Source organism: Micromonospora sp. WMMD754 (assembly GCF_049315235.1).
GTDB lineage: Bacteria > Actinomycetota > Actinomycetes > Mycobacteriales > Micromonosporaceae > Micromonospora > Micromonospora sediminicola.
On the sequence record NZ_CP186058.1, the window covers coordinates 2917596 to 2974622 of the forward strand.

50 protein-coding genes, 1 tRNA gene and 1 pseudogene (2 of these 52 running past the window's edge) are annotated in these 57027 nt (G+C 74.4%); 30 read left to right on the forward strand and 22 right to left on the reverse strand.

Annotated features, from left to right (window positions below):
- From ACN27B_RS14290 to ACN27B_RS14340, 11 genes are all read left to right on the forward strand, one after another.
- Positions 1-896, forward strand: partial view of an exopolyphosphatase gene (locus tag ACN27B_RS14290; RefSeq protein WP_422745971.1) — the 3' portion only. Its footprint begins 34 nt before the window's first position; only the last 896 of its 930 coding nucleotides appear in the window; the start codon falls outside the window, past its left edge; its stop codon occupies positions 894-896.
- Positions 897-975: 79 nt separating this feature from the next.
- The gene (locus tag ACN27B_RS14295; RefSeq protein WP_091581984.1) at positions 976-1308 is read left to right on the forward strand and encodes a PadR family transcriptional regulator; all 333 of its coding nucleotides are present in this window, start codon (positions 976-978) and stop codon (positions 1306-1308) included.
- On the forward strand, positions 1305-2219 hold the full coding sequence (locus tag ACN27B_RS14300) for an HAAS signaling domain-containing protein (protein WP_422745388.1): 915 nt from the start codon (positions 1305-1307) through the stop codon (positions 2217-2219). Before ACN27B_RS14295 ends, ACN27B_RS14300 begins: the two co-directional genes overlap by 4 nt.
- Positions 2220-2478: 259 nt before the next feature.
- Positions 2479-3165 carry a dienelactone hydrolase family protein gene (locus ACN27B_RS14305; protein ID WP_099162544.1) on the forward strand — a complete coding sequence of 229 codons (687 nt, stop codon included), beginning with the start codon at positions 2479-2481 and terminating at the stop codon, positions 3163-3165.
- 19 nt (positions 3166-3184) lie between these two features.
- Positions 3185-3898: a uracil-DNA glycosylase gene (locus ACN27B_RS14310; protein WP_099162543.1), complete on the forward strand. Its 714-nt coding sequence runs from the start codon at positions 3185-3187 to the stop codon at positions 3896-3898.
- Between the two features lie 20 nt (positions 3899-3918).
- Positions 3919-4650 carry a DUF4129 domain-containing protein gene (locus tag ACN27B_RS14315; protein WP_098743670.1) on the forward strand — a complete coding sequence of 244 codons (732 nt, stop codon included), beginning with the start codon at positions 3919-3921 and terminating at the stop codon, positions 4648-4650.
- A complete protein-coding gene (locus tag ACN27B_RS14320) occupies positions 4647-5228 on the forward strand; it encodes a hypothetical protein (protein ID WP_422745391.1) in 582 nt (193 codons plus the stop codon). The genes ACN27B_RS14315 and ACN27B_RS14320 overlap by 4 nt, the downstream gene beginning before the upstream one ends.
- The gene (locus ACN27B_RS14325; protein WP_091581964.1) at positions 5228-6226 is read left to right on the forward strand and encodes an AAA family ATPase; all 999 of its coding nucleotides are present in this window, start codon (positions 5228-5230) and stop codon (positions 6224-6226) included. Before ACN27B_RS14320 ends, ACN27B_RS14325 begins: the two co-directional genes overlap by 1 nt.
- The gene (locus ACN27B_RS14330) at positions 6226-7590 is read left to right on the forward strand and encodes a DUF58 domain-containing protein (RefSeq protein WP_099162541.1); all 1365 of its coding nucleotides are present in this window, start codon (positions 6226-6228) and stop codon (positions 7588-7590) included. Before ACN27B_RS14325 ends, ACN27B_RS14330 begins: the two co-directional genes overlap by 1 nt.
- Positions 7587-8150 carry a hypothetical protein gene (locus ACN27B_RS14335; RefSeq protein WP_396822370.1) on the forward strand — a complete coding sequence of 188 codons (564 nt, stop codon included), beginning with the start codon at positions 7587-7589 and terminating at the stop codon, positions 8148-8150. Before ACN27B_RS14330 ends, ACN27B_RS14335 begins: the two co-directional genes overlap by 4 nt.
- Positions 8151-8252: 102 nt before the next feature.
- The gene (locus tag ACN27B_RS14340; RefSeq protein WP_091581952.1) at positions 8253-9587 is read left to right on the forward strand and encodes an NAD(P)/FAD-dependent oxidoreductase; all 1335 of its coding nucleotides are present in this window, start codon (positions 8253-8255) and stop codon (positions 9585-9587) included.
- Positions 9588-9642: 55 nt separating this feature from the next.
- On the opposite strand, the gene ACN27B_RS14345 is transcribed toward ACN27B_RS14340, so the two are convergent.
- Positions 9643-11481 carry a hypothetical protein gene (locus tag ACN27B_RS14345; protein ID WP_422745394.1) on the reverse strand — a complete coding sequence of 613 codons (1839 nt, stop codon included), beginning with the start codon at positions 11479-11481 and terminating at the stop codon, positions 9643-9645.
- Positions 11482-11571: 90 nt separating this feature from the next.
- Here ACN27B_RS14345 and ACN27B_RS14350 point away from each other — a divergent pair.
- The 4 genes from ACN27B_RS14350 to ACN27B_RS14365 all read left to right on the forward strand — a co-directional run bounded on the left by ACN27B_RS14350 (position 11572) and on the right by ACN27B_RS14365 (position 13815).
- A tRNA-Leu gene (locus tag ACN27B_RS14350) sits at positions 11572-11652 on the forward strand.
- Between the two features lie 107 nt (positions 11653-11759).
- Complete coding sequence (locus ACN27B_RS14355; RefSeq protein WP_091581944.1) at positions 11760-12593, forward strand: Bax inhibitor-1/YccA family protein; 834 nt, start codon at positions 11760-11762, stop codon at positions 12591-12593.
- 125 nt (positions 12594-12718) lie between these two features.
- On the forward strand, positions 12719-13477 hold the full coding sequence (locus ACN27B_RS14360) for a Bax inhibitor-1/YccA family protein (RefSeq protein WP_396822373.1): 759 nt from the start codon (positions 12719-12721) through the stop codon (positions 13475-13477).
- Between the two features lie 17 nt (positions 13478-13494).
- The gene (locus ACN27B_RS14365) at positions 13495-13815 is read left to right on the forward strand and encodes a hypothetical protein (protein WP_091581936.1); all 321 of its coding nucleotides are present in this window, start codon (positions 13495-13497) and stop codon (positions 13813-13815) included.
- Between the two features lie 178 nt (positions 13816-13993).
- Here the strand turns inward: ACN27B_RS14365 and ACN27B_RS14370 are convergent, their stop codons facing one another.
- From ACN27B_RS14370 to ACN27B_RS14385, 4 genes and pseudogenes are all read right to left on the reverse strand, one after another.
- Complete coding sequence (locus ACN27B_RS14370; protein WP_422745397.1) at positions 13994-15478, reverse strand: CHAD domain-containing protein; 1485 nt, start codon at positions 15476-15478, stop codon at positions 13994-13996.
- A 40-nt stretch (positions 15479-15518) separates the two neighbouring features.
- A complete protein-coding gene (locus ACN27B_RS14375) occupies positions 15519-16781 on the reverse strand; it encodes an acetyl-CoA C-acetyltransferase (protein WP_422745399.1) in 1263 nt (420 codons plus the stop codon).
- A gap of 58 nt (positions 16782-16839) precedes the next feature.
- On the reverse strand, positions 16840-17655 hold the full coding sequence (locus ACN27B_RS14380; protein WP_099162534.1) for an SGNH/GDSL hydrolase family protein: 816 nt from the start codon (positions 17653-17655) through the stop codon (positions 16840-16842).
- Positions 17652-18736, reverse strand: a pseudogene (locus tag ACN27B_RS14385) (SGNH/GDSL hydrolase family protein). The gene ACN27B_RS14380 and the pseudogene ACN27B_RS14385 overlap by 4 nt, the downstream one beginning before the upstream one ends.
- Positions 18737-18876: 140 nt before the next feature.
- Between ACN27B_RS14385 and ACN27B_RS14390 the strand changes: the two are divergent.
- Both ACN27B_RS14390 and ACN27B_RS14395 read left to right on the forward strand, forming a co-directional pair.
- The gene (locus ACN27B_RS14390; protein ID WP_099162532.1) at positions 18877-19233 is read left to right on the forward strand and encodes a YkvA family protein; all 357 of its coding nucleotides are present in this window, start codon (positions 18877-18879) and stop codon (positions 19231-19233) included.
- 76 nt (positions 19234-19309) lie between these two features.
- Positions 19310-20680 (forward strand): cystathionine beta-synthase, encoded by a 1371-nt coding sequence (locus ACN27B_RS14395; protein ID WP_091581914.1) that lies wholly within the window; start codon positions 19310-19312, stop codon positions 20678-20680.
- Positions 20681-20742: 62 nt separating this feature from the next.
- Here the strand turns inward: ACN27B_RS14395 and ACN27B_RS14400 are convergent, their stop codons facing one another.
- The 10 genes from ACN27B_RS14400 to ACN27B_RS14445 form a co-directional block, all read right to left on the reverse strand.
- On the reverse strand, positions 20743-21699 hold the full coding sequence (locus ACN27B_RS14400) for a S1C family serine protease (protein ID WP_422745402.1): 957 nt from the start codon (positions 21697-21699) through the stop codon (positions 20743-20745).
- A 115-nt stretch (positions 21700-21814) separates the two neighbouring features.
- On the reverse strand, positions 21815-22324 hold the full coding sequence (locus ACN27B_RS14405) for a GNAT family N-acetyltransferase (protein WP_099162530.1): 510 nt from the start codon (positions 22322-22324) through the stop codon (positions 21815-21817).
- Positions 22321-23250, reverse strand: a complete 930-nt coding sequence (locus tag ACN27B_RS14410; RefSeq protein WP_099162529.1) for a ribonuclease Z — start codon at positions 23248-23250, stop codon at positions 22321-22323. The genes ACN27B_RS14405 and ACN27B_RS14410 overlap by 4 nt, the downstream gene beginning before the upstream one ends.
- 637 nt (positions 23251-23887) lie before the next feature.
- Positions 23888-25072, reverse strand: a complete 1185-nt coding sequence (locus tag ACN27B_RS14415; RefSeq protein ID WP_099162528.1) for an osmoprotectant NAGGN system M42 family peptidase — start codon at positions 25070-25072, stop codon at positions 23888-23890.
- Positions 25069-26907, reverse strand: coding sequence for an N-acetylglutaminylglutamine synthetase (ngg, locus tag ACN27B_RS14420; protein ID WP_422745405.1), 1839 nt, complete (start codon positions 26905-26907; stop codon positions 25069-25071). Before ngg ends, ACN27B_RS14415 begins: the two co-directional genes overlap by 4 nt.
- 2 nt (positions 26908-26909) lie before the next feature.
- On the reverse strand, positions 26910-28700 hold the full coding sequence (locus ACN27B_RS14425) for an N-acetylglutaminylglutamine amidotransferase (RefSeq protein ID WP_099162526.1): 1791 nt from the start codon (positions 28698-28700) through the stop codon (positions 26910-26912).
- A 192-nt stretch (positions 28701-28892) separates the two neighbouring features.
- Positions 28893-29555, reverse strand: coding sequence for a peptide-methionine (S)-S-oxide reductase MsrA (msrA, locus tag ACN27B_RS14430; protein WP_396822383.1), 663 nt, complete (start codon positions 29553-29555; stop codon positions 28893-28895).
- Between the two features lie 76 nt (positions 29556-29631).
- Complete coding sequence (locus tag ACN27B_RS14435; protein WP_099162524.1) at positions 29632-30045, reverse strand: HIT family protein; 414 nt, start codon at positions 30043-30045, stop codon at positions 29632-29634.
- 131 nt (positions 30046-30176) lie between these two features.
- Complete coding sequence (locus tag ACN27B_RS14440; protein WP_422745408.1) at positions 30177-30869, reverse strand: nucleotidyl transferase AbiEii/AbiGii toxin family protein; 693 nt, start codon at positions 30867-30869, stop codon at positions 30177-30179.
- The gene (locus ACN27B_RS14445) at positions 30820-31197 is read right to left on the reverse strand and encodes a hypothetical protein (RefSeq protein WP_422745410.1); all 378 of its coding nucleotides are present in this window, start codon (positions 31195-31197) and stop codon (positions 30820-30822) included. The genes ACN27B_RS14440 and ACN27B_RS14445 overlap by 50 nt, the downstream gene beginning before the upstream one ends.
- 97 nt (positions 31198-31294) lie before the next feature.
- On the opposite strand from ACN27B_RS14445, the gene ACN27B_RS14450 reads away from it, so the two are divergent.
- Genes ACN27B_RS14450 through ilvA form a run of 4 tightly spaced genes read left to right on the forward strand, consistent with a single transcriptional unit; the run spans position 31295 to position 36122 of the window.
- Complete coding sequence (locus tag ACN27B_RS14450; protein ID WP_091581872.1) at positions 31295-32437, forward strand: cystathionine gamma-synthase; 1143 nt, start codon at positions 31295-31297, stop codon at positions 32435-32437.
- A 16-nt stretch (positions 32438-32453) separates the two neighbouring features.
- Positions 32454-33866, forward strand: coding sequence for an amidase (locus ACN27B_RS14455; protein WP_099162521.1), 1413 nt, complete (start codon positions 32454-32456; stop codon positions 33864-33866).
- 52 nt (positions 33867-33918) lie between these two features.
- Positions 33919-34905, forward strand: a complete 987-nt coding sequence (locus ACN27B_RS14460; RefSeq protein ID WP_422745413.1) for a DUF4328 domain-containing protein — start codon at positions 33919-33921, stop codon at positions 34903-34905.
- Positions 34902-36122 carry a threonine ammonia-lyase gene (ilvA, locus tag ACN27B_RS14465; RefSeq protein ID WP_422745415.1) on the forward strand — a complete coding sequence of 407 codons (1221 nt, stop codon included), beginning with the start codon at positions 34902-34904 and terminating at the stop codon, positions 36120-36122. The genes ACN27B_RS14460 and ilvA overlap by 4 nt, the downstream gene beginning before the upstream one ends.
- Before the next feature lie 125 nt (positions 36123-36247).
- On the opposite strand, the gene greA is transcribed toward ilvA, so the two are convergent.
- Together greA and ACN27B_RS14475 are read right to left on the reverse strand one after the other, a co-directional pair.
- Positions 36248-36748, reverse strand: coding sequence for a transcription elongation factor GreA (gene greA / locus ACN27B_RS14470; RefSeq protein ID WP_091581857.1), 501 nt, complete (start codon positions 36746-36748; stop codon positions 36248-36250).
- Between the two features lie 147 nt (positions 36749-36895).
- Complete coding sequence (locus ACN27B_RS14475; RefSeq protein WP_422745417.1) at positions 36896-37330, reverse strand: DUF4307 domain-containing protein; 435 nt, start codon at positions 37328-37330, stop codon at positions 36896-36898.
- A 245-nt stretch (positions 37331-37575) separates the two neighbouring features.
- Here ACN27B_RS14475 and mca point away from each other — a divergent pair, with 245 nt between their 5' ends.
- The 3 genes from mca (at position 37576) to ACN27B_RS14490 (ending at position 41502) form a co-directional block, all read left to right on the forward strand.
- Complete coding sequence (gene mca, locus ACN27B_RS14480) at positions 37576-38457, forward strand: mycothiol conjugate amidase Mca (RefSeq protein ID WP_099162518.1); 882 nt, start codon at positions 37576-37578, stop codon at positions 38455-38457.
- Positions 38458-38505: 48 nt separating this feature from the next.
- Positions 38506-38790 carry a hypothetical protein gene (locus ACN27B_RS14485; RefSeq protein WP_091581846.1) on the forward strand — a complete coding sequence of 95 codons (285 nt, stop codon included), beginning with the start codon at positions 38506-38508 and terminating at the stop codon, positions 38788-38790.
- A 222-nt stretch (positions 38791-39012) separates the two neighbouring features.
- The gene (locus ACN27B_RS14490; RefSeq protein WP_422745973.1) at positions 39013-41502 is read left to right on the forward strand and encodes a putative bifunctional diguanylate cyclase/phosphodiesterase; all 2490 of its coding nucleotides are present in this window, start codon (positions 39013-39015) and stop codon (positions 41500-41502) included.
- A gap of 43 nt (positions 41503-41545) precedes the next feature.
- Here the strand turns inward: ACN27B_RS14490 and ACN27B_RS14495 are convergent, their stop codons facing one another.
- The gene (locus ACN27B_RS14495; protein WP_099162516.1) at positions 41546-42571 is read right to left on the reverse strand and encodes a phosphatidylinositol-specific phospholipase C domain-containing protein; all 1026 of its coding nucleotides are present in this window, start codon (positions 42569-42571) and stop codon (positions 41546-41548) included.
- A gap of 143 nt (positions 42572-42714) precedes the next feature.
- Between ACN27B_RS14495 and ACN27B_RS14500 the strand changes: the two genes are divergently transcribed.
- Positions 42715-44751: a thioredoxin domain-containing protein gene (locus tag ACN27B_RS14500; RefSeq protein WP_422745420.1), complete on the forward strand. Its 2037-nt coding sequence runs from the start codon at positions 42715-42717 to the stop codon at positions 44749-44751.
- A 4-nt stretch (positions 44752-44755) separates the two neighbouring features.
- Here the strand turns inward: ACN27B_RS14500 and ACN27B_RS14505 are convergent, their stop codons facing one another.
- The gene (locus ACN27B_RS14505; protein ID WP_099162515.1) at positions 44756-45406 is read right to left on the reverse strand and encodes a pyridoxine/pyridoxamine 5'-phosphate oxidase; all 651 of its coding nucleotides are present in this window, start codon (positions 45404-45406) and stop codon (positions 44756-44758) included.
- 112 nt (positions 45407-45518) lie between these two features.
- Here ACN27B_RS14505 and ACN27B_RS14510 point away from each other — a divergent pair, with 112 nt between their 5' ends.
- Both ACN27B_RS14510 and purE read left to right on the forward strand, forming a co-directional pair.
- The gene (locus tag ACN27B_RS14510; RefSeq protein ID WP_099162514.1) at positions 45519-46679 is read left to right on the forward strand and encodes a 5-(carboxyamino)imidazole ribonucleotide synthase; all 1161 of its coding nucleotides are present in this window, start codon (positions 45519-45521) and stop codon (positions 46677-46679) included.
- A gap of 53 nt (positions 46680-46732) precedes the next feature.
- Entirely contained in the window at positions 46733-47224 is a 492-nt protein-coding gene (purE, locus tag ACN27B_RS14515; RefSeq protein WP_422745976.1) for a 5-(carboxyamino)imidazole ribonucleotide mutase, read from the forward strand.
- A 76-nt stretch (positions 47225-47300) separates the two neighbouring features.
- Here the strand turns inward: purE and ACN27B_RS14520 are convergent, their stop codons facing one another.
- Both ACN27B_RS14520 and ACN27B_RS14525 read right to left on the reverse strand, forming a co-directional pair.
- A complete protein-coding gene (locus tag ACN27B_RS14520; RefSeq protein WP_422745423.1) occupies positions 47301-52214 on the reverse strand; it encodes an SCO7613 C-terminal domain-containing membrane protein in 4914 nt (1637 codons plus the stop codon).
- A gap of 162 nt (positions 52215-52376) precedes the next feature.
- Positions 52377-53804, reverse strand: coding sequence for a UDP-glucose dehydrogenase family protein (locus ACN27B_RS14525; protein WP_091581814.1), 1428 nt, complete (start codon positions 53802-53804; stop codon positions 52377-52379).
- Positions 53805-54050: 246 nt separating this feature from the next.
- Here ACN27B_RS14525 and ACN27B_RS14530 point away from each other — a divergent pair, with 246 nt between their 5' ends.
- A complete protein-coding gene (locus tag ACN27B_RS14530; protein WP_422745425.1) occupies positions 54051-55214 on the forward strand; it encodes an acyl-CoA dehydrogenase family protein in 1164 nt (387 codons plus the stop codon).
- Positions 55215-55271: 57 nt separating this feature from the next.
- Here the strand turns inward: ACN27B_RS14530 and ACN27B_RS14535 are convergent, their stop codons facing one another.
- On the reverse strand, positions 55272-55922 hold the full coding sequence (locus ACN27B_RS14535) for a hypothetical protein (protein ID WP_099162512.1): 651 nt from the start codon (positions 55920-55922) through the stop codon (positions 55272-55274).
- Positions 55923-55945: 23 nt separating this feature from the next.
- Here ACN27B_RS14535 and ACN27B_RS14540 point away from each other — a divergent pair, with 23 nt between their 5' ends.
- Together ACN27B_RS14540 and ACN27B_RS14545 are read left to right on the forward strand one after the other, a co-directional pair.
- A complete protein-coding gene (locus ACN27B_RS14540; protein ID WP_099162511.1) occupies positions 55946-56461 on the forward strand; it encodes an acyl-CoA thioesterase in 516 nt (171 codons plus the stop codon).
- 317 nt (positions 56462-56778) lie between these two features.
- On the forward strand, positions 56779-57027 hold the start of the coding sequence (locus ACN27B_RS14545; protein ID WP_422745428.1) for an acetoacetate--CoA ligase. The gene runs 1740 nt beyond the window's last position; the window shows 249 of its 1989 coding nt (coding positions 1-249); it begins with the start codon at positions 56779-56781; its stop codon lies off the right edge, out of view.

Genomic DNA, 57027 nt, shown 5'->3' on the forward strand with positions numbered 1-57027 from the left:
GACTGCTGGTCGCGGACCTGCCGGATCCGTCCGCGGGGGAGTCGGCGCCGCTGGTGGACGTGAGCCGGCGGATGGAGATCGTCCGGCTGGGGCAGGGGGTCGACCGCACCGGCCGGCTCGCGCCGGAGGCGATCGAGCGGACCCGGGTGGCGCTGGCCGACTACGCGGCCGAGATCGACAAGCTCGGCGCCGACCGGGTGCGGATGTGCGCCACCTCGGCCTCACGCGACGCCTCCAACGCCGGCGACTTCCGCGACATGGTGGAGCGCACCCTCGGCGTGCCGCCGGAGGTGGTGACCGGCGACGAGGAGGCCCGGCTGTCGTTCACCGGCGCGGTCCGTGGCCTGCGCGCCGACGCCGAACCGCCGTACCTGGTGGTCGACATCGGCGGCGGCTCGACCGAGTTCGTCGTCGGCACCCGCACCGAGGGTGTGCGCGGCGCGATCTCGGTGGACATCGGCTGCGTCCGGATGACCGAACGGCACCTGCACGGCGACCCGCCGACCCCGGCGCAGATCGCCGCCGCCGAGGCGGACGTCGCGGCGGCGGTGGACCGGGCGCTGGCCGCCGTGCCCGGCCGGGAGGCCGCCACGCTGGTCGGGCTCGCCGGCTCGGTCACCACAGTGGTGGCCCTGGCCGAAGGGCTCCGGGAGTACGACCCGGGCCGGATCCACCACGCCCGCGTCCCCTACGAGCGGGTGGCCTCGGTGACCGCCTACCTGCTCGGCGCGACCCGGGAACAGCGGCTGGCCGAGCCGGTGATGCATCCCGGCCGGGCCGACGTGATCGGCGCCGGCGCGCTGGTGCTCCGCGTGATCATGGAGCGGGCCGGGATGCCCTCCGTCGTCGCCTCCGAGCACGACATCCTCGACGGCATCGCCTGGAGCCTCGCCTAACTCCCACCCCGCCGCATCGACCGTTGCCGGCGGGGTGTCCTGTTGACGGTATTCCGTAATGCGCACTAGTGTGCGGAGCGTGGATACGACGCAGCTCCTCAAGGGTGTCCTCGACCTCGCGGTGCTCGCCGTGCTCAAGGACGAGGACGGGTACGGCTACGACATCCTGCGCCGGCTGCGCGAGGCGGGCCTGACCGAGGTCGGCGACGCCTCGGTCTACGGCACGCTGCGTCGGCTCTTCGCGGCCGGCCTGCTGACCACGTACGTGGTGCCGAGCGAGTCCGGACCGCACCGCAAGTACTACTCGTTGAACGCCTCGGGGCGGGACCAGCTCACCCGCTCCGGCAAGACCTGGCGCTCGTTCGCCACCACCATGGACGCACTGCTCGACGATCGGGGGATGGCGGCATGACCGTCACTGGGCAGGAGATCACGGACTACGTCGACCGGGTGCGGGCCGCGCTCGCCGACCTGCCGCCGGCTCGGCGGGACGAGTTGACCGAGGACCTCGCGGAGCACCTGGCCGAGGTCGCCGCCGAGGGCGAGGGCGCCCTGGTCGACCGGCTGGGCCCGCCGGAGGCGTACGCGGCGGAGCTGCGGACCGCGGCGGGCGCGGAGCCGGGCGGGCGGCCGGTCCGCCTGCGCCGGCTGTCCGCCGCGCGCGACAACGCGGTCACCCAACTGCGCCTGCTCGACCGCCAGCTCGGCCCGGTGCTCGGTCACGAGACGGTGAGCGACTTCCTGCGCCCGCTACGCCCGGCCTGGTGGTTGGTACGCGGCTGGCTGGCCGCCCTGCTCGTGGCCGCGATGACGGACGGGCAGGTCGGCCTGGCGCCGCGGCTCGGCACCAACACCTCCGCCGGGTTGCTGGTGCTCATCGGCGCGGTCGTCGCGTCGGTGTGGTGGGGCCACCGTTCCGCCGGCCTCACCGGGTGGCCGCGACGGCTGCACCACCTGGGCACCGCCGCGCTGCTGTTGTTCTCGGTCGCCGTGCTCGCCGAGGTGGACCAGCGCGCCGGCGGCGGCAGCCCCGCCGACTACGAGCAGGTGGCGGTGGATCGCCGGTACGACCGGATCGAGGACGTCTTCGTCTACGACCAGCAGGGACGCCTGATCCGCGACGCGCAGCTCTTCGACCAGAACGGCGTGCCGATCCGGCTCGGCTGGCCGAACTGCCTGGACTCGTCCGGCGCCGTGCCGGCGCCGCGCAACGCCTACCCGTACTGCCCGGAACTGGCACCGTTCGGGCCGCCGGAAGCGCCGTCACCCGCCCCGCCCGCGCCGACCGAGAGCGCCACGCCCGCGCCGACGCCGACGCGCTGAGTCCGGCCGCGCCGGTCGGTCCGGTCCCGGCACCCACGATCCACGCCTGTCGAGCTGAGTCGCTGACGACATCAGCTCGACAGGCGTCTCGACGCACGCACGCCGCCGCGGAAGGTGCTCCCGCCCGGCGGGTCGACAGGAGGTGAATGCCACTGTTCTTCCGTCTTCCCCGGGCCGGTGACCGCGTGGCACGCTACCGGCACGTAACACCCAACTGTGCGACCAGCCAACGATGACTGACCGCTAGGAGGACGGGCCCATGGGCGAGATGGTGAGCTTCACCGGCAACGGGGGGACGAGCGAGGGGTATCTCGCGATACCCTCCGGCGGTGTGGCGAGCCCGGCGGTCATCGTCATCCAGGACTGGTGGGGCCTGGTGCCCCACGTGCGGGCCGTGGTCGACCGTTTCGCCGACGCCGGTTTCGTCGCCCTCGCGCCCGACTTCCGGCACGGCGGCCCGGCCAGCAAGCCGACCGAGCCGCGGCAGATGCTGAACAGCACCCAGATGGACGAGGCGGCGAGCGACATCGCGGCCGCCGCCGAATACCTGGCGAGCCGGCCCGAGGTCGCCGGCAAGGTGGGCTGCGCCGGCTTCTGCGCGGGCGCCAGCCTGGCCCTGTGGTCCGGCACCTTCTCCGAGCGCATCGTCGCCACCGCCGGCTTCTACCCCCGCCTGCCCTGGGAGGGCATGGCCACCGACTGGGCCGGCTACGCGGGGAAGGCCTCCCTCATCCACTGCTCCGAGGCCGACGGCCTCTCCGCCGCCGACGGGGTGCAGAGCGTACGCCGGTCCATCGAGGCCGCCGGGGGGACCTGCCAGACGTTCGACTACCCGGGCACCGCGCACGCGTTCTTCAACGAGGACCGGCCGGAGCACTTCGACCAGCGGGCCGCCGCCACCGCCTGGGCCCGCACCCTGGAACTGTTCCGGGCGAAGCTTGGCTGAGTCGCGTACCCCCGGCGAGGTGGTCGCCCGCGCCGCGCGGGCGACCGACCTGACCGACCTCGACGGCGCGGTCAGCGACTGCTTCGCCTGCCCCCGCCTGGTGACGTGGCGGGAGGAGGTGGCCCGGGTCAAGCGGGCCGCGTTCCGCGACCAGGACTACTGGGGACGGCCGGTGCCCGGCTTCGGCCCACCGGACGCGCGCATCGCGATCCTCGGCCTGGCGCCGGCCGCGCACGGCGGCAACCGCACCGGGCGGATCTTCACCGGGGACCGGTCGGGGGACGTGCTCTTCGCCGCGCTGCACCGGGCCGGGCTGGCCAACCAACCGACCAGTGTGTCCGCCGACGACGGCCTCGCGCTCCGCGACACCCGCATCTTCGCCGCCGTGCGGTGCGCCCCACCGGACAACAAGCCCACCCCGGCCGAGCGGGACACGTGCGCGCCGTGGCTGCACCGGGAGGTCGAACTGGTACGCCCCACCGTGCGCGTGGTGGTCGCGCTGGGCGCGTTCGCCTGGGCCGCGTGGTGGCCGGTGCTGCGGCACGTGTACGGGCAGCGCCCGCCCACACCGCGCCCGGCGTTCGGCCATGGGGCACACTGGTCCGGCGAGTCGGTGCCGACGTTGCTCGGCTGCTATCACGTCAGCCAGCAGAACACGTTCACCGGCCGGCTCACGCCGGCGATGCTCGACGACGTGTTCACCCGGGCGAAGCACCTGGCCGGGGTGGACTGAGGAACACCTGAGGCGGTGGGATGGACTTCGGCGTACTGCGCCGGTGGTGGCCGGTCGCGGCGGTGACGGCGCTGCTCGCGGTCGCCGCGCTCGCCGCCGGGCACTCGGCCATCGGCGCCAGCCGGATCCCGCCCGCCGCCGACACCATCCCGTACGTGCCGGAGTACCCCTCGGAGACGCCCTCGTTCCCGGTCGAGCCCCGGCAGGCCGGCGAGCAGACCTCCGGCGGGATACCGGACTGGCTGGTCACCGTCGCCATGGCGCTGCTCGCCGCGGTCGTGCTGGCCGTCGTCGGATACGTGCTCTGGACGGTCGTCGGCGGCGCGCTGCGGCGGACCACCCGCGCGGTGCCCGCGCAACGGGCCCGGCGCACCGCCGCGGGCACCGCCCGCGAGGTGATGGCGGCCCTGGACGCCGGACTGGTCGAACTGGACGACCGGTCCACCGACCCGCGCACCGCGGTGATCGCCTGCTGGGTCCGCCTGGAGGAAGCGGCCGAGGAGGCCGGCGTGCCGCGGCACACCGGGGACACCCCCACCGACCTGGTCGGTCGGCTGCTGCGCGGTGACCCGGCGGCGGGCATCCCGGCCATCGCCAGCGCCGACGTGCTGGACGGTTTCGCGCACGTCTACCGGGAGGCCCGCTATGCCACCCACCCGGTCGACGAGCGCACCCGGGACCAGGCCCGGGCCGCGTTGCGCCGCCTGCGCGGCGAGCTGACCAGCGTGGTGGCCGGGGAGGTCCCGGCATGAGCACCAGCATCGACGACCTGCTCGCGTTCGGCGACGAACCCGCCGGGGAGGCCGAGCGACCCTCGGGCGGCCGGGCGCGCTGGCTGCTGCGGACCGCCGCGGTGACCGCCGCCGTCGTGGCGGTGGTCATGGTCGCGTTGAGCGCCGTCGGCCTGCGGGTGCCGATCTGGATCATCGTCGCGGGGGTGCTCGCCGTGCTCGCCGTACGCCGGGTCACCGCCGCGCTCTCACCCCCGCCCCCGCCCCGCGCCGGCGTCCGGACCCCCGTCGGGGAGGAACCGGGCACCTGGAACTGGTCCTCGCGGGACGCGTTGCGTACCGCGATCAACGGGTGGGAGCGTCCGTTGGACTGGTGCGGCGGCAACCGCGAGCGGTTCACCGAGCGGGTGCTGCCCCGCCTGGGCGAGCTGGCCGACGAGCGGCTGAGCCAGCGGCACGGGGTGACCCGCGAGTCCGACCCGGCGCGGGCCCGCGCGCTGCTGGGCGAGCAGCTCTGGACGTTCCTCGGCACCCCCGCCCGCCGCCCACCGTCGCCGCGCGACCTCGCGGCGATCGTCGCCGAACTGGAGAAGATCTGATGAACGACGTCGACCGGAGCATGCCCCCCGCCGAGGTGGGCCGGCTCGCCCGGGCCGTCCTGGACGCGGTCGGCACCGTCGTGGTGGGCAAGCGTGAGGCGCTGGAACTGGTCCTGGCCGGCATCCTCGCCGGCGGTCACGTGCTGCTGGAGGACCTGCCCGGCCTGGGCAAGACGCTCACCGCGCGGTCCTTCGCACAGGCGCTCGGGTTGGACTTCCGCCGGCTCCAGTTCACTCCGGACCTGCTGCCCGCCGACGTCACCGGCTCCTTCCTCTACGACCAGCGCACCGGCGACTTCTCCTTCCGCGCCGGGCCCGTCTTCACCAACCTGCTGCTCGCCGACGAGATCAACCGGACGCCGCCGAAGACCCAGTCGGCGCTGCTGGAGGCGATGCAGGAGAAGCAGGTGTCGGTGGAGGGCGTGACCTACCGGCTGGACGAGCCGTTCCACGTGCTGGCCACCGCCAACCCGATCGAGTACGAGGGCACCTACCCGCTGCCCGAGGCGCAGCTCGACCGGTTCCTGCTGCGGGTCTCGTTCGGCTACCCGAACCACGACGAGGAGTGGGAGGTGCTGCGCCGGCGGGTCGCCCGCCGCCGCGAGGAGGCCGAGATCACCCCGGTGGTGGACGCCGGCACGCTGCGCGCCATGCAGGCCGCGCTGGAGGACGTGGTCGTCGAGGACTCGGTCGGCCGCTACATCGTGGCGCTCACCTCGGCCACCCGGGACCACCCGTCGGTGCTGGTCGGCGCGTCCCCGCGCGGCTCGCTGGCGCTGCTGCTGCTGTCCCGGGTGCGGGCGGTGCTGGCGAACCGGGACTACGTGGTGCCGGAGGACGTCAAGGCGGTGGCGGCGCCCGCGCTGGCGCACCGGATCACGCTGCGGCCGGAGATGTGGCTGCGCCGGGTCGACCCGTCCTTCGTGGTCGGTGAGGTGCTGGAGTCGACGCCGGCCCCGGCCAGCGGCGCGCTGCCCAGCTACGCCGCCGGGCGCTGATGGACGCCCGGGCCGAGCCGGCGAGCGGTTGGGCGCCCACCTGGGCGCTCGGCCGGGCCGTGCTGCTCACCGGCGTCCTGCTCGTCACCGGTGTGCTGCTCGGCCGGATCGACCTGGTGGTGCTGGCCACGCCGTTCGCGCTGGGCACCGCGTACGCGCTGCGCCGCCGCCCGGCCGCGCAGCCGGAGCTGGAGCTGGGCGTCGGGGACACCCACCTGGTCGAGGGCGGGCCGATGGCCGCCACCGTGGCGGTGAGCAATCCGGACTCGGTCGGCTACGACATCGCTGTGGTGCGCACCCGGATGTCCCGGTGGCTGCGGGTGGAGCAGGTCGGCTTCGGCGGCTCCGGGCTGGACGTGCGCGGGGCCGGCGGCGCGGACCGCCCGTTCGTCACCTCGGTGCCCCGGGGCACCGCGGTCGACCTGGAGCTGACCGGCACCGCGCTGCGCTGGGGTCGGCACCCGATCGGTCCGGCCGGGGCCCGGGTCGCCGCCGCCGACGGGCTGCTGGTGTCCCGGGCGGTGATCACCGACCCGATCCGGGCCCGGGTCTACCCGCGGACCGAGCCGTTCGACGCGGTCGAGGCGATGCCCCGGGCCGCCGGGCTGGTCGGCGGGCACCGGTCGCGGCGCCCGGGGGAGGGCGGCGAGTTGGCCGGCGTACGGGTCTTCGCGCCCGGTGACCGGCTGCGCCGGGTCGACTGGCGGGTGTCCCTGCGCGCCCGTCAGCTGCACGTCGCGGCCACCCTCTCCGACCGGGACGCCGAAGTGGTGGTGCTGCTGGACGTGCTGGCCGAGGCGGGCCGTTCCGGCGGGGTGGGCGGCGCCGCCTCGGTGCTCGACACCACGGTCCGGGCCGCCGCCGCGATCGCCGAGCACTACCTGCACCGGGGCGACCGGGTGGCGCTGCTGGAGTACGGCCCGACGGCCCGGCGGCTGCGCCCGGCGACCGGTCGGCGGCAGTACCTGACCGCGCTGGAGTGGCTGCTCGACGTGCACGCCGAGTCCTCCCCGCACGAGCCGTACGACCAGATCTTCGGCCCGCAGGTGCTCTCCTCGGACGCGCTGGTGGTGGTGCTCACCCCGCTGCTCGACGAGCGGTCGGCCCAGATGCTCGCCCGGCTGGCCCGGGGCGGGCGGTTCGTGGTGGCGGTGGACACGCTGCCGACCGAACTGCCGGTGCCCAAGGAGCGTGGGTGGGCCGAGGTGGCGTACCGGCTGTGGCGGCTGGACCGGGACACGATGATCGGCCAGCTCCGCGAGCACGGGGTGCCGGTGGTGCGGTGGGCCGGCGCCGGCAGCCTGGACGAGGTACTGCGGGACGTGGCCCGGCTGGCCACCGCACCGAGGGCGGGTTTCTCATGACCGACGCGCTGATCGAGCGGGTCCGGGCGGTGCGGTACGCCGCCGCCCGGGTCAGCCCGCTGCCGCTGCTGGTGCGCGGCGGCATCTTCCTCGTCGTGCTGGCCGGCTTCCTGCTCGCGTACCCGGTGCAGGCCCTGACCCCGCGGTCGCTGCTGGCGCTGACCATCGCCGCGGTGCTGCCGGCGGTCGGGCCGAGGCGGGTCTGGCCGACGTTCACCGCGCTGGTGACGGTCGCCGGCTGGCTGCTGGCCACGCTCGGCTTCGATCGGCCGCCGGCGCTGTGGCGGTTGCTGGCGGTCGCCACGCTGCTCTACCTGGCGCACACCCTCTGCGCGCTCGCCGCGCTGCTGCCCTACGACGGGTTGATCGACCCGGACCTGGTGCTGCGGTGGCTGGCCCGGGCCGGCGGCGTGGTGCTGGCCAGCGCCGTGGTCGGCATCGTGCTGGCCTGGCTCGGCGGGGTCGGCGGGTCCGCGGGCTCGCAGGTGGCGACGGTGGTGGGGCTGCTGGTCGCGGTGGGGCTGAGCGCGCTGCTGGGGTGGCTGCTGCGTCGCAGATGACGGGACACCCCGGGACGTTGCGCAGGTCACACGGGTTGTGCTCCGTCACAGATGGGGGTCTCGCGCGGGATTACCGGAGCCCCCCGGGGAAAGATAGATGACGTGAATCCGAAGCGGATCCTTGTCGTGGGTGCCGGGCACGTGGGCCTGTACGCCGCTCTGCGCCTGTCCAAGAAGCTGAGCTCCCGTGAGGCCGAGGTCGTCGTCGTCGACCCCCAGCCGCACATGACGTACCAGCCGTTCCTCCCGGAGGCTTCGGCGGGCAACATCTCCCCGCGGCACGCCGTGGTGCCGTTGCGGCGGGAGTTGCGCAAGTGCACCGTGGTGGCCGGCACGGTCACCCGGATCGACCACGACCGGATGACCGCCGTGGTGCAGCCGATCAGCGGCCCGGCCCGGGAGATCCCGTACGACCACGTGGTGGTCGCCCCCGGCTCGGTGTCCCGCACCCTGCCGATCCCCGGCCTGCACGAGAACGGCATCGGGTTCAAGACCATCGGTGAGGCCATCTTCCTGCGCAACCACGTGCTGGACCGGCTCGACGTGGCGGCCGCCACGACCGACCCGGCAGTCCGCAGCCGTGCGCTGACGTTCACCTTCGTGGGCGGTGGTTACGCCGGCATCGAGGCACTCGCCGAGATGGAGGACATGGCCCGCGACGCGCTGCGCTACTACCCGGAGCTGAAGCCCGAGGAGATGCGCTGGGTGCTGGTCGAGGCCACCAACCGGGTGCTGCCCGAGGTCGACCGGGACATGGGCGCCTACACGGTGCAGCAGCTGCTGAAGCGCAACATGGACATCCGGCTGGACACCCGGCTGGAGTCGTGCGTCGACGGCATCGTGAAGCTCTCCGACGGCGACAGCTTCCCGTCCGACACCATCGTCTGGACGGCCGGCGTGAAGCCGTCGCCGATGCTGGACGCGACCGACTTCCCGCGCGACGAGCGGCGCCGGATCACCTGCCGGCCGACGCTGCAGGTGGTGGACGGCGACCGGGTGGTCGAGGGCGCGTGGAGCGCCGGCGACTGCGCCGCGGTGCCGGACCTGACCAAGGAGCCGGGCAACTTCTGCTCGCCGAGCGCGCAGCACGCGGTGCGGCAGGCCGCCCGGATGGCCGACAACATCGCGAACGTGATCCGCGGGCGCGAGCCGGTCGACTACAAGCACAAGCACGCCGGCAGCGTGGCCAGCCTCGGCCTGCACAAGGGCGTGGCGCAGGTCTACGGCGTGAAGATGACCGGTTGGCCGGCGTGGTTCATGCACCGGACGTACCACATGTCGCGGATCCCCTCGTTCAACCGCAAGGTCCGCGTGGTGGTCGACTGGTCGCTGGCGTTCTTCCTCAAGCGTGAGGTGGTCGCGCTGGGCCAGCTGCACGACCCGCGCGAGGAGTTCGCCGAGGCGTCCGCCCCGCCGGTCGGCGCGGCACGCGTCTGATCGACAACGGAAAGGGCCCTTCCCGTACGGGAGGGGCCCTTCGCCGTGTCCGGGGTCAGAACCGCCAGGTCCACGCGTCGGCGATCCGGGTGCCGGGGCCGAAGAGCTGTTCCAGGGTGCGGCGCAGCAGTTCCGCGTGCGGCGCGTCGTCGGTCACCGCGACGCAGGACGCGCCCCAGGAATCGACGTCCCGGGCGGCCTGCCGGCGGTGCCGGTCACCGACCGCCGGCGCCACGCCGCGCCGGGCCACGTCGGCCAGCAGGGCCGAGGTGGGCCGCTGCCAGGTGCCCATGGTGGCCGTGCCGCCCTCGCCGTACGGGCCGATGAAGAAGCCCTCCGGCATGCCGAAGGCGACGTCGGTGGCGGTGGCCCAGCGCATCGGCCACGGGTCCTTCGGGGTGGCCGTGGGCACCGGCACCAGCACCCCGCCGGGGCGGACGCACTGCCGCCAGTGGCCGCCGGTGACGAACTCGGGCAGCGCCGGCCGGTCGACGGTGGGCAGGGGGGTGGGGAAGATGCTGAGCAGGGCGGCGCCGACCGCGACCGGGACCAGTCGGCGGGCGGGACCGGAGTCGTGTCGGGCCCGGTGCACGGCGAGCGTGAGCAGGGTGCCGACCAGCGGCAGCACCACCAGCGCGAAGCGCATCGGCAGCGCGCCGTCCACCACCGGCAGGCCGGCCAGCAGCGCGTACGGGCCGGGCAGGCCGGTCCGCTCCCCGCCGACCACGACCTCCGGGCCGAGCGCGAGCGCGGCCGCCACCAGCCCCGCGGCCACCACGGCGACCACCAGCGCGCGGCGGCCCAGCCAGACCGCACAGCCGATGGTGACCAGCAGCAGCGGCCAGCCCAGGAACGTGGTGAACTCGGCCGGACCGGTGGTCAGCCGGACCGCCTCCGGGCTGCCGAACACCGTCAGCGCGGAGAGCCGGGTCCAGCCGGTGAGGTCGGCGGAGAAGTAGGCCGGGGGGAACATTCCGTCCGCGACGCCCTGCGGCCCGGCGAACTGCACCCAGAGCGGGTACGCCAGCACCACCAGCGCCAGCCCGCCGGCGCAGAGCAGACCGCCGGCGAAGGTGGGCAGCGCCCGCCGGAGCAGGTCCCGGTCGGCCATCCCGTACGCCACGGCCATGACCGCCAGGGTGAGCGCGGCGAGGAAGAGCACCTCCTCGCCGACGAAGACCTGGACGGTGGCCACGACGGCCAGCCCGACCACGGAGGAGGCCGCTCGCCGCCGGTCCGGCCCGTCCGGGCGCCCGGCCGGATCGGCGGCGCGCAGCAGCCGGACCACCAGCCAGACCAGTACCGGGACCAGCCACTGCGCGGTCATGTGCAGGTGGCCGTTGCTCTGCGAGACCATGCCCGGGCCGAAGCCGCAGACGGCCGCGCCGAGCGCGGCGGCGAGCGGGCCGGCCCGCAGCGTGCGGGTGAGCAGCAGGTGCCAGGCGAACGCGGTGCCGGCCATGTTCCCGGCGACCAGCAGGGCGAACGTGACCGGCGCGCCGAACGCCACAGTGACCGGGGCGAGCAGCACACCGAGCGCGACGACCGAGGTGTTGGCCATCAGGTTCACCCCGTCCGGCGCGTTCAACCGGTCGGTGACCAGGCTGAACTCGCCGTGCAGGGCGCGCGCGTCGAGCGCCAGGAACCACTCGTACAGGGTCTGGTCGGCCGGGTTGAGGGCGAGCATCCGGGTGCCGGGCGACGGCCACAGGCCGTGGGTGAGCCAGCCGGCGAGCGCCACGAACAGGAACCCGACGACCAGGTCCGCCCGGTGCCGCCGGACGGCGGCCCGTAGCCGGGTCGCCCGGCTCCCGCCGGCCCGCGCGGGGTGGACCGCCTGGTCACGGTCGGGCCCGGGGGCCGTGCGGGCGGCGCTGCTCACGGCGTCGACCATATCGGCCGGGCCCGCCGGGGTACGCCGGGCGGCGGCGCAGCCGCTACGGTGAGATCTGCACCCGCGCGTGTCGGCGCGCCGGTGTCACCCGCCCGGGTGGTGGAACGGCAGACACGGCCGCCTTAAAAGCGGCTGCCGCAAGGCGTGCGGGTTCGACCCCCGCCCCGGGCACGAACTCTCAGCTTTCCCACAGCTTGGCGCGATGTGCCGTGTTGTCGGCCCGTCTACCCTGGAGACGCACGTCTACGTGCGATCGACCTCTGAGGGAGGCCTGAGAAGTGAAGACCTCGAACCCGGTGCTCGCCCGGCTCGGCCAGGCGGCCGAGCGTGAGCGGGCGGCCGGGTACGCCCAGCCCGGGCCGTACGGTCAGCCCGGATACCCCCAGCAGTACCCGCCGCAGCAGCCCTACCCGGGCGGCTACGGCCAGCCGGTGGCCCCGCCCGCCGTGACCCCGATGACCCTCGACGACGTCGTCGTCAAGACGGTCCTCATGCTCGCCCTCCTCGGGGCCTCGGCCGCCGCGGCCTGGGTGCTCGTGCCGGACGCGCTGGTCGGCGTGGCCTGGATCGGCGCGGCCGTGGTCGGCCTGGTGCTCGGTCTGATCATCTCGTTCTCCCGGATGGCCAACCCGGCGCTCGTGGTGGCGTACTCGATCATCGAGGGCGTCTTCGTCGGCATGGTCAGCAAGGCCTTCGAGACGCTCTACGACGGCATCGTGCTCCAGGCCGTGGTCGCCACCTTCGGCGTCTTCTTCCTGATGGCGATGATCTACAAGGCGCGGATCATCCGGGCCACCCCGAAGTTCGCCCGGATCATGGTGGCGGTGATCGCCGGCCTGTTCGGCGTGATGCTGGTCAACCTGGTGCTGTCGCTGTTCGGCGTCAACACGCACCTGCGCGACGGCAGCCCGCTGGCCATCGGTTTCAGCCTGGTCTGCATCGTGGTGGCGTCGCTGAGCTTCGTGCTCAACTTCGCCGACATCGAGGAGGGGGTCCGGATGGGCCTCCCGCAGCGCTACGCCTGGACCGCCGCGTTCGGCATCGTGGTCGGCCTGGTGTGGCTCTACATCGAGATCCTGCGGCTGCTCAGCTACTTCCAGGGCGACGACTGACCGTCCCGCCCGTCCCGCGACGCCCGCCTGCCGCTCCCGCGGCGGCGGGCGTCGCCGTTTTCCCGTCCCCACCGGCCCACCCGGGGCAGAGTGGGATCCGGGTACGTCGGCGGGAGGAGGCCACGGTGCGCAGTGCCAACCCGGTGCTCGACCGGCTGGACGACGTCGGTCGCACCGAGCGGCAGGTGCTCGGCGTCGAGGCCGGCGACGCGATGACCGTGGCCGACGTGGTCGCCCGGACGGTGGGCCTGCTGCTGCTCACCGGGGTCACCGCGGCGGTGGCCTGGTTCGTGGTGCCGCAGGCCGCGTGGATCTCGGCGGCGCTGGCCGGCAGCGCCCTGGCCAGCCTCGCCCTGGTGCTGGTCATCTCGCTCAAGCAGATCACCAACCCGCCGCTCATCGTCGGGTACGCGGTGCTCCAGGGACTGCTGCTCGGGGTGGCGAGCCGGGCGTTCGAGCTGGTCTACCCGGGCATCGTGGCGCAGGCCGTGGTCGGCACGTTCGGCGTCTTCCTCGGCATGGCCCTGCTCTACCGGGCCCGGCTGATCCGGGCCACCCCACGGCTGGCCCGGCTGGTCATCGGCACGCTCGTCGGGATCGTGGCGCTCGGCCTGGTCAACCTGCTCGCGTACCTGTTCACCGGGCGGCAGGGGGTGGCGGTCTACAGCCTCAGCGGCCGGGTGGGCTGGTTGCCGTACGTCTTCTCCGTGGTGGCGATCATCGCGGGCGCGCTCGGCTTCGTCCTCGACTTCGACCTGGTCGAACGGTCCGTCCGCAACCGGCTGCCCCGCCGCTACGCCTGGTACTGCGCGTTCGGCCTGCTGGTCGGCCTGATCTTCCTGTACTGGCAGATCCTCCGCCTGCTCAGCTACGTGCGCCGCTGACCGTAAACTGTGCGGCGATGAGCGCAGCGGAACTGGACCGGGCGGTGACCCTGCTGGTCCGACAGGTCGGGCACTGGCAGCAGCCGCGCTGGTCGGCGCCGGCCGAGGGGGGCAACGTGTCCCGGGCCGACCTGGTGCACAAGCTGGTCCAGGAGATCGCCAACCTGGCCGCCGACACCGCCGGCGAGCCGCGCCGCGACGTGCCCCGACTGCCCAGCGACCTGGCCCTGCCCGACCAACTCCGGGTGGTCGCCGCCGACCTGGCCCTGGCCGGTCCACCGGAGCCCGTGCTGGCCGACGCCGCCGCCGCGGTGACCCGCACCCGCGCCACACTCTGATCGCCGTTCCGGGTGACCCGGCGCGCTTGCCGGACGGTCGCCGGTCAGTGGGCGCACGAGTCGCGCGCGGCCGCGCGGCGTCGGGACCGCGGTCGAACCGAGTCGTTTCCGATATCAGCTCGAAAGGCACCGAGAAGCGGGAGCGCCTCCTCCCGCGCCGGCTCTGCACCGGCCCCGGTCATCCCCGCAGCCAGCGGCGGACCTTGCGCCGTCGGGCCCGGTCCCGCGCCCGGATCACCGCCGGCCGGTCGTGCCCGGCGGCCTCGGCCTGCCGGGCGTGCAGCAGGCCGTAGGTGAACGTGTTCTCGCCCTCGGCGTACGCCTGGAAGGCCTGCCGCCGCAGCACCTCCCGGGTCACCACCGAGTCCTGGTGCGTGCCGAGCAGGTCCTGGAGCGCCTTGAGCCGCTTGACCAGCCGGGCGGCCGGCTTGCCCACGGCGGGCTCGCGGACCTCGACCGCGTACCGGGCCGCCTTGTACTTCTTGCGCGCCTCGTGCAGCGCGAAGTCCCCGGCCGGCCCGGCGACGGCCGACGCCGCGTCCAGCCGGTCGTCGGCGCGGCGCAGGGCGCGGCGGATCCGACGGTCCACCCAGCGGCGGTCGACCTCGCCGGCCGGGGTCTCGACCAGCCGGTCCAGCCGGGCCAGCAGCTCGGGGTAGCGGTCGGAGTCCAGGGCCGCCCGCAGCGCGGTGCTCGACCGGGCCAGCTCGGCGGCGAACCGCTCGCCGATGCGCGCGGGGACCGGGCCGAGCACCAGCTCGTCCGGCAGCTCGTGCACCGCCGTGTCGAGCCGGGCGGCCATCACCTGCACGTCGCGTACCCGGCCCAGCTCACCGCCGAGCCAGCGCAGCTCGGCGCGGACCGCCTCGCTCTCCCGCCGGCCCCAGAGGCCGCGGAACGTGCGCAGCGTGGCCCGCAGCCGGCGGACCGCCACCCGCATGTCGTGGACCGCGTCCTCGTCGCCCTGGTACGCCGCCGCGTGGTTGCCGACCAACGCGTCCCGCTGCGCCCGGGCGTACCCGAGGACCGGCCCCGCCGCGCCCTCGGGCGCGCGGTCGTCGAAGCGGGCGAGCCGCGCGGCGACGGCGCGGTGGGACTTGCTGACCGGCACCTCGCGGGCGCCGGCCGCGCGCAACCGTTCCGCCACCGCGTCGAGCAGCCCGTCGTCGCCGTCGACCAGCTCGACCTCGATCTCGTGCCAGGTCTGCGTGGTGCCGTCCACCAGGTCCTCGGACCGGACGTCGTCCTCGGCCACCTCGGCCAGCACCCGACCGTCCGCGTCCCGCAGCCGCCGCTCCCGACGGTGGTTCACGACCCGGGCGGCCGGGGCGACCGGCCGGCCCCGGGACGCGCCCCGGATCAGCGCGACCAGCTCGGCGGGCGGCCCGGCGTCGGACTCCCCGGCCGGGAACTGGTGTTCGACGCGTGCGCCGCCGACCGCGCCCACCTTGAGGTGCCAGCCGGCGTCGTGCCCGCCGGTACGGCTCCGCAGCGCGTGCCCGCTGCGCAGCAGCCGCAGGTCGTCGGTGTCCCAGTAGACCGCGTCCAGATCCGAGACGGTGGCGTCGGACATGGTCACGACGCCACCGCACCCGGTCAGGTCGGGCAGCCGGAAACCCTCGTCGCCGGAGTACTTGCGCTCGCGTTCCACGACGGTCGCCATGCGGCCTCCCGTACCCGGCCCGCCCTCCGGCGAACCGGACTCAGCTCAGTCGTTCGAGCACCATCGCCATGCCCTGGCCGCCGCCGACGCACATGGTCTCCAGACCGATGGTCTTGTCGTGCCACTCCAGCGCGTTGAGCAGGGTGCCGGTGATCCGGGCTCCGGTCATGCCGAACGGGTGGCCGACGGCGATCGCGCCGCCCATCACGTTCAGCTTCTCCTCCGGGATGCCCAACTGCCGGTACGAGGGGATCACCTGGGCGGCGAACGCCTCGTTGATCTCGACCAGGTCGACGTCGTCGATGGTCATGCCGGCCCGCCGGAGCGCCTGCTTCGACGCCTCGACCGGGCCCAGGCCCATGATCTCCGGGGAGAGCGCGGTGACACCGGTGGAGACGATCCGGGCCAGCGGGGTGAGCCCCAGCTCGGACGCCCGCTCCGCGCTCATGATCACCACGGCGGCGGCGCCGTCGTTCAGCGGGCAGCAGTTGCCGGCGGTGATCCGGCCGTCCGGGCGGAACACCGGCTTCAGGCCGGACACGGCCTCCCGGGTCACCCCGGGACGCGGGCCGTCGTCGGTGCCGACCACGGTGCCGTCCGGCGTGGTGACCGGGGTGATCTCCCGGGCCCAGAAGCCGTCCGCGATCGCCTTCTCCGCCAGGTTCTGGCTACGGACGCCGAACGCGTCCATGTCCTCGCGGGTCACGTCGTACACCTGGGCCAGGTTCTCCGCGGTCTGACCCATGGTGAGGTAGATGTCCGGCAGCTGGCCGGCCTCCCGCGGGTCGGTCCACACCTCGGCGCCGGCCTGGGTGCGGGCCTGCGACCGCTCGCGCGCCTCGGCGAAGCGCGGGTTCTCCCAGCCGCCGCCGACCAGCGCCTGCGCCTCCGGCGGCAGGGTGTCGGAGTTGCCCCGGGCGTACCGGGAGACCATCTCCACACCGGCGGAGACGAACACGTCGCCCTCGCCGGCCCGGATCGCGTGCATCGCCATCCGGGTGGTCTGCAGCGACGAGGCGCAGTAGCGGGTCAGCGTGGCGCCGGGCAGGCCGTCCAGGCCCAGCAGGGTGGACACCACCCGGGCCATGTTGAAGCCCTGCTCGCCGCCGGGCAGGCCGCACCCCAGGTAGAGGTCGTCGATGGTGGTGGGATCGAGCCCCGGGACCTTGTCGAGGGCGGCCTGGACGATGGTGGCGGCGAGGTCGTCCGGGCGGACCTCCCGCAGGGAACCCTTGAACGCGCGGCCGATGGGGGACCGGGCGGTGGCGACGATGACGGCGTCGCGGGGCGACTCAATCGGCATGAACCAACGTTAACCCGCGGGTAACTTGCCGTGGAAGCCGCGCGGCGGGCGGGAAATGTCACCCCGCCGGCGGGCGGCGGTGATGGCGGAACGCGACCGCCGCGGCGGCCTCGACCGCCGGGAGCAGCGCGTGCGCCCAGACCCGGTAGCCGTCGGCGGACGGGTGGAAGCCGTCGTGGCAGAGCGTTCCGGCATCGGCCCGGAACACCGGGCCGGTCTCGGTGCCCAGGTCGACCACGGTGCCGCCGGCGTCCAGCACGGCGGACGTCTGGGCGCGGGCCATCCGCCGACCGGACCAGGCGAGCACCTGGCGCAGCGGGGCGGCGACGGCGCGGACCGCGCCGAGGTCGGGACAGGTGCCCACCACGACCTCGACGTGCGCCTCCCGCAGCCGGCGCACCGCCGAGCCGAGGTAGGCCGCCGCGTCGGCCGGGCGGGCCAGCGCGGTCGCGTCGTTCGCGCCGATCAGGACCACCGCCACGTCGGGGCGCTCACCGAGCAGGGCCCGGGCCACCTGGGTGGCCAGGTCGGTGGCGCGGGACCCGGAGACCCCGACGCTGGACAGGTGCACCCGGCGGCCGGTCGGCCCCTCGGCGAGCAGGTGGGCGAGCTGACCGCCGATGGTCTCGTCGAACCGGTCGACCCCCACGCCGAGCGCCGACGAGTCGCCGAGCAGCACCAGACGCAGCGGTGGCGCGTCGGCCCGGCCGACCGTGGCGCGCAGCACCAGCCCCAGCTCGGGCTGGGCGTACTCGCGGGTGCGGGCGGCGATCGCCTGGCCGGCGAGGACCGCCGCGCCGCCGACCGTGCCGGCCAGCAGCGACAGGGCCGCGGCCCGGCCCCACCGGGCCGCCGTCTGATCCGGTCCGCTCATGCCCTCACCTCCCGGTGTCCGACGTGGCGCTCGCTCATGCCGTTCCCTCCAGCGTGGCCGAGTCGGCGGCGGTGCCGGTCGAGGGCACCGCGCCGACGCCGAAGAAGGCCCGCCGCCGCAGCTGCGCCCACCGCCCACCGGGCCCGCGGTCGCGACCCCGCAGCTGGGCGCCGCTGACCTCGGTGCCGGCGTGCCGGGCCGCCTCGTGGGCCGCCTCCGGGAGCGACCGTACGCCTTCCGCGCCGGCGAGCGAAGGGCGGCGTTCGGGGACGGCCCCGAGCGCGGACAGCACGGTCGGCAGCAGCGCCGCCGCCGCGACCGCGTAGCCCTCGGCGGAGGGGTGGAACCGGTCCCACGCGAACATCCGGCCGGGCTCGGCGGCGAACCGTGGCCCCAACAGGTCGCCGAGGGAGACCGTCCGGCCGCCCGCCTCGACCACCGCCACCGTCTGGGCGGCGGCGAGCTGGCGGCTCCAGCGCCGGGCCAGCCACCGCAGCGGCGGCTGGATCGGCCGGATCGTGCCGAGGTCGGGGCAGGTGCCCACGACGACCTCGCAGCCGGCGGCGCGCAACGTGCGGACCGCGTCGACCAGGTAGCGCACGGCCAGCGCCGGCGGCGTGCGGTTGGTGACGTCGTTGCCGCCGACCAGCACCACGGCCACGTCCGGCTCGACCTCCAGCGCGGACTCCACCTGCGGCTTCAGCCCGGCCGACAGGGCGCCCACCACGGCGAACCGGTGCAGCCGGACCGGGCGGTGCAGTCGCCGGGACAGGCCGGTGGCCAGCAGCGAGCCGGGCGTCTCCCGGCGGCGGTGCACGCCGTAGCCGGCGGCCGACGAGTCGCCGAGGACGACCATGGTGACCGGCGGGCCGGGGAGCTTCGCGCCGTAGACGCCGTCGCAGCGGGGCGGCGGGGCCTCGGCCATCGGGATGGTGCGGCGGGCCTGCCGGGCCTGCCCGAGCAGCACCCCGCCGGTGGCGGCCGTGGCCGCCACCGTGGCGCCCGTGCCGATCGCCGCGAGGCGGGCGATCTGCCGGGCGCGCTGCCAGCGGACCGGCGCGACGGAACCAGCGTCCCCCATGAGCCGACAGTATCGCGCCGGTACGACCCCCGCTTCCCGTGATCGGGAGGCTGGGCGGGTGCCCGTCTGGGTACTCCGGGGACAGCGGACGCGGGCTTGCCCCGGGGCCGCACCCTGGTCGGACGGAGAGGGGCGGAGACATGGGGAAGACGTTGAAGCGGAGCGCCGCGTTCGCCGCGCTGGCCCGGGCACTGGCGGCGGGCGCGCGCGGCGGGCCGTCACTGGGCGCCCGGCTGGCGGCGCTGCCGCGGATGATCCGGGCGACCGCCCGGGGCGAGTACGACGGCGGTGTCCGCCTGGCCCTGATGGCCGGCGCGGCGGCGTACGTGGTCTCCCCGATCGACCTGCTGCCGGAGATCCCGCTGGCGATCTTCGGGCTGGCCGACGACGCGGTGATGGTCACCTGGCTGGCCGGCAGCGTGCTCGCCGAGACCGAACGGTTCCTGGAGTGGGAGGCACGTCGCAGCTCCGTCGTCCCCGGGCACGTGGTGCCCTGACGGCACGTACGCTGGGCGGCGAACTGACGGCTGACCGGCCGCCCCACGACGGCGGCGCAACGAAGGGCACAACGAGGTGCAGTACTACGACAACGTCGTCGAGCTGATCGGCAACACCCCGCTGGTACGCCTGCGCAACGTCACCGAGGGCATCCAGGCGACCGTGCTGGCGAAGGTGGAATACGTCAACCCGGGCGGATCGGTCAAGGACCGGATCGCGCTGCGCATGGTCGAGGACGCCGAGAAGGCCGGCATCCTCGGGCCCGGCGGCACGATCGTGGAGCCGACCAGCGGCAACACCGGTGTCGGGCTGGCCCTGGTGGCCCAGCTCCGGGGCTACCGGTGCGTGTTCGTCTGCCCGGACAAGGTCAGCCAGGACAAGCAGGACGTGCTGCGGGCGTACGGCGCCGAGGTGGTGGTCTGCCCGACCGCCGTCGCGCCGGAGGACCCGCGCTCCTACTACAACGTCTCCGACCGGCTGGCCCGGGAGATCCCCGGCGCGTGGAAGCCCAACCAGTACAGCAACCCGGCCAACCCGCGCTCGCACTACGAGACCACCGGGCCGGAGCTGTGGCGGCAGACCGAGGGGAAGATCACCCACTTCGTGGCCGGTGTCGGCACCGGCGGCACGATCTCGGGCATCGGCCGCTACCTGAAGGAGGCGTCCGAGGGGCGGGTCCGGGTGATCGGCGCGGACCCGGAGGGCTCGGTCTACTCCGGCGGCACCGGCCGGCCCTACCTGGTCGAGGGCGTCGGCGAGGACTTCTGGCCGGAGACGTACGACCGCTCGATCGCGGACGAGATCGTCGAGGTGTCGGACAAGGAGTCCTTCGAGATGACCCGCCGGCTGGCCCGCGAGGAGGGGCTGCTGGTCGGCGGCTCCTGCGGCATGGCCGTGGTGGGCGCGCTGGAGGTGGCCCGCAAGGCCGGCCCGGACGACGTGGTCGTGGTGCTGCTGCCGGACGGCGGCCGGGGCTACCTGTCCAAGATCTTCAACGACGGGTGGATGGCCCGGTACGGCTTCCTGGACGACTCGGGCACCGAGCCGACCGTGGCCGACGCGCTCGCCGGCAAGCCGGGCGGCCTGCCCGAGCTGGTGCACGTCCACCCGACCGAGACGGTCCGCGACGCCATCGACTACATGCGCGAATACGGTGTCTCCCAGCTCCCGGTGCTCAAGGCCGAGCCGCCGGTGGTGACCGGCGAGGTAGCCGGTTCGATCGCCGAGCGGGACCTGCTCGACGCGCTCTTCACCGGCCAGGCCCACCTGCACGACACGATCGAGCGGCACATGGGCGAGCCGCTGCCGATGATCGGCGGCGGGCAGCCGGTCAGCGAGGCGGTGGGGCTGCTGGAGAAGGCCGACGCGGCGCTGGTGCTGGTCGACGGCAAGCCGAAGGGCGTGCTCACCCGGCAGGACCTGCTCGCCCACCTCGGCGCCCGCTGAGCTGTAAGGAAGGGCCCCTTCTTAACGCCTGGCGTAGCGGAAGGGGCCCTTCTTAACATGCCTCATCGGCTGCCCAGCTCGGTCGGGACCGCCACCACGTCCACGTACGCCCCCTTGCGCAGCAGGGTGACCGACAGCCGGACACCGATGGCCGGACCGAGCATCAGTCGTTGCAGACTCTGCCCGTCCTGCACGGGCCGCCCGCCCGCCGACACGATCACGTCGCCGAGGTAGATCCCGGCGACCCCGGCCGGGCTGCCGGGCACCACCTCCACCACCCGCAGCCCGCGCCGCTGGCCGGTACGCGCGGTCACCTCCGGCGGCAGCGGCACCGGCGCGCCGGCCACCCCCAGCCAGGCCCGGTGGACCCGTCCCGCGGCGGTCAGGTCGGCGACGATCTGCCGGGTGGTGGGGTTGACCGGCACCGCCAGCCCCAGTCCGTACCCGGCGACCGCGGTGTTGACCCCGACGACGCGGCCGGCGGAGTCGGCGAGCGCCCCGCCCGAATTGCCGGGGTTGAGCGCGGCGTCGGTCTGGATGACGTCCTCGATCAGCCGGACCAGCCGCCCGTCCCGCGCGGGCAGCGACCGGCCCAGCCCGGAGACCACCCCGGCGGTGACCGAGCCGGCGAGCCCCATCGGGTTGCCGACCGCGACGACCAGTTGGCCGATGCGCAGCCGGTCGGCGTCGCCCAGTTCGACCGGCGGCACGCCCGACTCGTCGGCGCGCAGCACGGCCAGGTCCGACAGCGGGTCGGCGCCGACCACCCGGAACCGGGTCTCGGTGCCGTCGCCGAAGGCGGCCACACCACCGTTCGCGCCCTGCACGACGTGCGCGCTGGTCAGCAGCAGCCCGTCCGGCCCGATCACGACGGCCGAGCCGGCGCCCGCGCCGCGCGCGGTCCGCACCGACAGGGCCGCCACCGCGGGCAGCACCCGCGCCGCCACACCGGTCACCACCCGGGAGTACGCGTCGAGCGCGACGTCCTCCGCCCGCCCGGTGTCCTCGGTCTCCTCCATGTCGCCACCAACGCCTCACCCGCCGGCGCCCATGCCCGACTCCGCTGACAGCGAACGGGCGCGGTGTTAACAGGGGGCCCTTCCTCTACCGAATGCGTTAAGAAGGGGCCCTTCCTTACACCTCACGCGCGTAGCGCACCTGGTCCACCAGCGCGGGCCCGATGCGGTCGACGCGGCTCGCGCCGGTGGCCCGCCAGCCGCCACGTTCGTAGAACCGGCGCGCGGAGGCGTTGTCGCGCAGCACCCACAACACGGCCCGGGTCCACGAGCGGTCCCGCATCGCGTCCAGCGCGTCCACCATCAGCGCCCGCCCGGTGCCCCGGCCTCGCTCGTCCGGCTCGAGGTGGATCGCGTTGAGCAGTCCGGTCGACGGGTCGCCCTCGTCGTCCGGCCCGAGGTAGCTGAAGCCCACCAGTCGCCCGTCCCGCTCGGCCACGGTCATCCGGTGGTCCGCGCCCTCCCAGGTCAGCCGCTCCACCCAGTAGCGCCCCATCGCCTCCGGCGTCGGTTCGGCGAGCGCCTCGGGCGGCAGGATCGACGAGTACGCGGCCACCCGCGAGCGCTGGTGCAGGGCGCCGACCGCCATCAGGTCGGCCTCGGTCGCGGAACGTAGGGAGAGTGTCACCCGGGCGACGGTACCCGCCGGGGCGGCACCTGCACCGTCTGGAGATCCTCGGCGATCACCAGATCACCGGTGAAGTGTTCGCGGGCCTCGTCGTGGAAGCGGCGCGGGTCGGCGTACCGCTGGGAGAAGTGGGTGAGCACGAGCGTGCGTACCCCCGATTCGGCGGCCACCCGAGCGGCCTGGCCGGCGGTGAGGTGGCCGACCTCGGCGGCCAACGCGGCCTCCGACTCCAGGAACGTCGACTCGATCACCAGCAGGTCGGCGTGCTCGGCCAGCGCGTACACCCCGTCGCAGAGCCCGGTGTCCATCACGAACGCGAACCGCTGCCCCGGTCGGGTGACGCTCACCTCGTCCCGGCTGACGCGGCGTCCGTCGAGGTCCAGGTGGCCGTCGCGGAGCAGCCGCCCCACCGCCGGGCCGACGATGCCGTACGCGGCCAGCCGCTCCGGCAGCATCCGGCAGCCGTCCGGCTCGGTCAGGCGGTAGCCGTACGTCTCGACGGGGTGCCGCAGCCGGCGGGCCTCCAGCGTGCCGATGCCCAGCGTGATCCGCTGGCCGTCGGTGTCGATCGGCTCCACGGCCAGCTCGGCCGTCTCGTAGAAGCTCGAGGCGTGGCGCAGCCGGGCGAAGTAGTCCGCGCCGCCGGCCGGGAAGTGCACGGCCACCGGGTGCGGCACACGGTCCAGCGAGAGCCGCTGGATCATGCCGGGCAACCCCAGGCAGTGGTCGCCGTGGAAGTGGGTGACGCAGATCCGCGTCAGGTCGGTGGCGGTCACCCCGGTGTGCAACATCTGGCGTTGGCTGCCCTCGCCCGGGTCGAAGAGGATCACCTCGTCGTCCCAGCGCAGCAGGTAGCCGTTGTGGTTGCGTTGCCGGGTCGGCGCCTGGCTGGCCGTCCCGAGCACCACCAGCTCCCGCATGGACAAGGTCTTCCCCCAGACATGAAGCGACCCCCGGGGCTTCCGCGCTCGCGCGCGGGCCGGCTGGACTGGGCCGGCACCCCGGGGGTCGGGTGGCTGTCGTGGTTTCGCCGCACCGCTGCCACACGGTCTCGACGATCATGCTGTGCCCGCCTCGCGGCGGACGGTTTCACTGTCGAGGACAGCGGCTAGCGGACAGCCACCTCACGAGTCCGATTGCTATACAAGTCTGGACCACCTCCTTTCCCGTGTACCGCCACGCTATCCACTTCCCGGCGGCCACGGCAACGAATTTCGATCACAGGGCGGACGAGAGCCCGGGACCGCGCCCGGTCGGGACGTGGGTTCGCGCCGCCTTTCGAGCTGATAGCACGAACGACTCACGGCCGGACGCGATGTCGGGGCGGCCCCCGGCCCCCGGCGCCCGGCGCCCGGCGCTCGCCCCCGCGCCCGGCCCTCGCCCCCGCGCCCGGCGCCCGGCCCCCGGCCACATGCCGCCGCTCGCGACGGCGGGTGAGTCGTTTCTGATATCAGCTCGAAAGGCCCGTGGCCGGCTCTGCCCGTCAGCGCCCGTCACCGAGCGTGAGCCTCGCCCTCCGCCCGGGCCGGCCGGCCCTCGGGCGGAGGGTCGGCCGGGTGACGGTCACTCCACGCCGATCGGGCCCTCCCGGGGGCCCTCCTCGTGCGCCGGCTGCACCGCCAGCGACGGGAAGTCGGCCAGGTCGCCCTCCGGCTCGGCGTCCCACTCGGGGAAGACCAGCGGGCTCTGCAGATAGAGGCAGAGCAGTTGGGCGAGATGGTGCAGGCCGTCGAGGTGGGTGCGCTCGTGCCCGTGGGTGGCGTCCACGCCGAAGCCGAGCAGCGCCACCCGGGCGTGCGCCCCGGCCTCGACCGCCGAGGCGGCGTCCGAGCGGTAGTAGTCGAACACGTCCCGGACCAGGTCGACGCCGTGCTCCTTGGCGATCGAGGCCAGGTTGCGGGTGAGGTGGTAGTCGAACGGGCCGACGCCGTCGCCCATCGCCAGCGTGGCCGCGTTCTCCCGGGACTGCTGGCCGGGCGCGACCACCGCCGCGTCCACCGAGACGATCTCCGCCACGTCCGGGTCCAGCCCGTGGCTGGCGCCGTGGCCGATCTCCTCGGTGACGGTGACCAGCAGGTGCGCGGTGACCGCCGGGGTGACGCCGGCGTCGACCATCGCCTTGAACGCGGTCAGCACCGCGGCCACCCCGGCCTTGTCGTCCAGGTGCCGGGACTTGACGTATCCGCTCGGGGTGATCGTCGGGTTGGGCAGCAGCGCGACGAAGTCGCCGGCGTCGACGCCGAGCGCGCGGAGGCCTGCTTCGTCGTGCACCGGCTCGTCGACCCGGACCTCGACCAGCTCCCAGCCGACGCCCTGGAGGTCGACCGCCTCGTTGTAGCGGTGCCCGCTGGCCTTGAGCGGCAGCACCTGGCCGGTGATCACCCGGTCCAGGTCGTCGGTGAAGATCCGCACGTGGGCGCCCTCGGCGAAGCGGGCGCTGTGCGTGCCGATCGGGTTGATCTCCAGCCGGCCGTTCTCCTTGAGCCGCTTCACCATGCCGCCGATGGTGTCGGTGTGCACCACGAGCGCGCGGTCCGCGCCGGTAGCCCGGGGCCCGGGCAGGCTGGCGCTCAGCGCTCCGCGCCGGGTCAGCGTGGAGCTGATCCCGAGCGCGGAGAGCCGCTCGCCCACGTACTGCTGGATGTGGTCGGTACGCCCGGACGGGCTGGGGATCTCCAGCAGTTCCACCAGCACCTGGCGCAGGTATTCGAGGTCGAGCTTGAGCGGTTGGGGTTTCCGTGCGGTCATGCCCCTGAGCCTGCCGCACCGGCCGGCGACCAGAGTCGCTGCGGTGCCCGCGTGCCCGGGAAGAGCAGGTCGACGAAGCGTTCGGCGGTCGGCTGCGGCTCGTGGTTGGCCAGCCCGGGTCGCTCGTTGGCCTCGATGAACACGTGTTCCGGCGCGTCCGGGGCGGGGACCAGCAGGTCCAGCCCGGTGACCGGGATGTCCAGCGCCCGGCTGGCGGTCACGCACGCCTCGGCGATCGCCGGGTGCAGCTCGGCGGTCACGTCGTGGATGGTGCCGCCGGTGTGCAGGTTGGCGGTCCGCCGGACCGCCAGCACCTGCCCCTCCGGCAGTACGTCGTGCATCTGGTAGCCGGCCTCGGCCACCACCTCACGGGTCATGTCGTCGATCGGGATCCGGGACTCGCCGCCGGTGGCGGCGGCCCGGCGTCGGCTCTGCCGCTCGATCAGCTCGGTGACGTCGTGCACCCCGTCTCCGGTGATCTGCGCCGGGCGCCGGACCGCGGCGGCGACCACCTCGTGGTCGATCACCACCACCCGCAGGTCCTCGCCCGCGCGCAGCTCCTCGATCAGCACGTCCGGACAGAACCGTCGGGCCAGCTCGACCGCGGCGGTCAACGCGTCCGGCGTCCGTACGCCGACGGTGATCCCGTTGCCCTGCTCGCCCCGCGCCGGCTTGACCACCACCGGGCCGACGTCGGCCAGGAACGCGAGGTCGTCGGGCTCGCCGGTGGCGGTGCGACCGCGCGGCACGGACAGCCCCGCCTCGGTCAGGATGCGCCGGGTCACCCGCTTGTCGTCGCAGCGGCTCATCGCCACCGCCGAGGTCAGCTCCGACAGCGACTCGCGGGTGTGGATGGTCCGGCCACCGGTGGTCAGCTTCAGCTCACCCCAGTGCGGGTCGGTGACCTCCACCCGGATGCCACGCCGCATCGCCTCGTCCGCGACGATCTTCGCGTACGGGTTGAGCTCGTCGTACCCCTCCGGCATGGCGGGCAGGAACAGGCGCTCGTTGATCGGGTTCTTCCGCTTGACGCAGAGCGTGCCGGTGCGGTGGAAGCCGAGCCGCTCGTAGAGCCGGATCGCGCCCGAGTTCTCGGCCAGCACGGACAGGTCCACGTACGCCCGGCCGCGCGTGTCGAGCTGGTCGGCGAGCGCGGTGAGCAGCGCCTGGCCGGTGCCGGGCGGCGCGGTGTTGAAGTCGACGGTCAGGCACCAGAGGCTGGCCCCGTTCTCCGGGTCGTCGAAGACCGCGACGTGGTCCACGCCGGTGATGGTGCCGACCACCTCGCCGGTGGCGTCCTCGGCCACCAGGTGCAGGAACCGGTCGGTGGCGGCGTTGTCCACCAGCACCTCGACCGGGGCGGTGACCATGCCGTTGCGGGCGTAGATCCGGTTGACCGCGTCCGCGTCGTCCGCGTCGCGCAGCGGCCGGATGGTGAGCCCGGGGATCTCGCCGCCCTCGGTGGCGGCCGGGCGGCGCTCGCCCAGCGGCAGCCGGTAGGTCAGCGACGGGTCGATGAACAGCTCGTCCGGCAGCCGGGAGACCAGCACGTGCGGGTCGCGCAGGTAGATGCAGATGTCCCGGGCGCCGACCGCCTCGGAGCGCAGCACGTCGGCCACGTGCACCTGGTCGGCGAACGTCTGCCCGAACACCAGCCGGCCCCAGCCGCAGTCCAGCACGACACCGGAGGCGTCGGCGGACCCGGTCTCCGGCTGTCGCGGCTCCGGGGCGCCCGGTGCGACCGGGTCACCGCCCGGCCCGGTCCGTTCCCGGCGGCGCCCCAGCACCCGTTCCCGGTCGGTACGCGCCGTTCCGGTGGCGAGGGTGTCCGTCATGGTCAGTCGATTCCGTGGCTCTGGAGCCACATTTCCAGGAGTCCCAGTTGCCACAGCTTGTTTCCGTTCAACGGGGTCAGTTCGGCGTTCGGGTCGGCGAGCAGCGCGTCGACGTAGTCGCCGCGGAACAGGTCACGCCGGCGCGCCTCGGGCGCGGTGAGCGCGTCGCGCACCCGGTCGAGGAGCTTGCCCTCCAGGTGGGTGAGGCCGGGCACCGGGAAGTAGCCCTTGGGCCGGTCGATCACCTCGTGCGGCAGGACCCGGCGGCCGATCTCCTTGAGCACGCCCTTGCCGCCCTGGGCCAGCTTCAGCTCGGGTGGGCAGCTCGCGGCCAGCTCCACGAACTCGTGGTCGAGGAACGGCACCCGGGCCTCCAGGCCGTGCGCCATGGTCATGTTGTCGACCCGCTTCACCGGGTCGTCGGTCAGCATGACCTGGGTGTCGATCCGCAGGCCGGCGTCGACCGCGGTCTCCGCGCCCGCCCGGCCCAGGTGGGCGGCCACGAACTCGCGCGCCGGGTCGCCGTCGGCCAGCCAGTCCGGGTTGAGCACCCGGGCCAGCCCGGCCGCGTCCCGGTCGAAGAACGCCTTCGCGTACGTGTCGAGCGCCTGCTCCCGGTCCACCCCGGCGAGCGGCGGGTACCAGTGGTAGCCGCCCAGGATCTCGTCCGCGCCCTGGCCCGACTGCACCACCTTGACGTGCTTCGCCACCTCCTGGCTGAGCAGCCAGAACGCCACGCAGTCGTGGCTGACCATGGGCTCGCTCATGGACGCGACGGCGGCCTCCAGCGGCGGCAGCAGGTCGCCGGTGGGCACCCGGATCTGGTGGTGGTCGGTGCCGAACGTCTTGGCCACCAGGTCGGAGTAGACGAACTCGTCGCCCTCCCGGCCGCCGACCGCGTCGAAGCCGATGGAGAACGTGGCCAGGCCGGACCGGGCCTGGCCCTCACCGGCGAGCAGCGCGACCACCAGGCTGGAGTCGAGGCCGCCGGAGAGCAGCACGCCCACCGGCACGTCGGCCACCATCCGGCGACGGACGGCGGTGGTCAGCGAGTCGAGCAGGGCGTCCTGCCAGTCCTGTTCGGACCAGCCGGCCCGCTCGGCGGCGCGCCCGAAGGTCGGGTCCCAGTAGACCCGCTCCCGAGTGGTGCCGTCCGCCTCGTACACCCGGACCGTGGCCGGGGGCAGCTTGGTGACGCCGGCGAGGATGGTCCGCGGCGGCGGCACGATGCTGTGGAAGCTCAGGTAGTGGGCGAGCGCCACCCGGTCGATGGTGGTGTCCACGCCGCCGCCGGCCAGCAGCGCCGGCAGGGTCGAGGCGAAGCGCACCACGCCGGGGCTCTCGGCCAGGTAGAGCGGCTTGATGCCGAGCCGGTCGCGGGCCAGCACCAGGCGGCCGGTGTCCCGCTCGCTGATCGCGACCGCGAACATGCCGACCAGGTGGTCGACGAAGTCGAGCCCCCACTCGGCGTACGCCTTGACCACGACCTCGCTGTCACCGGCGGAGAAGAAGCGGTGGCCCTTGGCCTGCAACTCCGCGCGCAGCTCGCGGTAGTTGTAGATGCAGCCGTTGAAGACCCCGGTGAGCCCGGCGGCGGCGTCGACGATCGGCTGGCCGCTCGCCGCGGACAGGTCGATGATCTTCAGGCGCCGGTGTCCCAGCGCGGTCGGGCCCTGCGACCAGACGCCGCTGTCGTCGGGCCCTCGGTCACTCATCGTGGCCGCCATCCGCTCCACGGCCGAGACGTCGGCGCGTGAACCGTCACGGCGGAACTCTCCCGCAAGTCCGCACATGCGAGCCAATGCTGCCAGAGGTTGTTGCAGTTCGCCTGTTGAGACGATGACGAACGTGTGACAGGTTGCTACGATGCGCGGTTACGGAGTGTGGCTGTGAAGGAACGCGTCGGTTCCTGCCCGCTCGGTGTCGGATGCCCGAGATGAGCCGGGCCCGCGATGTGACGAACACCGCAGACCCGGCATCGGGCGTCAGCCGGCGGTACGGGCCACGCCGACCGGGCAGCTCAGCCCGTTCGGGCCGTGGTTGCAGTAGCCGTTCGGGTTCTTCGTCGGGGCCAGGTACTGCTGGTGGTAGTCCTCGGCGAAGTAGTAGTCGCCGAGCGGGGCGATCTCCGTGGTGATCTCGCCCTTGCCGGCCCGCGCCACGATCGGCGCGAACGCGTCCCGGGACGCCTCGGCGGCGGCGCGCTGCTCGTCCGTCGTGGTGTAGATGGCGGACCGGTACTGGGTGCCCACGTCGTTGCCCTGGCGCATGCCCTGGGTCGGGTCGTGGTTCTCCCAGAAGACCTTGAGCAGGTCCTCGTAGGCGATCTTCGACGGGTCGTAGACCACCTGGACCACCTCGGCGTGCCCGGTCATGCCGGAGCACACCTCCTCGTACGTCGGGTTGGTGGTGTAGCCACCCGCGTAGCCGGCGGACGTGGTGAGCACGCCGGGGAGGGTCCAGAACAGCCGCTCGGCGCCCCAGAAACAGCCCATGCCGAAGACGGCTACCTGCGCGCCCTCGGGGAACGGGCCCTTCAGCGTCGACGGCAGCACCTCGTGCCGGTCGGCGATCGGCATGGCGATCGGGCGGCCCGGCAGGGCCTGGTCAGGAGAGATCATCTCGGCCTTCATGCGGCGGAGGAACACGGTGGGACTCCTCTCTTGGCTTTCCCAACGTGTGCAACAGCGTCGGTTCCCGGTTCCTTACCCGCCCACCCGACGCTCAGGCGAGCGCCGCCGAGATCCGGGCGGCGAAGTCGGCCGCCTCGGTGTCGTCGGCGTAGCGGGTACGGGGCCAGAAGAAGCCCCGCAGCCCGTCGCCCTTCGTCCGGGGCACGACGTGGGTGTGCAGGTGCGGGACGGACTGGGACACCCGGTTGTTCATCGCCACGAACGTCCCACCCGACCCCAGACCGGACTCCACCGCCACCGCGATCCGCCGCACCAGCCGGAAGTAGCCGGGCAACGCGTCGTCCGGCAGGTCGGCAAGCGTCTCCACGTGCGCACGGGGCACCACCAGCACGTGCCCCTTGAACACCGGCCGGGTGTCCAGGAACGCCACCCCGTCCGGCTCGTCGGTCACCGTGAAGGCCGGCACCTCACCGGCGATGATCCCGCAGAACACGCACCCGCTCATGCGCTCAGGCTAGACCGCGTCACCCCCCGGGCCCGCCTCCGCAACGTCCGCCGATCATGAAGTTGGCGGCGACATGTCGCCGACCCCGTAGCCATCGTCAACTTCATGATCGACAGGTTGGGGTGAGGCGCTCAGGACTCGTCCAGGTATGCGTCCCAGTCATCGTCGGGGACGCCCACCGGGCCGGTCTCACCGTTGGCCAGGCGCGCCCGGATATCCGCCTCCCAGCCCAGGGCCCATGTCCGAAGCTCGTCGACCTGCGGCTCGGTGAGCCCGTATGAACGGAAGGTCCGGATGTCCCGCTCCGTCACGCCACCCAACCGGTCGGCCAACTCGTCCAGCGAGAAACCCGCGGTGTGGCGGGCGCCGAGGTGCTCCAGCTCGGTCCATGCGAGCTTCTCGTTCGCGGCGCGGACGTCGATGTAGTCCCGGTGGGCGGCGCGGTCGTGCAGCGCGCGGACCTTCAGCCCGACGGCGTCGTCGAAGGCAAGCACCGGGCCCAGAGCCATTCGCGCCGGCGGCGCGAGGGCCTCCTTGAGCAGGTCGACCTCGCACGACGACACGTCGTTCGAGATCAGCAGGCGAGCCATTCGGGGCGTCGACTCAACGATCCGAGCGGAGAACCCGGCCGCGATGTAGGCGGCGGCGAGGCGGTTCGTCACGGTGGGAAGCGGAATCGCGGTGGCCGTCGCGAAGTCGATGTCCTGAGAGGGGCGGTCGACCAGGTCGTGGGCGCACATGGCATAGCCGCCCGCGAGCATCAACCCCAGGTCGTCACCGGCGGCGAAACCGATCTCCAGCAGTCGACGGTGCAGCTCGTCCATCACCGGCGATGAGGTCTGGCAGTCGTCGCTCCCAGAGCCGGGTCACGCGGCGCGCGGTCAACCGGCGGATGCGAGGCCAGTCCTGGCGGAGCAGCGTGGCGTTGACGTATTGCACGATGTCACTGCGCTGGCCGCAGTCGAGGAGGAGGCAGTAGAGGGTCAGTCGTTCACGCGCGTCGCCGATGTCGAAGTCGGCCGGGCCCGACCAGGCGAGTCGCACCGGCAGGCCGACCCGGCCCGATCGCGGACCAGCCAGGATCTCCAGCGAGGTGGGGATCCGGTCGATCGTGCCGAGCAGACGGGACGGCAGCGCTTCGGTCGAACTCACCGGCCCAGTATGGCGGACCCGGCCGACAACCTCGCGGCGGCGACGCGCGCCCGGGTTCGACGGCAGTCGGGTGAGCCGGCGGGCTAACGTCTGCGGCATGAGTCACGGCTTCGAGACGCTCGCCATCCACGCCGGTCAGGACCCCGAGGCCCGCACCGGTGCGGTGATCCCGCCGATCTACCAGACCAGCACCTACGCCCAGGACGCCGTCGGCGCACCGCGCGAGGGCTACGAGTACAGCCGCTCCGGCAACCCCACCCGGGACGCGCTGCAGGAGTGCCTGGCCGCGTTGGAGGGCGGCCCGGTGGGGCTCGCCTTCGCCAGCGGCCTGGCCGCCGAGGACACCCTGCTGCGCACCGTGTGCAAGCCGGGCGACCACGTGGTCATCCCGGACGACGCGTACGGCGGCACCTACCGGCTCTTCGCCAAGGTGGCCGAGCGGTGGGGTCTGGCGTACACCCCGGCCAGGGTCTCCGACCCGGACGCGGTCCGCGCCGCGATCCGCCCCGGCACCACGAAGATCGTCTGGGTGGAGACGCCGACCAACCCGCTGCTCGGCATCGCCGACATCGCCGCCCTGGCCGCCGTGGCGCACGACGCCGGCGCGCTGCTGGTGGTCGACAACACGTTCGCCTCGCCGTACCTGCAGCAGCCGATCGCGTTCGGCGCGGACGTGGTGGTGCACTCCACCACCAAGTACGTCGGCGGGCACTCCGACGTGGTCGGTGGCGCGCTGGTCGCCGCGGACCGCACCCTCGGCGAGGAACTGCGCTACCACCAGAACGCGATGGGCGCCGTCAACGGTCCGTTCGACGCGTGGCTCACCCTGCGCGGCATCAAGACCCTCGGGGTACGGATGGACCGGCACTGCGACAACGCCGAGCGGATCGCGGCCTACCTGGACGGGCACGCGAAGGTCGGCCAGGTGATCTACCCGGGCCTGCCGTCGCACCCGGGGCACGAGGTCGCGGCCAAGCAGATGCGCCGGTTCGGCGGCATGATCTCGTTCCGCGCGGCGGGCGGCGAGGAGCACGCCGTGGAGATCTGCAACTCCACCCGGCTGTTCGTGCTCGCCGAGTCGCTCGGCGGCGTGGAGTCCCTGATCGAGCACCCGGGCCGGATGACACACGCGAGCGCTGCCGGCTCGCCGCTTGAAGTTCCCGGCGATCTCGTGCGACTGTCTGTCGGCATCGAGACGGTCGACGACCTGCTCGCCGATCTGGAGCAGGCGCTGGGCTGACCGCTGGACGGGGAGGGTGGCAGTGCCGGACATCTTGCCGACGACCTGGGTCGGGGCGACCGCGAAGCAGATCGCCCGTGCGGTCCGCCGTGGCGACGTCTCCGCCACGCAGGTGGTGGCCGACCACCTCGACCACGCCGCCCGGGTCGACGCCGAGCTGGCCGCGTTCCGCACGGTACGCGGCGGCGAGGCGATCACCGAGGCGGAGAAGGTCGACGAGCAGGAGGAACTGGCCGACCTGCCGCTGGCCGGCGTGCCGGTGGCGGTCAAGGAGAACACGCCGGTCGCCGGGCTGCCCACCTGGAACGGGTCGGCCGCGATGCGTACCGGCGTGGCGGAGGCCGACCACGAGGTGGTCCGCCGGCTGCGCGGCGCGGGCGCGGTGATCCTCGGCGTGACCCGGATGCCGGAGCTGGGCCTGTGGGCCCTCACCGACGACGACACCGGCGTGACCCGTAACCCGTGGGACCTGTCGCGTACCCCCGGCGGCTCCTCCGGCGGCGCGGCCGCCGCGGTGGCCGCCGGGCTGGTGCCGATGGCCCACGGCAACGACGGTCTCGGCTCGATCCGGATCCCGGCGGCCTGCTGCGGCCTGGTCGGCCTCAAGCCCGGCCGGGGTGTGGTGCCCTGCCAGCTCGGCGCGGACGACTGGTTCGGCCTCACCGAGCACGGCATGCTGACCGGGACGGTCGCCGACGCGGTGGTCGGTTTCTCGGTGCTGGCCGGCCGCCGGCCGGACCGGCTGGTCCCGCCGCCGCGGCTGCGGGTGGGCGTGTCGCTGCGCTCCCCGGTGCGCGGCGTCTCGCCGGACGCGCCGAACCGGGACGCGGTCGCCGCGGCCGGCCGGCTGCTGGCCGCCGCCGGGCACGACACTGTTCCCGCCGACCCGGTCTACCCGACCCGGCTCGGCCTGCAGGGCATCGCCACCTGGTTCGCGGCCGCCGCGGCGGACGTGCGGGCCGCCGGGGTGGCGCCGCGCCAGCTCCAGCGGCGCAGCCGCCGGCACGTCGCGCTGGGGGAGTGGGCGCAGCGCCGGGGGTACGTCCGGGAGGCCGACCGGACGGCCTGGCGCGAGCGGTCGGTGCAGTTCTTCGCCGACCACTCGGTCGACCTGCTGCTCACCCCGGCGCTGGCCGGGCCGCCGCCGCCGGCCGCCGGCTGGTCCGGCCGCTCCTGGCTGGCGAACATGTCGACCAACATCCGGTACGCCCCGTACGCCGCGCCGTGGAACATCGCCGGCCTGCCGTCGATCGTGGTGCCGGTCGGCCGCCGCCCGGACGGCCTGCCGGTCGGCGTGCAGTTCGTCGGCCCGCCCGGCTCGGAGCTGCTGCTGCTCGGCGTGGCCGGGCAGTTCGAGATGCAGGCGCCGTGGACGCGGCACGCTCCCGGCTATCCCCGGGTCGGTACGGGGTCGCCGGCCACCGCATGATCGTCTAACGTGTGCGCACCCCTGTCGCGCACACCCTTCCGGACGGTTCCCGATGCACTGCCAGACCTGCGGGGACGTCGCGTCCCCGGTCGACCCCGACTGCCAGCGTTGCGGCACCCCGTTCGGCCAGCCGCCGGTGCTGCCCGGCGTGCCCACGTACCCGGTCCGTGGCCTCGGCACCGCCGCGGCGGTCGCGGTCGGCGCGGCCACCGTGCTCTACCTGCCGGGCGCGCTGTTCCCGCTGGTCGGGGCGCGGATGGCCCGCACGGCGGCCGAGCAGGGCGACCGGGACCTGCTGCTGGGCGCGGCGGTCGCCGAACTGCTGCTCGGGCTGCCCTACCTGCTGGCCCTCCTGACCGCGGCGGTGCTGGTCATCATCTGGACCTGGCGGGCGCGGAAGAACACCGACGCGTTCGCGGGCGCCCTGCCGAGCCTCGGCCCGGGCTGGGCGATCGCCGGCTGGCTGGTGCCGTTCGCCAACTTCGTGGTCCCGGCCCGGGTGGTCGCGAACATCGCCCGGGACAGCCTGCTCCGGCGCACCACGCCGGCCCTGGTCGGCGTCTGGTGGGCCGCCTGGCTCGTCTTCTCGGTCGGCGACCGGGTGGTCAGCCGCGGCGACGACCAGCGGTACTCGCGGCTGACCGAGTGGCCGCAGAACGACGTGGAGTACGGCAGCTACGTCCGCTACTACCAGGACGCGCTCGGCGGCCGGCTGCTGCTGTCGGTGGCCTGCCTGGTCGCCGGCATCTCGTTCGTCGTGCTGGTCCGCCGGATCTCGGCCGCCCAGCAGGACCGCCTCGCCCGGGCCGTGCCCGCCTGGCCGGGCCACCCCGGCTGGCCGGCGCCCGGCTCGGCGGCGTCCGCGCCGGCCGGGACCGCGCCGGCGGCGTCCACGCCGGCCGAGCCCGCAGGTCCCGCGCCGGTGGCCGGTCCCGGGCCCGCTTCCGCCACGCCCGCGCCGGCGGTCGCCGGACCGGACGCGCCGTCGGTGACGTCGCCGCCGCCTCCGGCCGGGGCGGGTGGCACGATCGGGGCATGACGGAACTGGTCGGTCTCGCCGACGTACAGGCCGCGCGGGAGCTGCTCGCCGGCGTTACCCGCACCACGCCGCTGGAGCCGTCCCGTCCGCTCAGCGCCGCGCTCGGCGGGCCGGTCTGGCTCAAGTGCGAGAACATGCAGCGCGCCGGCTCGTACAAGGTGCGGGGCGCGTACGTGCGGATCGCCCGGCTCTCCGCCGACGAGCGGGCCCGGGGCGTGGTGGCGGCCAGCGCCGGCAACCACGCCCAGGGGGTGGCGCTCGCCGCCGGTCTGGTCGGCACGCACGCCACCGTTTTCATGCCGGTGAACGCGCCGCTGCCGAAGGTCGCCGCGACCAAGGGGTACGGCGCGCAGATCGAGCTGGTCGGCAGCACGGTGGACGAGTCGCTGATCGCGGCCCAGACCTTCGCCGAGCGGACCGGTGCGGTGTTCATCCACCCGTTCGACCACCCGGACGTCATCGCCGGTCAGGGCACGGTGGCGCTGGAACTGCTCGAACAGTGCCCGGACGTGCGCACCATCGTGACCGGGGTGGGCGGTGGCGGGCTGGTGTCGGGCATGGCGGTGGCGGCCAAGGCGCTGCGTCCCGACGTACGGGTGATCGGGGTGCAGGCGGCGAGCGCCGCCGCCTTCCCGCCCTCGCTGCGGGCCGGCGAACCGGTCCGGCTGCCCTCGTTCGCGACGATCGCCGACGGGATCGCCGTCGGGCGGCCCGGTGAGCTGACGTTCACCCACGTCCGCAAGCTCGTCGACGACGTGGTCACGGTCTCCGAGGAGGACATCTCCCGCGCGCTGCTGATGCTGCTGGAGCGCGGAAAGCAGGTGGTGGAGCCGGCCGGGGCGGTCGGGGTGGCGGCGCTCCTGGCCGGCGCGGTGGAGGTGACCCCGCCGGTGGTCGCGGTCCTCTCCGGCGGCAACATCGATCCGCTGCTGATGCTGCGGGTGATCGAGCACGGCCTGGCCGCGGCCGGCCGCTTCCTGCGGATCACCGTGCGGTGCGTGGACCGGCCCGGTCAGCTCGCCTCGCTGCTCGGCGAGATCGCCGAGCACCGGGCCAACGTGGTGGACGTGGTGCACCAGCGGGCCAACCCGCACCTGCGGCTGGGCGAGGTGGAGGTGGCGCTGTCCGTGGAGACCCGTGGGGTGGAGCACTCGGACACGCTGATCAGCGCGCTGCGGGCCAGCGGCTACCAGGTCGTCTTCGCCGGCGAGGGGTGAACCGCGAACGCCCCGGCCGGATGGTCCGGTCGGGGCGAACGGGTGGGTGTGGCTCGGGGCCCGAGGAGCCTGTCAGCCTCGGTCGGGTCGGGACCCGAGCCGTCCGGCGCGGGTCCGGAGGGCGGTCAGCCCGAGTAGGGCTCGAAGGACACGACGGTCACCTTGATGTCGGCGCCGCTGGGGGCCGTGTAGGTGCAGGTCTGGCCCGCCTTGCCGCCGAGGATCGCCTTGCCGAGCGCGGACTCGGGGCTGTAGACGGTGAGGTCGGTGGTGGAGGCGATCTCCCGGGAGCCGAGCAGGAACGTCTCGGTGTCGTCGGCGTCGTCGTCGAAGTAGATGGTGACGACCATGCCGGGCGAGACCACGTCGGCGGCCGGAGCCTCACCGACCTTGGCGGTGCGCAGCAGCTCCTTGAGATAGAGGATGCGCCCCTCGGCCTTGCCCTGCTCCTCGCGGGCGGCGTGGTAGCCACCGTTCTCCCGCAGGTCGCCCTCCTCGCGCCGGGCGTTGATCTCGGCGGCGATGACCGGCCGGTTGGCGATCATCTCGTCGAGCTCGGCCTGCAGGCGGTCGTAAGCGTCCTGGGACAGCCAGGTGGCGGGCGCCTCGTTTCCGTTGGTGGACACAGGCGATCTCCTCGGTTGGTGCGGACTGGCTGACAGGTGAACTACCAAGTTACCAGTGCGGTGCCGGTCGAGGTGTGGTCGATCACCCCGGGTGCCGGTCGCGGGACCCGGGGTACGCGTGTTCCGGCAGCTCGCCGGTGCTCCGGCTCAGCCGGTCGGTCGGCAGCGCAGCACCTCGCCGATGAACGGCCGGGCGCTGGTGGGCACCTCCTGTCGGGCTCGGACGTGCCGCTGGCCGGACCCGGCGGTCACGGTGGCCTCGACGTGGCCCACCTCGGCGCCGTCGTGCGAGCGGGCCCGCAGCAGGCAGGTCGCCGAGCCGCCGGGTGGCACGGTGACCCGGAAGTCGACCACCACGCGGGAGTCGGTGATCCCGGTGTAGCTGATCATCTCGCCCTGGTACTCGGGGTCGCCGTACTGGCTGTAGAGCTTCGCGGCGGCCAGCCCGAGGACGGCCAGCAGGACGGTCACCGTCAGGGCGAGCAGGAGCGGCCGGCGGCGGCCCGGCTCCCGGCGGCGGCCGTACCGGCCGGGCGGGAAGACCGGCGTACCCGGTGTGACTGTGGCGTGCGTCTCGCTCACCGGCGGGTATCTCCTGGCGTTGTTGTCGGCGGCATCGGCAAGAATGGCTAGGTCCATCTTCCCAGCCCGGCGCTGAGTCAAGGATGGCAGGTCGGCCTCGACCGGCCAGGGTGGTCCCGGCCACTCCGGCAGCGGTCCCGACGTGCCAGCACGGGGGCTTTCGCGGGCGCGGGGGGAGATTCCGGCAGGTCAGCCGGTCGGCCCCGGGCGGGTCGCCCGGCCGGCACAGACGAGGAGCGCCGAAGGTGGCAGAACAGCTGCGTCTCATGGCGGTGCACGCCCATCCCGACGACGAGTCGAGCAAGGGCGCCGCCACCATGGCGAAATACGTCGCCGAGGGGGTGGATGTCCTGGTCGTCACCTGCACCGGTGGCGAGCGGGGCAGCGTGCTGAACCCCAAGATGGACCGCCCCGACGTGTGGGCCAACATCGGCGACATCCGTCGCGCCGAGATGGACGCCGCCCGCGCCGTCCTCGGCGTCGAGCAGGCCTGGCTCGGCTTCGTCGACTCCGGTCTGCCCGAGGGCGACCCGCTGCCGCCGCTGCCCGAGGGCTGCTTCGCGCTGCAGGAGGTGGAGGTCGCCGCCGCGCCGCTGGTGCGGCTGATGCGCCAGTTCCGCCCGCACGTGGTCACCACGTACGACGAGGAGGGCGGCTACCCGCACCCGGACCACATCATGACCCACAAGGTCACCGTGGCGGCGTTCGAGGCGGCCGGCGACCCGGAGCGCCACCCGGAGCTGGGCGAGCCGTGGCAGCCGCTGAAGCTCTACTACGACGTGGGTTTCTCCCGGGCCAAGATCATGGGCCTGCACGAGGCGATGCTCGCCGCCGGCCTGGAGTCGCCCTACGGCGAGTGGATGAAGCGCTGGGAGGAGCGTCCCGACAAGGGGGAGCGCATCACCACCCGGGTCGACTGCGCCGCCTACTTCCCGGTCCGCGACGACGCGCTGCGGGCCCACGCCACCCAGATCGACCCGGACGGGTTCTGGTTCCAGGTGCCGATGGAGCTCCAGCAGCGCGCCTGGCCGACGGAGGACTTCCAGCTCGCCCGCTCGCTGGTGGACAGCCCGCTCCCCGAGTCCGACCTCTTCGCCGGGGTGCGCGAGACGTGCCGTGCCCACTGACATCGGCGCGGGCTACCCTGGTCGTCAGCCGCACATCGGAGGAACACCATGCTGACCACCGCCCAGGTGCTCGCGGAGAACAACTTCGGTGACACCCGCACGGGTGGTCTGGCCGGCCCGATGGGCCTCTTCCTCATCGTCGCGCTGGCCACCGTCACCGTCCTGCTCATCCGCAACATGAACGCCCGCCTGCGCCGCCTGCCCGACCGCTTCCCGCGGCAGGGCGAGCCCGGCCGGGTCGACTCGGCAGTCGTCGATCCGACAGACGGGGCCGTCGAGCAGGATTCACCGACGAGCGCCCCCAACGGCCCCCAGCAGCGCCGAAACAGCTGAACACCGCATGAATCACGCCCGAGCCGGTGGTCGCCCCCTGTTGCGGCCACCGGCTTTGGCTTAGCCTTCCGCCGGGGGGACCGTCAGGCCCCGGACCCTGCGCGGAAGGGGGGCGCCGATGTCGAGGGCAGCAACGGGCCCCGACCGTGTCCCGGTCGCACCCGCCGACGGGGCGGGTCCGTGACCTCCGAACCGGCCGACCGGCCACCCGATCGGCTCGGCCTGCGGGGCACCCCGGTGAGCGTCGTGCTGCTGACCGTCGCGGTCGCGGTCACCGCGCTGCTGGCCGCGGTGCTCGGCCTCGCCGTACCGGCACACCTACCGGTGGACGACCCCCTGCCCGGGCCGGCCCGGTTCGGCCTCGCCACCGTCGCGTTCGCCGTGGCCCAGCTCGCCCGGCTCCGCTTCCGGGCCCCGTCGGGCATGGTCAGCATCACCTGGGGCGAGGCCGCGCTCCTCGTCTGCCTCTGGCTGGTCCCCGCCGGCTGGCTGCCGGCCGCCGCGCTGCTCGGCGCCGGCGCCGCCTGGACCACGATGTCAGTGGTGGCGGACCGCCGACCGGTGCTGGAGCTGGTGCGCATCGCCACCTCGCTCACCGCCGCCACGGCGCTGGCCGCGGCGGTCGCGAGCGCCCTCGGCCGGCCGCTGCTCGCCGCGCCCACCCCCGAACTGGCCCTCGCGCTGAGCGCGGGCGCGGTGACCTACCTGCTCACCACCGCCTGGCTGGGCGCCGCCACGCTCGCGCTGCGGCACGGCATCCCGATCGGGCCGCCGCTGCTCGCCGCGCTCCGCGGCAAGCTGCTCATGTTCACCGGCAACGTCGCGGTCGGCCTGGTGGTGGTCGCGCTGCTGGAACTCGACCCGCGCTGGCTGCTGCTCCTGCCGCCGCCGCTGTGGTTGTTGCAGCAGACCTACCGGCACCGGCTCCGGGCCGACGAGGAGCGCCGGACCTGGCGGGCCTTCGCCGAGGCCACCGCCGCCCTCAACCAGCTCGACGAACGCGGCGTGGCGACCGCCGCCGTGACCGGCGCCCTCACCCTGTTCGGGGCCGAGCTGGTCGAGGTCGACGTGGCCCGCGGCGACGGGCGCTGGCGCCGATACCGGGCCGACCTCGGTGGGCAGGTGCGGGATCGGGAGGTGGAGCCCCCGGCGGATCGCGGCTCGGGCGAACACGAGCTGGTCCGGCGGCTCGCCGTCGGCCCCGCCGAGGTGGGACGGCTGCGGGTGCGGTTCGCCCGGTCCGCCCCGCCCACCGCCCGGGAACAGGACGGCGTGGCCGCCTTCTCCGACGCCCTGGCCGCCGCCCTGCACGACGCCGCGACCCACCGTGAGCTGCGGCTGGTCACCGCCCGCTCGTCGTACGACGCGGTGCACGACCAGCTCACCGGCCTGCTCAACCGGGCCGCGCTGCTCACCCGCGGCGACCAGGCGCTGCGGCAGCGGGCCCACGACCACCCGGTGGCTCTGCTGCTGCTGGACGTGAACCAGTTCAAGGAGGTCAACGACACGCTCGGCCACTCGGCGGGCGACCAGTTGCTGCGGCTCACCGCCAACCGGCTGGCCGCGCTGACCCGGCCGGGGGACCTGCTCGGGCGGCTCGGCGGCGACGAGTTCGCCCTGCTGCTCACCTCGGTCCCGGTGGTCGAGGACCGGACGGCCCCGCTGGCGTACGCGGTGCGCCAGGCCCGGGAGGTCGCCGAGCGGCTCGCCGCGCCGACCGAGGTGGCCGGGGTGCGGATGTCGATCGAGGTGGCGGTCGGCGTGGTGGTGGCCGACGCCGGCGTCGCCGACCTGACCGAGCTGTTGCGGCGCGCCGACATCGCCATGTACCAGGCGAAGGAGGGTGGCGGCAGTGTCGCCGCGTACGACAGCTCCCGCGACGCGGCGAGCACCGACCACCTGGCGTTGCTCGCGGAGCTGCGGGAGGCGCTGGCCACCGACGACCAGCTGGTGCTGGCGCTGCAACCGGCGGTGGACCTGGCCACCGGCGGGCCGACCGGGGTGGAGGCGTTGATCCGGTGGCGGCACCCGCGCCGGGGCTGGCTCGGCCCGGCCGACTTCATCCGCCCGGTGGAGAACAGCGAGCAGCTCGGCAGCTTCACCCGCTACGTGTTGGACAAGGCGCTGGAGGTGGCCGCCGGCTGGGCGCGGGAGGGGCTGGACGTCCCGATCTCGGTGAACCTGTCCGCCCGCAGCCTGCTCGACCCGCGGCTGCCCGCCGAGATCGAGGAGGCGCTGCGGCGGCACCAGGTGCCGCCGCACCGGCTGGTCCTGGAGATCACCGAGACCGTCGTGATGAGCGAGCTGGAGATCATCGACGAGGTGCTGGCGACACTGCGGGCGATGGGCGTGCAGCTCGCGGTCGACGACTTCGGCACCGGCTTCTCCTCGTTGACGTTCCTCACCCGGATCCCGGTGGACGAGCTGAAGGTGGACCGGTCCTTCGTCATCCGGATGGCCGACTCGCCGGAGGCGGCGGCGATCGTCCGGACCACGGTCGGGCTCGCCCACGAGCTGGGGCTGCGGGTGGTGGCCGAGGGGGTGGAGACCGCCGAGCAGCGCACCGCGCTGGTCGAACTGGGATGCACCGCCGCGCAGGGCTACCACTTCTTCAAGCCGATGCCGGCGGACAAGATCGGGGCGGTGCTGGGGTCGCTGCGCGACACCGCGCGGGGCAACGTCTTCCCGCTGCGCGCCGACGGCGCCTCCTGAGCGGTCCGCGCCGCCGGGCGGGCCCGACGGCGCGGGGGCGCGCTCAGCCGCGGGGCAGCACGTCGTCGAGGACGGCGGGCAGCGTGGCCCAGTCGGCCGAGGCGATGCTGGCGTGGGCGCGGGCCAGCTGGGCGACCCGGGCCGCCGCCGCGTCGGCGTCGCCGCTGCCGACCGCCGGCGGGACGTTCTGCGCGTCGGTCATCACCAGCAGGTAGTGGTTCGCGGCGTACCAGGCGGTGTCGACGCCGCCCGTGACGTACGCCGAGGCGTCGCCGTCGAAGAGCACGAACCACCGGCGCAGGGCCGGGTCCGCGTACCGGGTCCGGGGGTCGCCGGCCTGGGCCCGGTGCACCGCCGGGAACGCCCGGGCGCTGCCCAGCGTGCCGGCGGCCGCCAGACCGTTCAGGTGGCGGGCGTACTCGACGTCGGTCCAGAGCGTGTCGGTCGGGTTGCCCTCCTCGACGGTGCCGGGGATCAGCTCCACGATCACCCTGCCGGCGAGCTGCGCGCGGGTGGGCCAGGCGTCGGCGCGGGCGGCGGCGTCCAGGCCGGGGTGGTCGCCGAGCAGGTCGGCCGGGCGGAACACCCGGTCGCCGAGCCGCGCGGCGAGCACCGCGTCGAGCTGGGCCGGCCCCTGGCCGGTACGGCCGCTGAAGCCGGTCTTGAGCTCCAGCTTGAGGATGAGCGGGCCGGCGTCGGGGTGGGCGCCCAGCCAGAGCCGGATGTCGTCCAGGCAGTGCTCCAGGTTCTTGTTGCGGGTGCCGGTGTAGAGCTGGGCGGCGCTGGTGGCGGCGACGCAGTTGTTGTCGTTGCCCAGCGGGTTGCTGTGGCTGACCCGCCACTGCCGGGTCAGCACGTCCGGCCAGACGTCCAGCTCGATCAGCCCGGGCCGGGCGTCGAGCGCCTGGGCCAGGTAGGTGTAGGTGCCGCGCTCGTACGTGTTGTGGATCCCGACGCCGGTGGTGGCGGACCACCGGGTCTGCGGCGGGACCTCGGCGGACGCGGTGCCGGGGGCCAGCAGGGATCCGGCGAGGGCGGCGAGGGCGAGCAGGGCGGGGAGTCTGCGCATGGACCGTCTCCTTCGGACGCGCCGGCGGTGGACGACGCCGGCCATGCGCCGATTCAAATAGACAAAGGTGAATAGCGGAAGGACGGCTCGTGGCTCCGACCGGTCCGGGGGCGGCGGTCCGGCGCGGCGGATAGGGTCGGGTGGTGAACCGACTCGCCGAGGCCACCTCGCCCTACCTGCTCCAGCACGCCGACAACCCGGTCGACTGGTGGCCCTGGTGCGACGAGGCGTTCGCCGAGGCGAAGCGCCGCGACGTGCCGGTGCTGATCTCGGTCGGCTACGCGGCCTGCCACTGGTGCCACGTGATGGCCCACGAGTCGTTCGAGAACGAGGCCGTGGCCCGGCTCATGAACGACGACTTCGTCTGCGTCAAGGTCGACCGGGAGGAGCGCCCCGACGTCGACGCCGTCTACATGACCGCCACCCAGGCCATGACCGGCCAGGGCGGCTGGCCGATGACGGTGTTCGCCACCCCGGACGGCACCCCGTTCTTCTGCGGCACCTACTTCCCCCGGGCCAACTTCGTCCGGCTGCTCGGCTCGGTCGCCGCCGCCTGGCGGGACCAGCGCGAGGCGGTGCTGCGGCAGGGCGTCGCCGTGGTCGAGGCGATCGGCGGCGCCCAGGCCGTCGGCGGCGTGACCGCCCCGCTCACCGCCGAGCTGCTCGACGGCGCCGCCGGCCAGCTCGCCCAGGAGTACGACGAGACGAACGGCGGTTTCGGCGGCGCGCCGAAGTTCCCGCCGCACATGAACCTGCTCTTCCTGCTCCGGCACCACCGGCGCACCGGCTCGGCGCGCAGCCTGGAGATCGTCCGGCACACCTGCGAGGCGATGGCCCGGGGTGGCCTGAACGACCAGCTCGCCGGGGGCTTCGCCCGCTACTCGGTGGACGGCCACTGGACCGTGCCGCACTTCGAGAAGATGCTCTACGACAACGCGCTGCTGCTGCGCGTCTACACCCAGCTCTGGCGGCTGACCGGCGACCGGCTGGCCCGCCGGGTCGCCCGCGACACCGCCCGCTTCCTCGCCGACGAGCTGCACCGACCCGGTGAGGGCTTCGCCTCCGCGCTGGACGCGGACACCGAGGGCGTCGAGGGACTCACCTACGTCTGGACACCGGCGCAGCTGGTCGAGGTGCTGGGGGAGTCCGACGGACGGTTCGCCGCCGACCTCTTCGAGGTCACCGCCGACGGCACGTTCGAGCACGGCGCCAGCGTCCTGCGCCTGGCCCGTGACGTCGACGACGCCGACCCGGCGGTCCGGGCCCGCTGGCAGGACGTGGTGGGCCGGCTGCTGGCCGCCCGCGACACCCGGCCCCAGCCGGCCCGCGACGACAAGGTGGTGGCGGCCTGGAACGGGCTGGCGATCACCGCGCTCGCCGAGTTCCAGCAGGTCGCCGCGCTCTACGCGTCCCGGGAGGACGAGGACGCGAACCTGATGGAGGGTGTGGTCATCGTCGCCGACGGGGCCATGCGCGACGCCGCCGAGCACCTGGCCGCCGTGCACCTGGTCGACGGCCGCCTGCGCCGGGTCTCCCGGGACAAGGTCGTCGGCGAGCCGGCCGGGGTGCTGGAGGACTACGGCTGCGTCGCGGAGGCGTTCTGCGCGCTGCACCAGCTCACCGGCGAGGGACGCTGGCTGACGTTGGCCGGGCAGCTGCTCGACGTGGCACTGGCCCGGTTCGCGTCCGCCGACGGCGGCTTCTACGACACCGCCGACGACGCCGAGCGCCTGGTCACCCGGCCCGCCGACCCGACCGACAACGCCACCCCGTCCGGCCGTTCGGCGGTCGTCGCGGCGCTGGTCGCGTACGCGGCGCTGACCGGGGAGACCCGCTACCGGGAGGCGGCCGAGGTGACCCTGTCCACGGTGGCGCCGATCGTCGACCGGCACGCCCGGTTCACCGGCTACGCCGCCACGGTCGGCGAGGCGCTGCTCTCCGGCCCGTACGAGATCGCGGTGGTGACCGACGACCCGGAGGGCGACCCGCTGGTGGCCGCCGCCCGCCGGCACGCCCCGCCCGGCGCGGTGGTGGTGGCCGGCGCCCCGGACCAGCCGGGTGTGCCGCTGCTGGCGGACCGTCCGCTGGTCGACGGGCGGCCCACCGCGTACGTCTGCCGGGGGTTCGTCTGCCAACGGCCGGTGACCTCGGTCGAGGACCTGGTCGCCCAACTCGGCTGAGCCGTCACGGCCAGAGCTGCTCCCGCGCCCAGCCGGCTGCGCCCCGGCGGTAGCGCAGCCGGACGTGCCGGCGCTCCCGGTCGGCCTGCCAGAACTCGACCGTCTCCGGCGCCACCACGTAGACGGTGTGCGTGTCGGCGACCAGGTCGGGATCGCCGGCGAGGCGGGCGCGGACCTCGGCCAGCTCCCGGTCCAGCTCAGCCCGGTCGGTGAGGACGGTGCTCTGTCGGCCGGCCAGGGTGGCGATCCGGGAGCCCTCCGGCCGGGCCAGGAAGTCCTGCCGGGACACGGCCGGGTCGGCCGGTCGGGCGGTGCCGCGCACCCGGACCTGGCGCCCCTGCTCCCGCCAGTGGAAGCTGAGCGCGATGCGCGGGTTCCGCGCCAGCTGGCGTCCCTTCGCGCTGGCCGAGCTGCTGGCGAAGTGCCAGCCCGCGGAGTCGAGATCCTTGAGGATGAGCACCCGGGCGTCGGGCGCGCCGTCGGCGTCGACCGTCGAGACGGTCATCGCGTGCGGCTCGTCGACCCCGGCGTCGACCGCGGCGGCGAGCCAGTCGGCGAAGAGGGCGGTGGGTTCGGCCGGCACGTCGGACGGGTCGAAGGACGGCATGTCGTGGGCCAGTACGGGCAGCGCGCGGAGCATCCGGCGAGTCGTCATGCGGATCATGGTGCCCCGCCCCGGAGCCGGTCGCCGTCCCGTTTCCCGGCCGTGGGACGGGGACGGGCCCAGCGGCCGGGGGTGTCCCCGGCCCGGTTAGGCTGGCGGCGCTATGGACTCCCGGACCGGACTCCCCGTCGTGGGCATGGTGGGTGGCGGCCAGTTGGCCCGGATGACCCACCAGGCCGCCATCGCCCTCGGTCAGTCGCTGCGCGTGCTGGCGCTCGCTCCCGACGACGGCGCGGCGCTGGTCGCCGCCGACGTCCAGTACGGCGACCACACCGACCTGACCGCCCTGCGCACGTTCGCCAAGGGGTGCGACGTGGTCACGTTCGACCACGAGCACGTGCCGAACGACCACATCCGCGCGCTGACCGACGAGGGCGTGAAGCTGTTCCCGCCGGCCGAGGCGCTGGTGCACGCGCAGGACAAGCGGGTGATGCGGGAGCGCCTCGGCGAGCTGGGCGCGCCCAACCCGGCCTGGCGTCCGGTGGAGTCGCCGGCGGACCTGGTGACCTTCGGCCAGGAGACCGGGTGGCCGGTGGTGCTCAAGGCCGCCCGGGGCGGCTACGACGGGCGCGGCGTCTGGATGGTGGACGACGCCGACCGGGCCGCCGAGCTGGCCGCGACACTGCTCGCCGGCGGCACCCCGCTGCTGGTCGAGGAGCGGGTGGCGCTGCGACGAGAGCTGGCCGTGCAGGTCGCCCGGTCGCCCTTCGGCCAGGTGGCCGCGTACCCGGTGGTGGAGACGGTGCAGCGCGACGGCATCTGCGTCGAGGTGCTGGCGCCCGCGCCCGACCTGCCGGAGGAGCGGGCGGTCGCGGCGCAGCAGCTCGCCATCGACCTGGCCACCGCGCTCGGCGTGGTCGGGCTGCTCGCGGTGGAGCTGTTCGACACGCCCACCGGTCTGGTCGTCAACGAGCTGGCCATGCGCCCGCACAACTCGGGGCACTGGACCATCGAGGGCGCCCGGACCTCGCAGTTCGAGCAGCACCTGCGGGCGGTGCTCGACTATCCGATGGGGGACACCTCGCTCGCCGCGCCGGTCGTGGTGATGGCGAACGTGCTCGGCGGGGAGCCGGGCGGGATCTCGATCGACGAGCGGCTGCACCACCTGTTCGCCGCCGAGCCCGGCGCCAAGGTCCACCTCTACGGCAAGCAGGTCCGTCCGGGCCGCAAGATCGGTCACGTCACGGTGCTCGGCACCGACCTGGCCGACGTACGGGCCCGGGCCGCGCGGGCCGCCCGCTGGCTCCAGGAAGGACGCGCATGAGCGAACGCACCGAGCGGAGCGAGGGCCGTGAGGGCATGCCCAGCCAGCACGGCATGAGCGCCGTCGGGCTGATCATGGGCAGTGACTCGGACTGGCCGACCATGCGGGCCGCCGCCGAGGCGCTCGACGAGTTCGGCGTGCCGTACGAGGTGGGCGTGGTCTCGGCGCACCGCACCCCGCTCAAGATGATCGAGTACGGCCGGTCCGCCGCCGGTCGCGGTGTCCGCGTGATCATCGCGGGCGCGGGTGGGGCGGCGCACCTGCCCGGCATGGTCGCCTCGGTCACCCCGCTGCCGGTGATCGGTGTGCCGGTGCCGCTGAAGTACCTGGACGGGATGGACTCGCTGCTGTCCATCGTGCAGATGCCGGCCGGCGTACCGGTCGCCACGGTGTCGATCGGCAATGCCCGCAACGCCGGCCTGCTCGCCGTCCGGATCCTCGGCGCCTCCGACCCGGCGTTGCGGGACCGGATGGCCGCCTACCAGGCGAGCCTGGAGGACCTGGTCGCCGAGAAGGAAGCCGCGCTGCGCGCGTCGCTGGCGTGATGCGGCGCTGTCGATCTGCGTAACGCTGCGGGTGTCGCCGTCGGTGACCGTTCGTCGCCGCGCACAGGCGGCGAGGTCAGCGCATGCCGCGCAGCGCTGTCTGCAGGCGCTCCTGGGCCCGCCGGCGACGCTCGTTGCTCGCGCCCAGCACCAGTAGGACGATGCCGACCGGGATCAGCACCAGCCATGGGCCGAGACTGAACAACGCGTGCACCGCGGCGATCGCGGTGACCGTCGCGCCCACGATCACCGGCGCCTGCTGCCGGCTCGTCGAACCGAAGATCAGCACCGCCACGGCGCCGAGCAGCAGCAGCACCTGACGCAGCATGCTGGAGTCGGTCGCGATCACGATCGCCAGCGTCGGCAGGAACGCGGTCACCAGGGCCGGTCCGTACGCCACCCAGCTCGACAGGTCGGGCCGGTGACGCAGCTGCAGCACCCCGACCAGCAACGCGAGCGCGGCGAACGGCAGCGTGTACGCCTCCGGGAGCGCCACGTCGGCCACCCGCATCAGGATCCACCAGGCGCTGATCTCGCAGGCCACCACCGCCCAGAACAGCAGGTTGCGCTCCATCGGACGGCGGCCCGGACGGCTGGCCGCCACCCCGAGCACCGCGCCCCACGCGGCCAGCAGCGCGGCGATGTGCCGGGGTGAGTCGTACGCCAGCGCCAGCGCGATGAGGGCCGCCCCGTAACCGCTCCACTCGACGGTGGCCGCCTCCCGGTACGCCTCCGGCCGGCGCAACCGGGGCAGCGTGGCGGCGAAGACCTGCAACGCGGCGCCGACCGCGAGCACCCCGAAGGCGGACCAGACCGCGGCGAGCCCCACCACCAGCCCGAGCGTGAGCGCGAAGAGCTGGGCCATCAGCGAGCCGAACAACCACCCGAGGATGCGGGCCCGCTGGGTGGTGCCGAACAGCGCGGCCACGATGCCCACGCCGACGGCGCCGCCCAGCGTGAACAGGGTCAGGTCGCGGGTGGCGAGGCTGCCGCAGAGCCCCGCGCCCCCGGCGGCGAGCCCGATCGCGAAGACCAGCACCCGGGCGACCCGGATCGACCGGGCCGGCTCCACCAACGGCGGCGGTGGGGTCAGCGCCAGCCCGAGCATGGAGATGGTGAAGACGGCCAGCGCGGCCAGCGTGGTCACCGGCCAGCCCCGCCCCAGCGCCACCGGCGTGATCAGCAGGGTGAGGGCGGCCCCGGGCAGGACCACCGGCACCGCCCGGGACCGGCGACCGCCGCTGAACCCGGTCGCGGCCAGCGCCGCCGTGGCGGTGAGCAGCAGCGCGGTGAGCACATGGGTGGGGTCCACGGCGTCCGGCGGCGGGGTGAGCAGCTCCGGCGGCGGCCCCTGCCACACCCGGCCCAGCGCCGCGAACGGCGAGAACAACGCCACCACCAGCGACGGCGCCAGCGTGGCCAGGGCCAGCGCGGTGGGCAGCGCCGCCGCGGCGAGCGCCCCGGCCGCCGGGCTGACCCGCCAGCGCAGCTCCGTGCGGTCGCCCGGGTCCCGGCGCAGCGCCCCGTCGAACAGCACGGACCAGCGGCGCACCGGGCGGGCCGAGCCGACCGGCGGGACGGTGGCCGCCCGGACCAGTTCGGCGAGCACCCCGAGCAGCGCCGCGGCGGCGGCGAACACACCGGCGGGCAGGCGGACGAGCAGAGCGGCCGCCGCGGTCACGGTGGCCGCGCCGACCACGGCGACGCTGGCGTACGGAAGGTACTGCGGCACCTGCCGGCGTACCGCCGCGACCACGGCCAGGCCGATGCTGGCGGCGGCCAGGGCGGAGGTGAGGACCACCTGCGGCGGGCGGCCGAACTCGGCGGACAGGGCGGCCACCGCGCCGGGAAGGGCCAGCAGCGCCGCCCCGGCGCCCGCACCGCCCACCTGCACCAGATGCGGGGGCATACCCTCGGCGCGGATGTCCTCCACCAGCGTCGGCGCGAGCGTGCGGGCCAGCGCGGCCACCGTCACCCCGATCAACGCGATGCTGCCCAGCGCCAGCGCGGTGGTCCAGGGGCGGACCAGCCCGGCGCCGGCCGCGTGCAACGCCACCACGCCGGCCACGGTGGCCCGGGACAGCGCGGCCCGCGGGTCCGCCGCGGCCGCGGCGGCCATCCCGAAGACGGTGGCCACCATGGCGCCCACCAGCACCGGCGACCACCAGGGCAGGTCGAACGCGGCCGGCGCACCCACCGTGGCGAGCACCGCGGCCGCGCCCGACACGTCGTACTTCCAGGGCGGTGGCAGGAGGATGGCGGCGGTGACCGCGAGCAGCGCCAGCGCGACCGGCGCCTGCCAGGTGGACCCGCCGGTCGGCGCCGCCGGCCAGCCGCTCAGGTCACCGGCCCAGATCGGGCCGGGGGTGGCCAGGACACCGAGCCCGCCGCGCAGCGCGCTCCAGGCGGCGATCAGGCCGATCAGCGTGCCCCCGGCGGCGATGCCGAGGATCGGACCGCGCCGCCACTCCTCCGGCAGCGCCCGGGCGGCGACCGCCACCAGCAGCACCAGCGCGGCGGCCACCACGAGCTGACCGCCCGGCGCGAGGACCGCGGCGATCCGGGCCAGCGTGGCCACCAGCGCCACCGTGATCGCGGCCAGGGCCAGGTCCGAGCCGTCCAGCGACATGTCGGCGCGGCGGCCGGCGTCGATCCGCGGGGCCAGCGCCAGCAGCGCGGCCGAGATCAGCAGCAGGCCACCCACCCAGGCGTCCGCCGAGGTGGCGCCGGGCGCGCCGAACCCGGCGGCGGCGACGGCGACCGCGCCGAGCACGGTGCCGAGCGCGTGCGGCATGCTCAGCTGCCGCTGCGCCACCTGGACCAGGGCGGCGTAGCCGAGCGTCACGCAGACCGCGAGGAAGCTCGCGGCGAGGATCGGGACGGTGATCTCGCGGAGGTTCGCCGGGGTGGGCGCCGGCGGGGTCGGCACGGTGGCGGCGACGAACGCGGCCACCGCGCCGGGCAGGGCGAACGCCGCGCCGCCGGCCGCCCAGGCGCAGACCCGGTCCGTCGCGGCGGCGGCCAGGCGGACCCGCGGGGCGAGCGACACCAGCGCCCCGGCCAGGAAGAGCAGCGTCAGCGCGGCGGCGGTGAGCGCGGGGCGGGCGAGCGCGGCCCCGGCCCCGACCAGGCCGAGCCCGGCAGCGGTCACCGCGTGCGCCACGGCGGCGCGCTCGGTGCCGGCGGTGAGCCCGAGCACCCCGATCGCGACGGCGGTGAGCAGCATCGGCCAGCAGGCCGCGGCCCAGCCCAGGCCGAGCGAGGCCGGCACCGCCAGCGCGGTGAGCGCCGCGCCGACCACCGCGAACTCCCGGCGGATCTCCGGCGGCAGCGCGACCACGGCGGCGACGGTGAGCAGCAGCGCGGCGGCGGCGAGCTGCCAGCCGGTCGGTCCGACCGCGCGGGCCAGCTCGGCGTGCCACCCGCCGAGGTCGGCCGACCAGGCGGGCAGCGCCGCCCGGACCGGGGCCAGCCCGGCGCGCAGCGCGCCGCCGGCGACCACCAGGCCGCTGACCGTGAGCGCGACCGCGGACGCCAGCTGCGGACCCCGGCGGGCCGCCTCCGGTACGGCCCGGACGGCGAGCCCGGTGAGCGCGATGACCGCGGCGATCAGCAGCAGCGAACGCCCGGGCAGGGCCACCGAGGCGACCCGGCCGAGCGCGCCGATGACCGCGAGGGTGAGGATGCCGGCGCCCACGTCGGGCAACGGCGGCCGGCGCAGCACCAGCGTCCCGGCCAGCGCGACCAGCGCGGCGAGCAGCAGCACCGCGCCGGCGCCGGCGGCGGTCGGCACGGTGGCGGCGCGGAGCAGGGCGGTGACCGCGTACGCCAGGGCGACCGCGACCGCGGCCCCGTGCAGCAGCCAGGTCAGCTCCCGCAGCCACGGCACCGGACGGGCCGGCGCGGCGGCGGCGGGCCCGGCGGGCGACTCGCCGCCGAGCACCTCACCGGCCTCCTCCGGCGCCGACTCCGGCCGGTCCTCGTCGGCGCGCTGTCGGGGTGCGGCGGGTGTCGGCGGCTCGGTGGGGGGCAGGTCCTGCCGGACCGGCCGTTCGCGCACCACCACCGAGCGGGCCAGGGCCAGGTCCAGCACGGCCACCACGGTGAGCACCAACGCCCACCCGGCCGGGCCGGTGATCCGCTCGTACGCCAGCAGCGGCAGCACCGGCTGGGCGGCCAGCACGGTGGCGAACCGGGGCGCGCGCAGGCCCGTGCCGTACGCGTAGCCGAAGGCGACGACGGTGGTGACCAGGAAGATCGACCCGGCGAACGCGGCGCCCGAGGTGCCGCCGCCGATCCGGTCCACGGCCCAGAGCGCGTACCCGGCCAGCGGCACCAGCAGCAACCCGACCGCCGCGATGGTCTCGGCGGTCGAGGTGAGCCCGCGCCGGGCCAGCACCGGCGGGGCGAGCAGCATCAGCACGGTCGCGACCAGCAGCACGCCGAGCCGCGCCAACGCGTCCATCGAGCTGGTGGCGACCGCGGCGAAGACCACCGCCGCGACGCCGAGCAGCAGCGCGCCCAGCCCGAGCGGGATGTTCTGCACCTCGCGTGACGACGCCTCCGGCGGATGCTCCGGGTCGTCCGCGTCGAGCCACTGGGGGCGGCCGCGGGGTGGCGGCGGAGGGAGGTCGTCCGGCCCGGGCGGCGGGGTGCCCTGCCGGGGCACCCGGGGCGGCGCGCCGGTGGCGGCCGTGGGCGGGCGGCGTCCGGGCCGCCGGCGGAGCACCCGGCGGGGACGGGTGGCCTGCTTGATCCGCTCCTCCCCGGCGTGCGCCAGGATGTCGCGCTGGAAGAGGGCGGCCTGCATCTTGGCCGCGATCTGCCGCTGCTCGCGGGCGATCTCGGCGTCGCGCGCCTTCATCTCGGCGATCGACCGCTCGATGTCGGCCAGGTGCTCGGTCCACTGGGGCTGTTCCGCGCCGCAGTGGGGGCAGACGACGGCGGGCTTGATCTCCCGCCCGCACGAGGCGCACCTGAAGCTCTCCACGTCAGTCTCCCGTTCGCCCGCGCCCCCGCACTGTGGACCTCCCAGAGGCAGCATGCCCTGAGCGGGCCGGGATTTCGACAGTTGCCGGCGCGTTCCGGACAACAAAAAAGGACCGGCCGGTCGGGGATGCGATCCCCGGCCGGCCGGCCCGACGTCGACGGGTCAGGGGCGACCCATGCCGCGGTACTCCCACCCGGCCTGCGTCCACAGTGTCGAGTCCAGGCAGTTGCGCCCGTCGACCACCCGGCGGCCGTTGGCCAGCTCGCCCAGCGCGACCGGGTCGGCGTTGCGGAACTCGGCCCACTCGGTGAGCACACAGACCAGGTCGGCGCCGCGGACGGCGTCGGTCATGTTCTCCTCGTAGGTCAGCTCCGGCACGGCGCGGCGCGCGTTCTCGATCCCCTGCGGGTCGAAGACGTGCACGTCGGCGCCGGCCTTGCCGAGCAGCGCGGCCACCGCGAGGGCGGGGGCGTCGCGTACGTCGTCGGTGTTGGGCTTGAAGGTGGCGCCGAGCACCGCGATCCGGGTGCCGGAGAGGTCCGGACCGGCCGGGCCGGAGCGGCGGCCGAGCAGCTCGGCGGCGAGCTGCACCACCCGGGTACGGCGGCGCAGGTTGATCAGGTCGACCTCGTGCAGGAAGCGCAGCGCCTCACCGGCGCCCAGCTCCTGGGCGCGGGCCTGGAACGCCCGGATGTCCTTGGGCAGGCAGGCGCCGCCGAAGCCGAGCCCGGCCTGGAGGAACCGGTTGCCGATCCGCGGGTCGTAGCCGATGGAGCGGGCGAGCTGCGTGACGTCGCCGCCGGCCGCCTCGCAGACCTCGGCCATCGCGTTGATGAACGAGATCTTGGTGGCCAGGAACGCGTTCGCGGCGACCTTGACCAGCTCGGCGGTGGCGAAGTCGGTGACCACCAGGGGCACCTCGCGGTCCTCGGTGGCGGCCAGGTCGAAGACGCCCTTGTGGGCGGCGAAGAGCATGCCGTTGGCCCACTCGCTCTTGACGCCGACCACGATCCGGTTGGGGCGCAGCACGTCGTCGACGGCGAAGCCCTCCTGGAGGAACTCGGGGCTCCACGCCACCTCGACCCCGAGGTCGGTCGGGCTGTGCTTGCCGACCAGCTGCTCCACCCACTCGGCGGTGCCCACCGGCACGGTGGACTTGCCGACGATCAGCGCCTTGCGGGTCAGGTGCTGGGCGAGGCCGGTCACCGACGCCTCGACGTAGGACAGGTCGGCGCCCATGCCGTCGGCCCGCTGCGGGGTGCCGACGCAGATGAAGTGCACGTCGCCGAAGTCGGCGGTCTCCTGGATGTCGGTGCTGAACCGCAGCCGGCCGGCGGCCAGGTTGCGCCGCAGCAGCTCGTCGAGGCCGGGCTCGTGGATCGGCACCTCGCCCGCGTTCAGCTTCGCGATCTTGTCCGCGTCTACGTCGAAGCCGAGCACCTCGTAGCCCAGCTCGGCGTAACAGATGGCGTACGTCGCGCCGAGGTAGCCGGTGCCGAGGAAGGTGACCCGGGGCCGGGCGGCGCCGGACGGCGGCGTCACCGCGGCGATGGCGGGCGTCGGCTGGGAGTTCGGGTACGGGATCGTCACGCCTGTCTTCTCCGCTCGCACTGGCGGCGCTTCCTCGCGTCGCATTCTGCTGGGGGCGCCTAGGCCGGGCGCCGAGGGGACTGATGTCTGGTGTGAGGGTAGTGGGTCGGGTGGACGACGCTCGGGCGCGAGCCTACCCGCCGGTAAGGTTCGGCCGTAGCCGGTGGTTATCCTTCAGTTTGCGGCAGTCGGCAGCTTCCGGGCGGCACAGACTGCGCATGATAGCGGTGAAAGGGGAGGGCCGACATGGCCGCAGAGCAGTCGTTCGACGTCTACCGGTTGCCGGAGGAGCACGAGGCGATCCGGGAGGCGGTCCGTGAGATCTGTGCGGCGAAGGTGGCTCCGCACGCCGCCGAGGCGGATGAGACAGGTGAGTTCCCCAAGGCGTCCTACGACGCCCTGCGCGCCGCCGACTTCCACGCCCCGCACGTCCCGGTCGAGTACGGCGGCGCCGGCGCGGACGCGCTGGCCACGGCCATCGTGATCGAGGAAGTGGCCCGGGCCTGCGCCTCGTCGTCGCTGATCCCGGCGGTCAACAAGCTGGGCACCATGCCGCTGCTGCTGGCCGGCTCCGAGGAGCTGAAGCGGAAGTACCTCACCCCGGTCGCCTCGGGCGACGCGATGTTCTCCTACTGCCTCTCCGAGCCGGAGGCGGGCAGCGACGCCGCGTCGATGACCACCAAGGCGGTCCGCGACGGCGACCACTGGGTGCTCAACGGCGTGAAGCGGTGGATCACCAACGCGGGCGTCTCCGAGTACTACACGGTCTTCGCTGTGACCGATCCCACAGCTCGGTCCCGGGGCATCTCGGCCTTCGTGGTGGAGAAGTCCGACCCGGGGGTCAGCTTCGGCGCGCCGGAGAAGAAGCTCGGCATCAAGGGCTCGCCGACCCGCGAGGTCTACTTCGACAACGTCCGGATCCCGGCCGACCGGATGATCGGCGCGGAGGGCACCGGCTTCGCCACCGCCATGCAGACGCTGGACCACACCCGGGTCACCATCGCCGCCCAGGCGATCGGCATCGCCCAGGGTGCGCTGGACTACGCCAAGGGCTACGTCCAGGAGCGCAAGCAGTTCGGCAAGGCGGTCGCCGAGTTCCAGGGCATCCAGTTCATGCTCGCCGACATGGGCATGAAGCTGGAGGCGGCCCGGCAGCTCACGTACGCGGCGGCCGGCAAGTCGGAGCGCGGCGACGCGGACCTGACCTACTTCGGCGCGGCCGCCAAGTGCTTCGCCTCGGACGCCGCCATGGAGATCACCACCGACGCGGTCCAGCTGCTCGGCGGCTACGGCTACACCCGCGACTACCCGGTCGAGCGGATGATGCGGGACGCCAAGATCACGCAGATCTACGAGGGCACCAACCAGGTGCAGCGCATCGTCATGGCCCGGCAGCTGCTCAAGGGCTGAGCGCCGGCGTCGACGTTCGGGCGGGCGGGCCGGGGTGACCCGGCCCGCCCGCACTGGTCAACGGCTCTCGCTGGTGCCCTCCGGCCGGGCGGCGCCGCGCGGCGGCGCGGACCACGGCGACTCGCCGCCGGTGCGGCGGGGCAGGGGATCGGTGGGGGTTTCCGGGTAGGCCAGCGTGAGCGGGGCCGTGTCCGGGTCCTTCGGCGCGCCGGCCGGCGGCCAGTCGGTGAGCGTGGGCCCGTGCTCGACCGGTGTGACGGCCGGGGTCAGCTCCGCCTCGGCCGCCACGGGTCGCCGCCACCGCTGGGCGCTGAACACGGCCATCAGCAGCAGCAGGCCGATGAGGAACAGCGTGCCGTTCTCCAGCGGCTGGCGCAGCGGCAGCGGGTCGCCGAGCACTTTCAGGTCGTCGGGCACCCGGTCCCGCACGGAGAAGGGCGCGACGAACAACCCGACGTACGGGGCGGCGAGCAGCAGGCCCGCCACGAGCGGGCCGAGCGGCGAGAAACGCAGCGTGCCGAGCAGGCCGAGCAGGACGCCGGCGACGCCCAGATAGACGGCCGGCTCGATCAGGTTCGGTGTGCTGTACGTACCGATCTCCACCCAGCGGTTGACGGTCCGCCCAGATCCGTCCTGACCGAGGGTGACGAGCACCCAGGTGACGGGCGCCACCACCAACCCGGCGAGGAAGCTCCAGAGATGTCGCATCCGCGCACCGTACCGTTTCCGGCATGACAGATCATCCCGCGGTGCCGGCGGGTAAGCCGACCTCGTACTCCCGCGTCACGCTCAGTCGCATCATGACCGCTGTCGATGTCAATCTGTACGGCAGCGTGCACGGTGGGGTACTGATGAAGTTCGTCGACGACGTGGCCGGCGCGGCGGCGGCCCGGCACAGCGGCGGCACCGCGGTCACCGCCTCCATCGACGAGATCGTCTTCTCCGAGCCGGTCCGGGTGGGCGACCTGGTGCACGCGCACGCGCAGGTCAACTGGACCGGCAACACCTCGATGGAGGTCGGGGTGCGGGTGGTCGCCGAGCGCTGGGACTCGGCCGAGGACGAGCCGGTGCGGGTCGCCACCGCGTACCTGGTCTTCGTGGGGGTGGACGTCGGTGGCGCGCCCCGGCGGGTCCGCCCGGTGCTGCCCGAGACGCCCGACGACGAACGCCGCTTCCGGGAGGCGGAGATCCGGCGCGCCCACCGCCTGGCCCGCCGCCGCGCCATCCAGGCCCACCGCGCCGGCTGACGTGCAAGGAAGGGCCCCTTGTTAACGCCTGCGGTAGAGGAGGGGGCCCCGCTTAACATCCGGCGCGTGCCGGCGCTGCCCGCCACCGCCGATGCTCTCCCGCAGGGCGCGAGGTGTTAAGCGGGGCCCCTTCACATGCACGAGGCGTTAAGAAGGGGCCCTTCCTTGCACGCGGCCCACATGGGTGGGGGGTTCGGGGTGTGGGGTGGGCACGCCCCGGAACCGCCACCCGGTGCGGAGAATGGCGGCACGAGGTAGGGCAAGATGGCGCCACGGCCCATGCACAGTGTCGTGACGGGCCTCAGGGAGGGTGGAACGTGTCTGACGTGCTGTGGACGCCGCCGGCCGACGTACGCGAACGGTCCCGGATCGGTGACTACCTGCGCTGGCTGGCCGAGCACCGTGGGCTGGAGTTCGCCGACTACGACGCGCTGTGGCAGTGGTCGGTGACCGACCTGGACGGGTTCTGGGGCTCGATCTGGGACTACTTCCAGGTGGTCGCGCACACCCCGCCGACCGCCACGCTCGCCGGGCGGGCCATGCCCGGCGCCCGCTGGTTCCCCGGC

Excerpts from the sequence above, each read along its gene's own strand:
- ACN27B_RS14300 (WP_422745388.1), top strand. The coding sequence starts at position 1,305 with ATGACCGTCACTGGGCAGGAGATCACGGACTACGTCGACCGGGTGCGG.
- ACN27B_RS14390 (WP_099162532.1), top strand. The coding sequence starts at position 18,877 with ATGGGGAAGACGTTGAAGCGGAGCGCCGCGTTCGCCGCGCTGGCCCGG.
- ACN27B_RS14530 (WP_422745425.1), top strand. The coding sequence starts at position 54,051 with ATGGCCGCAGAGCAGTCGTTCGACGTCTACCGGTTGCCGGAGGAGCAC.
- ilvA (WP_422745415.1), top strand. The coding sequence starts at position 34,902 with ATGACGGAACTGGTCGGTCTCGCCGACGTACAGGCCGCGCGGGAGCTG.
- ACN27B_RS14330 (WP_099162541.1), top strand. The coding sequence starts at position 6,226 with ATGGACGCCCGGGCCGAGCCGGCGAGCGGTTGGGCGCCCACCTGGGCG.
- purE (WP_422745976.1), top strand. The coding sequence starts at position 46,733 with ATGAGCGCCGTCGGGCTGATCATGGGCAGTGACTCGGACTGGCCGACC.
- ACN27B_RS14400 (WP_422745402.1), bottom strand. The coding sequence starts at position 21,699 with ATGGAGGAGACCGAGGACACCGGGCGGGCGGAGGACGTCGCGCTCGAC.
- ACN27B_RS14345 (WP_422745394.1), bottom strand. The coding sequence starts at position 11,481 with ATGGTCGACGCCGTGAGCAGCGCCGCCCGCACGGCCCCCGGGCCCGAC.
- ACN27B_RS14440 (WP_422745408.1), bottom strand. The coding sequence starts at position 30,869 with ATGGACGAGCTGCACCGTCGACTGCTGGAGATCGGTTTCGCCGCCGGT.
- ACN27B_RS14415 (WP_099162528.1), bottom strand. The coding sequence starts at position 25,072 with ATGACCGCACGGAAACCCCAACCGCTCAAGCTCGACCTCGAATACCTG.
- ACN27B_RS14505 (WP_099162515.1), bottom strand. The coding sequence starts at position 45,406 with ATGACGACTCGCCGGATGCTCCGCGCGCTGCCCGTACTGGCCCACGAC.
- ACN27B_RS14510 (WP_099162514.1), top strand. The coding sequence starts at position 45,519 with ATGGACTCCCGGACCGGACTCCCCGTCGTGGGCATGGTGGGTGGCGGC.
- ngg (WP_422745405.1), bottom strand. The coding sequence starts at position 26,907 with ATGACGGACACCCTCGCCACCGGAACGGCGCGTACCGACCGGGAACGG.
- ACN27B_RS14375 (WP_422745399.1), bottom strand. The coding sequence starts at position 16,781 with ATGCCGATTGAGTCGCCCCGCGACGCCGTCATCGTCGCCACCGCCCGG.
- ACN27B_RS14540 (WP_099162511.1), top strand. The coding sequence starts at position 55,946 with ATGACAGATCATCCCGCGGTGCCGGCGGGTAAGCCGACCTCGTACTCC.
- ACN27B_RS14450 (WP_091581872.1), top strand. The coding sequence starts at position 31,295 with ATGAGTCACGGCTTCGAGACGCTCGCCATCCACGCCGGTCAGGACCCC.
- ACN27B_RS14315 (WP_098743670.1), top strand. The coding sequence starts at position 3,919 with ATGGACTTCGGCGTACTGCGCCGGTGGTGGCCGGTCGCGGCGGTGACG.
- ACN27B_RS14305 (WP_099162544.1), top strand. The coding sequence starts at position 2,479 with ATGGGCGAGATGGTGAGCTTCACCGGCAACGGGGGGACGAGCGAGGGG.
- ACN27B_RS14495 (WP_099162516.1), bottom strand. The coding sequence starts at position 42,571 with ATGCGCAGACTCCCCGCCCTGCTCGCCCTCGCCGCCCTCGCCGGATCC.
- ACN27B_RS14460 (WP_422745413.1), top strand. The coding sequence starts at position 33,919 with ATGCACTGCCAGACCTGCGGGGACGTCGCGTCCCCGGTCGACCCCGAC.
- ACN27B_RS14325 (WP_091581964.1), top strand. The coding sequence starts at position 5,228 with ATGAACGACGTCGACCGGAGCATGCCCCCCGCCGAGGTGGGCCGGCTC.
- ACN27B_RS14365 (WP_091581936.1), top strand. The coding sequence starts at position 13,495 with ATGAGCGCAGCGGAACTGGACCGGGCGGTGACCCTGCTGGTCCGACAG.
- ACN27B_RS14435 (WP_099162524.1), bottom strand. The coding sequence starts at position 30,045 with ATGAGCGGGTGCGTGTTCTGCGGGATCATCGCCGGTGAGGTGCCGGCC.
- ACN27B_RS14485 (WP_091581846.1), top strand. The coding sequence starts at position 38,506 with ATGCTGACCACCGCCCAGGTGCTCGCGGAGAACAACTTCGGTGACACC.
- ACN27B_RS14535 (WP_099162512.1), bottom strand. The coding sequence starts at position 55,922 with ATGCGACATCTCTGGAGCTTCCTCGCCGGGTTGGTGGTGGCGCCCGTC.
- ACN27B_RS14320 (WP_422745391.1), top strand. The coding sequence starts at position 4,647 with ATGAGCACCAGCATCGACGACCTGCTCGCGTTCGGCGACGAACCCGCC.
- ACN27B_RS14425 (WP_099162526.1), bottom strand. The coding sequence starts at position 28,700 with ATGTGCGGACTTGCGGGAGAGTTCCGCCGTGACGGTTCACGCGCCGAC.
- ACN27B_RS14380 (WP_099162534.1), bottom strand. The coding sequence starts at position 17,655 with ATGAGCGGACCGGATCAGACGGCGGCCCGGTGGGGCCGGGCCGCGGCC.
- ACN27B_RS14335 (WP_396822370.1), top strand. The coding sequence starts at position 7,587 with ATGACCGACGCGCTGATCGAGCGGGTCCGGGCGGTGCGGTACGCCGCC.
- ACN27B_RS14370 (WP_422745397.1), bottom strand. The coding sequence starts at position 15,478 with ATGGCGACCGTCGTGGAACGCGAGCGCAAGTACTCCGGCGACGAGGGT.